Raw genomic sequence first — 57671 nt, 5'->3', positions numbered from 1 at the left:
CAACTTGAACTACCGTTTTATAATCTTTAATTTTGAAGGTGTAATCTGCAGATAGATTCCATATAGTGTATGATGGCGTTTGGTCTTCTCCGTATTCTGGACTGTAATGAATTTGTTCTAAATCACCATTAATAGACGTTTGAAAACTAAGTTTGTTATACTGATAGTGTAATGAGGTTTGATAACTTAATGGTCTAATGAATGGCAAATTGTTTTCATTCTCATCTTTTCCTCTCGCGTAGGTTAAAGTCCCTTTCCAATGTAAATTATCTAAAATTGAATAGCTTCCATTTAATGAAAAATTAAATAAGGTTGAATAATCTAAAGAGGTATAACCTTTTACACCAATTGATTGATAATTCATTGGACTTCCTAAACTTAAAATACGACCAATAATGTAGTTTTCAATGTAGAAGTAATTTACATTGGCTTGTAAGCTAAATTTATCATTAGCGTAGCCAGCACTTGCATTTCCTTCGTATGATATTTCATTTTCTAGATCCGGATTTCCAATATAATCGTAACGATCAAAACTATTATAGATGTAATAGCCATAACCTTCAGAAACTGATGGCGCTCGGTGTCCGTAACCACCTCCTACAGAAAAATTGAAATTATCAATGTTTAACTGATAGCCTGCGTGTAAACTAGGCAGTATTCTTGTTTTTTCTTGTGGTGTTCCTGGGTGAAAAATCCAGTTGAATTCTACATATTTAGAATGGTTATAATTGACACCTAAAGAACCACCAAAATTCAGTAAACTTTGATCCGAGATTTCCCAAGCGTTGTTTATAGATAAACCTGCAAATGTCGTTGTAACTCCAGGCCAACTGTAAGCAAACATGGTACGTTCACTTCGGTCTTGCGGATACATGCGCATTTCTGCAGTAGATAAATTGTTGTAAGCATTCAGCTGAATTTCTGAACTAAAGCGATTTTTTTTAATGTTAGCTTTAGATAACAAACCGTAAGTTGTACTCCAACCTGGCATATCCATATGAACTAAATTTTCAGGACGTGTGGTATCGTCCATATAATGCTCAATAGCATTAAAATAGATTTTGGTATCTAAGGCTTTAAATAGTCCATTTTCAAATAATTGCTTATACGTTGCTGAGGTAATTAAGGCACGCGATAACCATAAATCCATTGGCAATGCAGGATAACCAACATCATTGGCTTGGTCATAAATTGCTTCTACTTTTAAAGAAGATAATTCACTGGTTTTATAAGCTAATCCTAATGACGCGTTGAATTTTGTAAATTGAGAGTGATTAACTTCATCGTTATTTCCATCACTATAATTTTCTGCTTTTCTGTAGGCCAAACTTCCATCGGCTACAAATTTATTACTAGAATAAGAAGCATTTGCTAAGTTGAAAAACTGCTTGTTATTAATCTCAAAACCAGTTTGGTAGGCACCTTTCCATTTTTTAGTCAAACTAAAAGGCGTGCTCCTTCGTTTTAAATCGATGCTTCCGGCAACAGTAGCACCATGCATATTACCTTCTTGTCCAGATTTTATATCAATAGCGGCTAAATTATTGCTTTCTACATAAGAGGTTATGGGATCCATTTTGTCGGTACACGCACCAAAAACATGCATGCCATCAATGGTAATGGTAGAACGTTCAGAACTCATGTTATTTAATAACGGTTCCCAAGCATAAGCGCCACGTTTTATAAAACTAATATTATCTGATGATGCTAAAAATTCATCAACTGAAACGGCCATTTTCATTTCGGTTTCAATCTTCTTTTTAACAACATTAATTAGTTCAACTTCATCTAACGCTATAATGCTGTCTTTCTTTTTATTAGTGTCTTGGGCGTTGACAAAAATATTAGAAATTAAAAGTGTAAATATGATTAGTAATCGCTTCATTCTTAAAATAATATATCGATGTGTAATTCACTTCTAGCACCTTCAATACCTGGTGTAAATTCTGTTGAAACTTCAGTTCCTTTTATAGTTTCACCAAACTGATTTTGAAAAATGAAATTTAAAGTCCAGTTGCCTGTCATCGTATAATTCACCACACCATAATATAAACCGTCATCTTGTTGTGTAAGGTCTACGTTATTTAAAGACGAATGATTTCCCATAGAAGGTTCTGGCATTCTAGGGTCTAACAATAGGGTATAATCAGTAACTTCTGTATATGAAAACTGAGTAGGGTCAGGGAAAGTTCCGGCCTCATTTGTGGGCTGATTGTATTTATAAATACCTGCAACTAATTCGTTTTCTGCTATTGCAGGTTTCTGTGGTGCAACTAAAGCTATAAAATATTGTTCGCCATCATCTGCAGTAAAGGACGTCATGTTTAAATTCATGTTAGTTTGCTCTTCAACTGTAATAGCTTGTGTTACAGAATGTGTTTCTTCATTATCAGTAAAAGTGATGTAAAGTTCCCAGTTTTGAGAATCATTACTTTCTTCAGTGAATACTGTATATCCTAAATAATAATCGTCAGCAGTATTGTAATCTAAGTTGTATTGATGTGGACAAGATGTGCTATTTCCACTATAATTAGTTATAAGTGGTAAAAATGTAACATCAGAGGTGTTTACATTTTCGTTGGTATCAGTATTAGTGATATTTAAACGGATTTCGTTATAACCTTTATAGAATGTTCCGTTTAATGCCACTATATTTATTAAATATTGACCTTTTGTGATGGAAACAACCTCTTCGTAATCAATGTATTCTGTAACTACGGTGTTTATTTCATCTTCGTAATCTGTTTTGTCTAAGGTACATGCGGTAACTGCAAATAGCATTGCAGTCATAAAAAAAGAAATCTTTTTCATAACTAATAAAGTGTTTAATTTAAAACTCTTAAAATTATAGTTGCGACTATTGATGTCTAAAATATTATTAGACATATTGGTTTTAAGGTCAATACAATAATTGTATAACCAAGCATAACTATGAGAAATAAGGATAGAAACCTCGTGTATAGAGAACGGTGTGCAATGCTTTTGTTGTGGCTATTTTATACCACATTTTAAGAGGAATGAATTATTCCTTATTAAAATAATAGATAGCATCATTTGGCGAAATGAAAAATCATTTTGCTAAATACAAGTTCTTAAAAAAAAGAGTCTCTATGTTGAAACTATACTAGTGGTGGATGAAAAATAGAATCTGTAAAATGGAATTTATAAATTCTGTTGTATGAAGTCACTATTTTAGAATTTTGTTCTTTAATAAAAGAAACAAGAGGAATTTTATAAGCATCATGAAAAAACACAACTTGGTGTTCTGAAGATGATGAGTGATTTTTGTCTTTACTATTTTCTGAATCGGAAGCTTTAGCTAATTCTTTTTTTAAATGACACTTACCGTTACATTGTAACATTGGTTTTTCTTTGTTAATACAAAGTTCATTTTTAATATAATCATAAAAGGCAGCGTATTCCAAAAATGGAATAGTAGGCTTCAAAAGCATAAATAATGCTAGAAAGAGTGTTGCTATCTTCACAGCTCAAAGGTCTTCTTTTTTTTAAAATTTTCCTAATTTTTTAAATCTGTTATTTGTTAAAAATAAAACGATTAAGGTTTGAAAAAAATTAAGATAACGCACTTGTCTATTAAGTGATTATTTGATATTATTTTAGCGCTTTAAACTAAGGTAATAGCCTCTATACATAAATATGAAGATTGATAAATTTGTATTATCCATAATAGTTGTAATAATAATAGCTTATATTTTTCCAGAATGGGGAATCGAGAATAGTAAAATTCCTATAAACACGATTAGTGCCATAGGAATCTCACTTATTTTCTTTTTTTATGGCTTAAAATTGAGTCCGACGCAATTAAGAGCAGGGCTCAAAAACTGGAAATTGCACCTTTTAGTTCAAGGTTCTACATTTTTAATGTTTCCACTATTAGTCTTAATTCTAAGACCATTTATTCAAAATGAAGAACAAGAAACCATTTGGCTAGCTTTTTTTTTCTTAGCGGCTTTACCATCTACAGTATCTTCATCTGTTGTCATGGTATCTATGGCAAAAGGAAATATACCAGCTGCAATTTTTAACGCAAGTATTTCAGGAATTATCGGAATTGCACTCACACCACTTTGGATGGGCTTATTCATAGACAACTCTCAAACCGATTTTGATTTTACTGAAATTTACCTGAAATTAATAATTCAGATTATTTTACCAGTCATTTTAGGACTGTTATTACAACGCTTTTTTGGGGAATTTGCACGTAAGCATAGTAGTAAGCTAACCTTATTTGATAAATCTATTATCTTGTTAATCATCTACAAAAGTTTTGCAGAATCTTTTTATAACAACATTTTTAGTGCTGTCTCACTTTTAGACTTGCTTTATCTCTTTATAGGTGTGGTTGTATTGTTTGGACTTGCTTTTTGGCTGACTGGTTTTATTTCTCGAAAATTATACATGAACAAAGAAGACCAAATTACAGCTCAGTTTTGTGGTACTAAAAAATCATTAGTGCATGGTACTGTTTTCTCTAAAATATTATTTGGGAATATGGCAACTCTAGGCATTATGTTGTTGCCATTAATGTTGTTTCATGCGACGCAAATACTTGTGATTAGCATTATAGCTTCAAGAGAAAAAGAGAAGTTAGTGAATTAATTGTTAACGCTCTTTTTCTCTTGAGTAGTTAGAATAATTCAAAATGAATAGCAGAAGCTACAACAGCTCCTACAAGTATAATAAGTACTAAAATGATAAATTTGGCTCCAAACTTTGTTTTAGTATCTTTTTGCAATATGTAATCTCTTCTTTCTTCGTCGTCATCTTTTATGAATTTCATAATTTCTATTTTTAATGATTAATATATACGGTTTTCTTGTTAACAAATGCCAGCATACCTTCTTTTGATAATTCTCTACCATATCCTGAAATTTTTGTACCACCAAAAGGTAATCTTGGGTCTGATTTTACCATTTCGTTAATGAAAAAGCCACCATCCTCAATTTCTGTTATACGGTCGGTTGCGGCATCATAATCTTTGGTAAATACCATGGTTCCTAATCCGAATTGGGAGTCTGAGGCCATTTTATAAGCTTCATCTTCATTTTTAACTTTTATAATAGCAGCAATAGGACCAAAGGTTTCTTCTTTAAAAACAGGCATTTTAGGTGTTACTTCTGTAAGGATAGTAGGTTCATAAAAAGCGCCATCGCGTTTATTACCGTAAAATACTTTCGCACCTAAATCTATAGATTTTTTAATTTGTTGTTCTAAAGTTTCTGCTAAATCTTCACGAGCTAAACAAGACACTGTAGTGCCTTCTTCCATTGGGTTTCCAGGTTTTAGAGATTTCACTTTAGTTGTGAATTTCTCTAAGAATTGATCATATATAGCTTCAACAACAATAAAACGTTTAGCAGCAATACAACTTTGTCCGGTATTTTGCATACGTGCTTTCACCATGGTACCGATGTGTTTGTCTAAATCGGCATCTTCTAAAATTATACAGGCATTATTTCCGCCTAATTCTAAAAGTGAAGGTTTTAAGTTTTTACCTGCAAGTTCAGCGATTTTTCGACCTGCCTTTTCACTTCCTGTTAAGGAGACTGCTTTCACAATATCATTAGACATTATAGTTTCGATGGTTTTATGATCTGTAATAAGTGTTTGAAAACAGCCCTCAGGAAAACCTGCATCTCTAAATAATTTTTCTATTGCAACAGCACAGCCAGTAACGTTAGATGCATGCTTTAATAGAGCTACATTACCTGCTGTTAATGTAGGAACCGCGAAGCGCATGACTTGCCAAAAAGGAAAATTCCAAGGCATTACAGCTAATATACAACCCATTGGGTCGTAACTAATAAAGCTTTCGTTAGCATCCGTATCTATAAGATCATCTTCTAGAAATTGATCACCGTTTTTAATGTAAAAATCGATGAGGAATATACATTTGTCAATTTCAGCTTTACTCTCAAGAATAGGTTTTCCCATTTCATCAGTCATCAACTTGCTTAAATTATTCTTATTTTGATGTAACTCATCAGCTAAACTTTTAAGTAAATCTATACGTTCTTCAATTTCATATTGTTTCCAATCTGCAAATGTCTCATTAGCCAAATTTAGCTTCTTATCTATTGATGCTTTAGAGTCTAACTTGTAAGATTTTAAAGAATTGCCGTTATAAGGATTACTAGTTTCTATTGTACTCATAATTTAATTTTAAGTCGCTCAAAGTTAAATGTTATATGCGGTTTTGCTTGCTCTGATTACTAAAATATTTAACGCGAATAAAAAATAGCATTACAGCTAATATTGGTATGTAAAGAGTCAAGAGTGCAGCAGTTAAGTATGTATCTTTGAATCACAGCAAAGTGCTGAAAATTATATCAATTAAATTATTAAAAATAACATCATGAGTAATAACGGAAACACAGTTTTAGGAATTTTAGCAGGAACAGCAGTAGGAGCAGTTTTAGGAATTTTATTTGCGCCTGACAAAGGAAGTGAGACAAGAAGAAGAATAGCTGAGGAAGCGGCAACTAAAAGAGATCAAATGGCAGAAAAAGCAATAGAGCTAAGAGATTCTTTAGGTAATACAATTTCTACGCAAAAGGAAAATTTAGATCATCAGGTTGAAGCTATTGTGTCTAATGCGAGTTATAAAGCTGAAGACGTAATCACAACGCTAGAGTCGAGATTAAAAGAATTAAAAGATAAAAATAAAAATTTACAGAAAAAAGCCTAATTCATGAGTGTATTTGAAGATATTAATCGCACAACGGATAAAGCATCAAATATTGGTGAACGCTATGTAAGGGCGTCTCACCAATATTTTAAATTAAAGTTATTCCAGCAGTTAACGTTATCATTAAGTATGGTAGCTAAAGTGATGGTTATTGGTGCTTTTATATTTGGAGGACTCGTGTTTGTTTCTATTGCAGGTGCAATTGAGTTAAGCCATGCCGTAGACAGTTATGCCCTTGGATTTTTGCTAATCGGTGCCATTTACTTAGTATTAGCAATGTTTATATACTTGTTAAGAGCTAAGTTCAATGCCTACATTATTAAAAAAACAGGTCATAAGTTTTTTAATTAAAACATTCTAATTTAAATAATTATAAAATCAGTATATGAGAACTTATACATCATTTGAACAAATTGAAAACGATTTAAAGTTACACAAGCTTGAGCGTGATATTGCTTGGGAAGAGCTTAAATTAGTAAAAGGTGAAATTAAAGAAGATCTTAACCCTTTGAATTGGTTAAATTCTGCATTAAAATTAACTGGTAAATACAGCTTTTTTGCGCTTATTAAAAAATGGATTTTTAAATAAATTTTTAAATTTCTACTTTAGATACAATTTGTTTCTTAAATTCATTTGGTGAAATGCCGTATTTTTCTTTAAATATTTTAGAAAAATAGCTTCGGCTTGTAAATCCTATTGAATATACAATTTGAGAAATATTTAAATCTGTAGTTTTAATAAAATTTCGTGCTTTTTCTAAACGAATATGACGGATAAATTCAGTCACTGTGCGTTTATATAGAAATTTAAAGCCATCTTGAAGTTTTACTTGGGATAAACCATATTTTTCAGATAATTGATCTAGAGAATATTGCTTAGACGGTTCTTTTTGAATTAAATCGCAGATCTTTTTTATTGTTTTTAATTCTTTTTTAGTTAATGAATTAGGTAATTCTTTACCTGCAGTTTGTCTTTCATGTTGTTGAATGTGTAAGGATAAGATTTCATAAACTTTGGCTTCAATTTTTAAGACGCGCAACATTCCTTTTGCCTTTATTTTATGAATTTTTCGTACATCGTCAGCCATTCCTAGGTTAAGCTCGCCAAAATGCATGTATCGATTTTCATAATCTCTGTCTACAAACAATTCATATAATTTCTTATTCAAAGAAGCCACATTAGTAGTTCGCTTCTTCATGAATTCTTTCCTTACAATTTGAATAATATTTACTTCTAACTTTTCATGCTTAGGAAAATGGAGGTAGTTAATTCCGTCAGATTTATTTGTAAATATTACAGACTGAAATTGTTCAGTCTTTCTTTCTGTACTTTGTTCTCCAAAGCGGTGAGAAAAATAACCTTTTAGATTGTACATAAATCTAATTGGGTTAAACTCTTCAGCTTCAATTTTTAGGATAAATTCTTTATTAAAGGTAATATTGAAATCAAGCAGATTAACTCCCCAATCAAAAGGGATGTAGATGATTTTTCCTTTCCCATTATTATTATCTAATGTCATGGTGTATTCACCCCATTTTTCTTCGATTGTTCCGCCCAAATGAGCACTAATTTGAGTTAAAATGTCCCTAGTGTTTTCAGGATTTATTATAATTTCAATCATTCTATTTAATTCGTTGGTTATACTAGAGGTGTTAAATCTACGTAAGCGTAATTTACGTCTCCAATATGTTCGTAGTTTTCATCCCCTTGTTTAAGCTTGGCCCAGAATAATCTTTCGTCTAGTTCTTCGTGTGCATATTGATCGAGCAAAGTTTCGGTGAATAAAATATATTCGTCTTTATTAATGGTATTTTTAAGTAATTTATGGGCTATAATAACATCTTCGCCCATAAGCTTAATGTGTTTGCCTATGTTAACAGCTTCGACATCTTCTCCGTAATGTAAAATTATTTTTAAACCTAGAGATGTTATAATCGGTTCACCATTTGTTTCTTGCTTAAAGCGCTTATCTAAAGTAGCAAGCTGATTATAGAATTCGGTATAGAATAAAGTACACTGATCAATCAATATTTTTAAAGATGGTAAATCTCCTCTTTTATAAAAGAGTACGGCATCTCCTTCAATTTCAGAGACTCTTAATCCAATTTCATTCGAATATATAATTTGATTAAGTAAAGCAGGAACAACTTTAGCACTCAGATCTGCTTCTGCCTCGCTCATAAATTTAGTAAAACCACTAATGTCGGGTATACAGATTAGCATAGTTTGTGTTCGTTTAAAGGTAAAAATAGTTTAAATAAAAAGAGTAGCTCTTAAAAAAATATAAAAAAACGTTATAATTTGTTTGTTTTACGATGGTTTATCAAATCCGTTAAGCTTCATCTTAATAGAGCAAATGATTCCTTAGTGTAAGATCTACCTTTGAGAAGAATCAAGAAATAATTTAAACCAATACATCATGAATATTTACGAAGCTATACGCAATGATCACGATATACAACGCGACCTTTTAAAGCAACTGGTAGATACTTCTGGCGATACTAAAACAAGAAGCGATTTATTTAAAAAATTGAATAAAGAACTTTCGATACATGCCAACGCGGAGGAACGTCATTTTTATAAGCCGTTAATTCCTGTAGATATGATGCAAGAACATGCCAGACATGGAATTGCTGAACACCATGAGATTGATGAACTTATAGAAAGATTAGAACAGACAGATATGGACTCTTCTGCTTGGTTAAAAATTGCGAAAGATTTAAAACATAAAGTAGAACATCATTTAGAAGATGAAGAACATAGTTTTTTTCAGCTTTCGGGAAAGGTGTTCACCGAAAAAGAAAAAGAAGAATTAGCTACAAAATATGTGGATTATATGAAAGCACATAGATAGCATCGTTTTAGGTTAGGTTGGTGAGCTATCCTTTTAAAATTTCAAAAATGAGTGTCAAAACTGATTATTGGGTTTTAAATGAGATAGCTCTTTTTTTTATGTGCTGATAGTTAGTTCTTTTGAGCTGGTTTTTCTTAAATAGTGTTAAGGTTTTTAGTGTTGATTAATAACGTTAATCTATTCTCTAATTGAATTAATCGGTATTGAATTTCCTCATTAAATTTGAACAAGAGCTAAGTGAAAACTTAGATTTTAAGGATGTATTATGGTAAACATCATTAAAGAAATTACTGTTAATTAAAAAAAAATAAAAAAATGGCAACATACACAGAAGAAGTAGGGAGTAAATTAAATAATTTATTAGAGAAAAATTATGACGCAGAAAAGGGCTATAAGAAAGCAGCAGAGAATGTAAATCACTTAGGTCTTAAAAATTACTTTAACCGTAAAGCAGAACAAAGGCGCACTTTTGGACATGATCTTAAATCAGAGATTAAAACATTTGGACAAGAGGTAGATAAAGGAGGTAGTATAACAGGATCTGCTCACAGAACATGGATGGATGTAAAATCTTGGTTGTCTCAAGACAATGAAGAGTCCATGTTAGAAGAAGCTATCAGAGGAGAAAAGGCGTCTGTAGATGAATACCAAGATGTATTAATGGAAACGAGCTTGCCTAGTAGTACAAAATCGATTTTGCTATCTCAAAAAAAGAATATCGAAACAGATTTATCTGAGGTGAAATCTTTAGAAAATTTAAAATAAGTTTCAAATTAGACTTAATTAATTAAAAAGAGCGTGTATTTGTATAAAAACAAATACACGCTCTTTTTCGTTTGTACACCAGGCATTTAAAAAAAATAGATTAGGTTATGGGCTAGTATTTTTTTTGTATCAGATAATGGATAAGGCTTTGTTTTAGTTACTTGCAGTAAAAAGAAAGATGTTCTACAAATTATCAAATACGACTGATATACTTCAATTAGAGGGTGATTTTGACGCTAAATTTAAATATCCTCTGCTTTACAGAACAACAGCAATTATTAATGGTCTTTTAGAAGAGTCATTACCTATAATAACAAAGCAAACATCAGAAGTTATAGACTATGCTATCTGGGGTTTACTTCCAGAAAATTATAAGGAAGATTGGCAAAGTTTTCAAAATTTAACAAATACATTAAATACCTCTATTGACGACTTAGGTTCTGCAGACTGGTTAAGTAAGCGCATAAAACAACAACGTTGTGTAGTTATCGTTTCTGGTTTTTTTACCTCTTATTTGTACAACGGTGAAATTTATCCCTTTTATGTATATGAAAAAGACCATAAACCTTTTGCTCTTGCAGGTATTTATTCTAGATTGAGTGATGGTTTTTTATCATTTAGTCTTATTACAACTCCAGCCAAAAAACATGACATAAAAGAGATTCATAATCTAGGTTCAGAGTTTCCTATTGTTATTAGTTCAGATCATTATAAGGCTTGGTTAGAATATGATGTTGATTTGGCAACTTTTGGATATGGAAAAATAGGGCATGTAGATTTGCAAGCGCATACAATTTCTAAAGAATTTTATAAAAACCAAATCATGTATCAAACCATTTTAGAGCCAGCGCACTATAATGATTTTCCTATGGCTACTTTAAAATAGTTTAATATTTTTTGGTAATGTATAATAAAACTCATCTTAGATGGGTTTTTATTATGTTCTGAAAATTATAGAATTACATTGTAATTCGGTTAATATCTAAATCATTTGAGCAAACTAAAATCGTTAATATAGGCCATCTTTGTAATGAAGGTTAGAAGTTCTAATCTAATTAACTAAAACCAAAAAATATGTTACGTTGGACAATCACATTCGTTATAATAGCAATCATAGCAGCCGTACTTGGATTCGGAGGAATAGCAGGAGCAGCAGCAGGAATCGCTAAAATTATCTTCTTTATTTTTATAGTACTTTTTGTATTATCATTATTAAAAGGAGTATTGAAGAAATAAATAATTCAGTATATAATATTATTAATAGTCTTAAGAAGCGTAAAAACTTCTTAAGGCTATTTTTTTTTCACTGAAATCAGTGACTAAAAGCCTATAGTGTTTGTTTAAATTGCATTTGAACCTTTTAAAATAGTATTACGATCTAATGTTTAGAAATTAGAAAGTCTATATACTATTTTTGTAAAAAGATATAAAAATCAAAAATGCAAATTAAAAACACGTTTTATCTTTTATTAAGTATGCTTTGTTTTGTTGGCTTCGCTCAACAAAAGGATACTTTTAGAGCTTTTGGTGAATTACCTAGAATGGTGGATTATAAGCTTTATGAAAATTTAAAATATTCCGAAAATCAAGAAATTAGATTTAAATATTTAGATACTATTGCTATGATTTATTTAGAATCTGGTCATGCAGATTCTTTAATGCATTATGGACACCTTATTAAAAATGAAGCGCTTTATAAGGGGCGAAATATTAAAAATAGAGATGAGATTAAGCTTAGTGGTTTATATTTTGAAGGTGCTGCAGCTCAAAAACTGGGATTATTAGAAGAGTCAATTAAATCTTTAATTGAAGGTATTGAAAGCTCAAATTCAGAACAATCTATTCAAAAGTATTTAAAATTACAGTTAGCAGAAACTTATTTGCTTAAAAGCGAATTAAAAAAATCTAAAGAATTATTAGAAGAATTACCGCAAAAAAAAACACCTAATGATTTCTATTTAAAAAATGAAGTTGTTAAAAGTCAGTATTTAATCCAATCTAATGACTTGGACCTAGCCGAAATAATGATAAATAAAGCTTTATCTGAAGAATTTATCGATAATTACCAAAAGTTAAAATTAGAACTAGAACTCAATTTATCTAAAATAGAACTTAGACGAGGTCATTTTGAAAGTCTTTTAGAAAAGACAAATAGGATTAAAACTACGGCATTAAATAATGGTTTTTATGATGTATATATTGAAGCTACTTTAGATATAGGATTGAGCCATGCCATGTTAGAAGAATATGATGTTTCTGAAGTGGTTCTAACCACAGCTTATATAAACACCATACAATGGAACCGATTAGAGTTAGAACAAAAAGTTATAGGCGATTTAGTGAAGCTCTATAAAGTAAAAGAAGATTATAAAAACGCTTATAATTTAATTACGCAATACCAAAGGGTTACAAAAGAAATAGCGGATAAGCAAAATCAACGTTTAGTAAAAGATTTAGAACTAAAGTACGAAACTTTAAAAAAGGAAAAGGAGATTAGTCAATTGCAGGAAGATCAAATTTTGCAACAAGCAGAAATTGAACGTCAAAAAACTATAAAATATGCTTTCTTAATAGGCTTTCTAGTGATTCTTATTCCAATTATATTATTACTAATAGTTTATTATCAAAAGTTGCAAACCCAAAGTTTATTAAATAAACAACAGGAAGCGATTAATCAACAAGAGGTTACCACTTTATTGCAATCTCAAGAATTAGAATTGGCCAAAAATACGATTTCAGTACAATCTAAAGAACGAGACAGAATAGCAAGAGAATTACACGATAGTATTGGTGGTAATTTAGCGGGTATAAAATTAAAGATGAATAGTTTGGGTGATCATCAGCCAGAGTTTAGACAAATATTAAATTTACTAGACGCAACTTACAATCAGGTTCGTGAGATTTCACACAGTTTAATTCCTAAAGAATTTGAGGGCTCTGCATTTACAGATTTAGTAAATAGCTATTTAGATAGTATAAGTAAAGATGCTTCCGTAAATTTACGTTTTGAAGCGTATCCTAATGATGAGGTAAATGCGATTGAGGTATCGCTTCAAGTATCGTTATTTAATATTATAAAAGAATTAGTAACGAATGCTTTAAAACATGCCAAAGCAGAAGAAATTAATGTTCAAATTACATCATTTCCAGAAGCTAAAAGCATTGAACTTCTGTATGAAGATGATGGAGTTGGTTTTGATTTAAATAAGACAAATAAAGGAATAGGTCTAAAGAATATGGAAACCAGAGTGGCTAATTTTAAAGGTAGAATTTCTATAGATACAGCAGTAAACCGAGGAACCGTAATAAGTATAAGCTTACCACAAAATTAATTTATGAGTACATCATTTTCTATAATTATTGCCGATGACCATGCTATGTTTTTAGATGGGTTAACAAGTATTTTGGCAGAAGAAGCGTCTATTAATATTATTCTTACCGCTAAGACAGGAACACAGGTTTTAAAATACTTAAGAATTAATACGGACGAAAAGATAGATTTGGTAATTACAGATATTAATATGCCAGAAATGGATGGTGTAGAATTAAATGCAGCTATTAAATCAGAGTTTCCTCAAATAAAAACCCTTGTGGTTAGTATGCTAGAGGATGCTAAAAAAATTAAAATACTTACCGAAGCCAATGCAAATGGCTACATTTCTAAAAATGCTGAGAAGACAGAGTTACTAAAAGCTATAAAATCGATATTAGAAGGTAAAAATTATTTTTCACCACGTATTAAACAAGTCTTAATGGAAGCTATGTTCTCGGCAAAGTCTAACCCAGAAATTTCACTGAGTAAGCGTGAAACAGAGGTTTTAAAACTTATAGCTCAAGAGTTTACAACACAAGAAATTGCAGATCAATTATTTTTAAGTAAACATACTATAGAGAGTTATCGTAAAAACCTTATTTCTAAATTAGGTGTACGTAATTTAGCAGGTCTTACTCGCTATGCCGTAGAAAAAGGAATGCTAGATTAATTACATCTTTCTTTTAATAATTTAATTAAATATCAGGTTATTAGAATAACTCATAGAAGATCATGCGCTGATTTTATGAGTGAATAAGCATGTTTTTTTATATTCATATATTTTCTAAATTATAGCAATAAAACTGTCTATCCCTGAAAACAGGGTAAGTATTTTTACTACTTACAGTACATTTCATAAGGAGTAATAATCCGAAATTTGCATCATAACAATAACTAAAACTAAAAAATTAGAACTTATGATTTACGGAATTACTTTAATCCTTTTAAGCATCATCGCAGTACCATCACTTATTTTATCAAAAAAACCTAACGCACAAGAGCTGTTAGACAAAGTAGCACCTTACCAAGGTTGGATTGGGCTTGTGTTTTGCATCGTTGGGGTTTGGGGAGTTATTTCTGCCTTACTTAATATAGGATGGTTATCAATAGCACCGGTTTGGTGGATTACTTTATTAGCTGGTAGTGTAGTAGAAGCAGCACTTGGGTTTATGTTAGGATTTGGTATGATAAACCAATTGATTCTAAGTAAAAACGAGGCAGCCCAAGCAAAAGGAGCAGCGTTAAGAGAAAAATTAGCACCAAAGTTAGGTCAATTTGGAATCTTAGGATTAGTAGTAGGTGGCTGGATGATTGCAGCATCTTTCTTATTTACAATATAAATTTCTGAATCAATCAATTCTTAATAACAATAAATTATCATTAACATGAAACAATTTGCATTAGCAATATTATTGTGTATTTCAACATTTGGAATCGCTCAAAGCACAGCAGGTAAGCGCGTTATAAGTGTCTATGGTGTAGCCGAAAAAACAACTCAAACTACTATTTATAGAACAGATGTAACACTGACTTTAGAAAATAGTTACTATGGTGACAGTCCTTACAACAGCTTGGATGAATTGTTGGCTAAATACTATGAAAAGGTAGCTGAACTAAATATAGATAAGTCAAAATTTACTGTAGATGAATTATCATATGTTTCTTCAGGATACAGAAAAGATGGAACTGTTCTTAGATTTGAAACTAATAATAAGGCTGAAATCTTAAAATTAACAGGTATTAGAATGGCACAAGTCATGCCTGCTTATATTCAAATAAAAACTGAAACATCTGATGCAGATATGAAAAAGTTAATGGCTTTAGCGTTAGAAAATGCTCGTGAAAAAGCAGAAATGTTAGCAGCTATTAGTGGTGAAGAAATTGGGGAAATATGCTCAATAGTTAGTAGCGATTATAATGCATCTACATATTGGCAATCATCAAATACTGATTCAGAATATGTAACATTAGAAGTTATTTTTACATTGAAATAAAACAAAATAACATTTATTTAGGAGTAAAGTCTGCGTAACATCATTTTTATGGTGCTCGCAGACTTTGTATTTATAACGACTTTATATTGTTAAATACATTTGTCATTTTTAGAATAAATTATAGCATTATCTTCATTTAATGCAATCTATCTATACCATATTTTTAAGGCTCTAACTCATTTATATACTATTTTTTTGGTGGTAATATTTTAGCCATAACTTCAGCTTTAAAATCTAGGACTTTAATTGTTACAGAAATCGTTTGGTTTGTCCTTGCAATAAGATATAAACACAAAAGCACGTCTTAAACTTAAGATTTAGGATCTTATTTTATCTGTATTTTTACTATTAGAGTCCTATGGATTACTAATTAAAGACAGAAGTGAAGTGTATTTAATATATTTATACCACTATAGTTACTGTTAATAACTTATGAGTAAGGATTTAATGAAAAAACCTACTTTTGTTTTAGCTGCTTTCAACTGTTTGTTTAAATTTTAAATCAGTAGAATAGAAGCATAGTGAAATTATAAAAAAACGAGATATGTCAGATACAATTGAAAAAGTAAAGTGTTTAATTATAGGTTCTGGACCAGCAGGTTACACAGCTGCGGTTTATGCGGCTAGAGCTAATATGGCACCTGTTTTATATCAAGGAGAACAACCAGGAGGTCAGTTAACAACAACAAATGATGTTGAAAATTTTCCGGGATACCCAGAAGGAATTAGTGGGCCAGAAATGATGATGCAATTACAAAAGCAAGCAGAACGTTTTGGTACTGATGTTAGGCATGGTTGGGTTTCTAAAGTTGATTTTTCAGGTGATGTTCATAAAGCTTGGGTTAATGAAGAAAAAGAAATTCACGCAGACACTATTATTATATCAACAGGTGCATCTGCAAAATATTTGAATTTACCATCAGAACAAAAATATTTAAAATTAGGTGGAGGTGTTTCTGCTTGTGCAGTTTGTGATGGTTTCTTTTATAGAAATCAAGAAGTTGTTATCGTAGGTGCAGGAGATTCTGCTTGCGAGGAAGCGCATTATCTATCTAAGCTTTGTAAAAAAGTAACAATGTTAGTAAGACGTGATGAGTTTAGAGCCTCTAAAATTATGGCTAATCGTGTTAAGAATACAGCGAACATTGAAATTTTATTCAATACTGAAACGGATGAAGTTTTAGGAGATGGTCAGGTCGTTACAGGAGTCAGAGTGTTTAATAACAAAACAAAAGAAAAGCACGATATTGAAGCTACTGGTTTCTTTGTTGCTATAGGTCATAAACCTAATACAGATATTTTTAAAGATATTTTAGATTTAGATGAAACAGGTTATATTATTAATGCAGCACCAGGAACAAGTAAAACTAATATTGAAGGAGTTTTTGTAAGTGGTGATGCAGCAGATCATGTTTATAGGCAAGCAATAACAGCGGCCGGAACGGGCTGTATGGCAGCTTTAGATGCAGAACGCTATTTGGCTGCTAAAGATGCAGACTTTGAAGTAGCAACGCCTACTTATAATTAAGATTTTTATTATTTAAAAAAAAGCCGAAGTTAATTACTTCGGCTTTTTTTTTGTCATAATCTTTATGAAATTGTTAATGTTTTATAGGAATCTTGATTACTGATTTTTGTCATAATTTAAGTGTCTTTTTATGTAAATCTTTGCAGAAACGTAAAACACTCAACTATGAATAATTCAATTAAATCAAAAGTATTTTTTCTAGCCTTATTAGTGAGCAGTCTATTTTCTTTTCAGATAGCATCATCTCAAAATTATGTTTTAAATAATAGTAGTTCTGTTTTAGAAGTACATGGTACATCGTCGTTACATGATTGGACTTTAGAAACAGAAAAACAATCTGGTAAGCTGGTTATGGCTGTTTCTGAAACTTTAGAGATTAGTACGTTAACTATTACAGTAGAAGCAGAGAGCTTAAAAAGTGGTAAATCTTCAATGGATAATAACACTTATGAAGCTTTAAATACAGATGATCATAAAACAATGAATTTTAATCTTACATCTGTAAAGCAAGTAGATAAATTATCTGATCACTCTTTTAAAGTTTCTGCTTCAGGGAAAATGACAATCTCTGGTGTTAGTAAAACAATTACTATAGGTGTTACTGTAAAACTAGAAGGAGATAAAGTTCTATTGGAGGGTGAAAAATCTTTTAAAATGACAGATTTTGGTATCGACCCACCTAAAGCTTTATTAGGAACTATTAAAACGGGAGATGACATAAAAATCACTTTCAATTCAGTTTTTGAAAAAAAATAAAAAACAAACAAAACAACTATAACTTTAAAATCAATTAATTATGAAATCAATACAGAAATTCGCAATCCTCGGCATTGTTCTTACAATGGGATATTCTATATCTGCACAAACTGTTAATCCAAGAGATTTTGATAACTACAGACAACCAGACCAAAGAGGTGTAAATGTTTTTGAACCACAAAAAGATACGCTTACAGCTTTCGAAAATTTACACGTAAGAATGGGAGGGTCTTTTGCACTTCAATTTCAGGCTTTAGATAATGAAAACTCAGGTGCAGTAGCTCTAAAAGAAGTTGGTACTAATTTTAACTTAGCAACAGCAAATTTAGATTTAGATGTAGCACTTTATGATGGTGTAAGCATGCACTTAAGAACTTATTTATCATCTAGACACCACAACGAACCTTATGTAAAAGGTGGTTATTTTCAAGTTGATAAATTAGACTTTATCTCTAAAGGATTTATGGAAGACTTAATGAAGCATGTGACGATTAAAATTGGTCATATGGAAAATAACTATGGTGATACGCACTTTAGAAGAAGTGATAACGCTCAAGCTATTCACAATCCATTTATTGGCAACCTAATTATGGATTCATTTACTACTGAAGTAGGTGCTGAAGTATACTATAATACAGGGAATGGATTTTTTGGAATGTTAGGATTTACAAACGGTAAATTAAACCAAAGCGTAGAAGAGTCTAACGGAACAACCGGGGGTGCTGCATTGTTAGCAAAATTAGGTTATGACAAGCAACTTTCAGATGATTTAAGAGTACGTTTAACAGGATCTTTATATAACACAGGATACGCGCAAAATGTATACTTATATTCTGCAGATAGAGCCGGTTCTAGATATTATGATATAATGCAGGATGCAACATCTACAAGTGATAATTTTAGAGCAGGTCGTTTCGATCCTTCATACGGAAATCAAATTACTGCAGTAATGATTAACCCTTTTGTAAAGTACGGTGGTTTAGAAGTGTTTGGTACAGTTGAATTAACTTCAGGAAGAAGATTAGCAACAGAAACAGAAAGAAGAAATACAGAACAATATGCAGGTGAAGTTATTTACAGATTTGGTGATAAAGAAAATATATTTGTAGGAGGACGTTACAATACTGTTAGCTCTGAGTTAGCAAGTGGGGATGATGTTACTATTAATAGATTTCAATTAGGAGCTGGTTGGTTTTTAACTAGAAATATTTTAATGAAGGCTGAATACGTAAATCAACAATACAATGATTACGCAGCAGGAGATATTCTTGAGGATGGTCAATTTGATGGTGTTATGGTAGAGGCAGTAATAAGCTTCTAAGAGAGTTAGTCAATTAAAAGGCCTTTATTTTTGAAATAAAGGCCTTATTATTTAATTTTAAGTTATGATAAGAGCATTTTTATTTTTTACTTTATTTCTATTCGGGTCTAACTCAATTCATCTTGTGTCTAATGAAGTATTAGATGCAAAAGAGGCTACTATTGTTTTTTCTTCAGAAAGCTTTCTTAAAATTATAGGAAAAACTAATGTAAGTACATTTGAGTGTCACTTTGATATGGATGCCTTCTCGGAAGCTATTAAAATTAGCTATCAAGATTATGGTAAAAAAATTAAGTTTGTAGATACTAAATTGATATTGCCTAATGTAGAGTTTAATTGTGGTGGTAGGGTTATTAATAAAGACTTTAAGGAATTATTAAATACAGATGAGTATCCTGCTATAACACTTAAATTAAAAGAAATTTCTAAAATAAAATCTCACGATACTTCAATTAAAGCTACAGTAGAGATTACAATTGGTAATATTGTAAAAACTTATACAATACCTGTCTCTATTACTCAAGATCAAGATTTGCATGTTAGTGGAGTTATGCCTTTAGATATCAATGATTTCAATTTAATAGCTCCTACAAAAATGTTGGGTATGGTTAAAGTGTCCTCTGAAATTGAAATCCAATTTTCACTTAAGATTTTAGAGTCTTAAATATCTACTACTTTATTATCGTTGTTTTTTCTGCAACTTAGCAGTATCCTCAAATTTTGTAATTGTAATGGTTGCTCCTCCAAAAAGATAAACTTCACTATTACCAGAAGCAGCAATAGATATGTTTTCTATAGCAGAAATAGTTAAATCACTATTGTCTTCTAATGTAACTTCAGATGTTTTTACATCAAATTTAGAGCCATTGAAGTTCGAAGAGTTATCCATTCTAACTACAGAGCTATCTGCACTCCCTTCAATAACAGCATCAGAACGTAAGTACAAATCAAAATCAGCAACCTTACTATTAATTAAGGCATCTAATTTAGTGTTATCACTTAATTCTATTTTGGTGCTATTAGCAGTTAGATTTAAACGTGTTTTAGATTTTCCTGTACTTTTATAGATAAAGTTTTTAGCATTTATATTAAGGTAAGCTCTAGAATTGTCTGCAGTAATTAAAGTAACATCACCAAGCTCCATAGAGGTTAGTGATCTAATTTCTCCGTCACCTCGTGTTTCTATATGGTTAAGTCCGTCACTATAATTAACGGTAATATTTAATTTCTTTTTAGAGGTGATCCTTGTAGTTTCTGCAAAGGTGAGTACTCCATCTACAACAGTAAATTGAATAACTTCGTGCAAATTATCGTCAGCTTCAATACTAACTGAAGGTTTACTGTTATATACAACTTCAATAGAAAAATCAGCATTAACTATAATTGAATTAAAATTATCAATATAGGTTTGTTTAATGGTGACGTTTCTATCCCCTTTAATCTTTTCATCGGATTGCGCAGTCGCTAATGGAGTCGCAACAACCATTAAAAGTAAAATTAATACTAATTTTTTCATGTTAAATGTTTACTGTCTTAAAGACACAAAACACCTTAAATAAGTCACTTTTAAATATTTAATTATCTAAGCTGTGTTCTGTTTGTCAATATTAGTGATTTCTGTTTAAAATAAGTTAATTAAAAGTTATTAAACTAGATATGCAAAAATCATCCCAAACTTTATTTATACGTAAGAATCACATTTTCAGGTCCTAATTTAGTTTAAGATTTAAATTTTATTTCAATAAAAAAATGGTAAATTGTTTAATGATTTATTCTTCTTATTTAGCTTTATGTCTAAGGCTTGTATCATATTTATTACAAGGCTAAATTTATAAGTATAATTATTAAAAACAATGCTTTTCCTAAATTAATATTGATATTTTTGAAGAGAAATTTACCCCTAAATGATTTCGAACAACAAAGAAAAAATTTATAAAATATTAGACCAAGCTTATGCTTTTAGAACTAGAGATATTTCTAATAGTATAGCGTTAACTCAAAAAGCGCTAGATTTAAGTGAAGCACTTAATGATAAGGCTTTAATAGGAAAAAGCTTAAATCAATTAGGGCTTTTTTATATGATTATTACTGAGTTTGAAAAGTCTAAAGAATTATCTAAACAAGCCATTTCCATATTTAAATCTATAGATGTAGAAGTAGGTATAGCAGATGCACGCTATAATATTGGAAGTGTATTTTACAAAACTAATGATTTTTATAGTGGCTTAGTTCAATTATTAGAAGCCTTAAAGATTTATAGAACAGCGGGTGATTTGCATGGAATAGCCAAAACTGAAAAAGCTGTAGGTACCATTTACGAATATATCGGTGACAATGATAATGCACATAAAACTTATGTAAGTGCTATAAAGATTGCTGTAAAACTATCAGACAAAAATTTAGAAGCTAATATTCTAAATAATTTATCTGGGTTATATTTAAAAAAGAATAAAATAAATCTAGCTAAAGAGAAGATCAGTCGCTCTATAGATTTAAAGAAACAGACAAATGATGTAAGAGGCTTAGGTTTTGCTATTTATGGTAGAGGAAAAATACATTTAAAAATAGGATTATACGAAGAAGCAAAAAGAGATTTTTTTGAAGCTTTAGATATTCATATGGAGTTAAATGAGCAATTTGGTTCTGCAATGTGTTTATCTAAACTTGGTAAAATGTATAATATGCTTCAAGATTTTGAGAAAGCAGAATACGTCTTAAAAGCTAGTGTAGAAATTGCAGAGAGTATAAACTCTACTATGGTGAAAATTAAAGGTTATAATCTTTTGTCAATGATGTACAAAGGCAATCGTAACCATGTAGATGCGCTTAAATATTTAGAGCTTTATGTATTTGAAAAAGATAAGATTACAAATACGCAGACCGTAAAAGTTATAGAACATTATGATCTAATTAACCAAATGAATAATTTGGAAAATGAAGCAAGAATTAATAAGGAAAAACAAAAGGCTATTGAAATCATAAATAAAGAGGAGAAAGAAGCTGTGCGGTTAAGACAGGAATTCTTATCTATTATGAGTCATGAAATTAGAACTCCATTAAATGCTATAACAACGATAATCTCAATTTTAAAAGATAATATTATAAACGCTGATAAAGAGTTGTTTAATAGTCTTCAATTTGCATCTAAAAATTTAATTAATACAGTAAATGATACATTAGATTTTACCAAATTAGACTCTAACAAATCAGTATTAGAAGTACGTAATGCTAACCTAAAAGAATTATGTTCTAATATTATCTCATTGCATAACAATAATGCTAAACTAAAAGATCTCGATTTAGTTTTAAAAAGTGATATACCAAGCGATAGGTATTATTCGTTAGATCAGGCCAAAATAGGCCAGATTTTAGGTAATCTTATAAGCAATGCTATAAAGTTTACGCAAAGAGGAGATATTGTACTTGAGACGGCTTTAATAAATGAAGATAAGGTTTACGATACCATTCGTTTTAGTGTAAAAGATTCCGGAGAAGGGATTTCTAAAGAAAATTTGCAAGTCATCTTCGATAGTTTTTCTCAAATAAAACCAGTTATAACAAGAGACCAAGGCGGAACAGGTTTAGGACTTGCCATTGTTAAAAAGTTGGTAGAGCTTCATCAGGGGGAAATATTAGTAAATAGTGTGCTAAATGAAGGTTCTGAGTTTTATTTTACGCTTCAGCTTAAGAGGGTTGATAATGTTATTGAAGCCGAAGAAATAGATTATAGTAAGCTTAAAGGAAAATTAGCACTTATAGCAGACGATACTTTAATTAACGCTTTACTTATGAAAAAGGTTCTTAAGAAATGGGACGTAAATTCGGTTATCGTTAAAGATGGTAAAGAAGCTTTAGAAGCATCAACCATTAAGAAATACGATTTTATTTTAATGGATATCCATATGCCTATTATGAATGGTGTAGAAGCAACTAAAAAGATAAAGGCGACTAAAAACAAGAATAGTGATACACCAATATTTGCGGTAACAGCTGATGTACAAACAAATGAGCACGAAGAAAACAGAAAATTGTTTGATGCTATTCTATGGAAACCTTTAGAAATCGAAAAACTGTATAAAGCCTTGTCTCACAAGATTGAACTTTAAAAAACACCCCAAACTTTAATTAGAGTTTGAGATGTTTCAGAATTGATTGATTGATTGATTGATTGATTGATGAATATTTTAATATCGTTTTATACTTCCAGCTGAATTATCGGATTTATTAATTGTTTCAGGGTTTCCTAAGTATTTAACGTCACCACCACTTGTTGCTTGGGCTGTTAATATTTTAGTGGTGTTAACGTTTATATCTGCACCGCTAGTTACACTAACGTCTGCTATTTCTGCAATTAATTGAGAAGCATCAATATCACTACCACTTGTAGCAGATGCAACTAATTTCATAGTAGACCCACTTACATCTATATCACTTCCACTAGTAGAATTACAACTTAGAGATTCGGTTAATACATTTAATTTTATATCAGCGCCGCTTGTGCTGTTTAGCTCTAAGTTAGAAACTTTAACAGTGTTATTACTAAAAACATCACTACCACTAGTGGCTGTAATCTTTGAAATTGTTTTAATATCTAGCATCACTTTTTTTAAAGTTGCTCTTCCGATATTTTCGCTAGTATAGATATTTAAAGTACCATCAACAACTTCTGTTATAATAAGATTTTGGAGGTTTTCGTCAGTTTCAATAGACAACGCTTGGTTATTAGATTGTGTAATGTAAAGATCTAAGCCATTACTTATTTTAATCTCGTTAATGTTTTGGTTAATAGTGCGGTTTGCTTTTACAACATTGCCATTGCCTTCTACACCAGTTGTGAAATTACAAGATAATAAAAGTGCACTAATAATACTGGTTGCGATAATTCTAGTTAATGTAGTCATGTTTTCTGTTGGTTTTTTGATTGATGAATGGTTTGTTTAATAAATTTAAGTCGATTAAACTTTTTTATATATTTTAATTTGATGAGTTGTTAAAAGTTAATTCTCAATTGTCATTAACTTCTATTTTAACCCCATCTTCGTCATTAATTTTAATACTAATTTCGGATGTTTCCTTAGTCGTCTTATTAATATTTGACAACTCTGTATCAGTGTCTATCATTTTTTCTTCAACAGTTTCTGCATCTTCAATTTTAGATTCTTTTATACAATCTAAACATTCCACATCATCTTCAACTATTTTGAAATAGTTGTTTTGCATTTCACGCTTTAATAAATTATTAGGTGAATTATATTGTCTTGTAAAACGTGAAGCATAGTTATCTGGACTGAAAACAGTTCCTTCAGGCAAATACAAAGTAATTTCTATATGTTGGTCACTAAATTTATTAGATGCCTCTGTAATTAAATAAGAGTCTAATCTTAGTTCATTGCCAACAGTTTTAAAATTGTAATTAATATTTTCAGCACGTTTTCTTGCTAATTCATAATTGCTACCGCTAGCAAATGCACTCACTTTTAAATGGGCTAAAGAATCTGTAGTAGATTTTATTGTAAGTCTAATGTCTCTTGCAGATATAATACTACTGTTATTATCCTTAGGGCTTATTCTGTAATTATAATAATTGCTTTGTAAATGTTTATTATAGCTATCGTGGCTTATCATTTTTATCTTTAAGGTATCACCCGATTTAATATTCAAACTATCATCAAATTGTACAATATTTGCATCATAGGCTTGCTCTGTTGCCTGGCGTATACCAACAACAACGAGTCCTACTATAGCCATAGTCCAAATTCCTAATAATGTGAATTTAGCAATGTTTCCAATTGATTTTAAGTTGTTAACTAAAATCTTCAATCCTAGATAGAATATAAAAAAGAAAGGAATTGCAATGGCAAAAAACAATAATAAAGACATTAACCAAATAGGAATATTTGCGGCGTTAGAAGCATTTATAAAATCTAATCCAGGAAAATGGACAGCGTTTGTTATACCTATTGTAAAAAAAGCGATTATAAAACCTATAATACAACTAAGACCAATAAAGATTAGTAAGATTCCAATAAATTTAGCAATCACTTTAAAGAAAAACATAATAATGTTTCCTATCGTTTCAAAAAAGGATTGTGAGCTCGACTTTAACTTACTGCTTTGCTTTTGAAAATCGACACCCTTCACGGTTTCAGAGACCTGATCAAAACCTTCTTTTATTTTATCTCCATGTTTTTTTAAATCTACATTTTTTAAATTTTCAGAAACGGTATCAATACCGTCTTTAATTTTTTTTTCAATGTTACTAATGTTTACTGCATCTCCGGTCATGGTAAGCTTTTCAGCCGTTGTTTTAGCTTCAGGGATTAATGCCCAAAGTATAATATATAATAGTATACCTGTACCAAAACTAAAAAATAAAATCACCCACAGAAGACGAATCCATAACGCATCTAATCCAAAATAATGACCAATACCAGCAGCGACTCCACCAATATAAGAGTTATCTGTATCTCTAAAAAAACGTCGTGTCGCAGTCGTTTTTCTTTTGGATTGTTGTTGAGGTTCGTCTTCAAATATTTCGTCATCTACTAAGTAATCTTCAGGCTGTCCCATAATGGCAATAACGTCGTCTACCAACTTAAGACCTACAACTTGTTTTTGATTTTGAATGCGCTCCGAAAATAATTCAGCAATTCTTGCTTCAATATCAGAAATGATCTCAGATTGACCTTGAGAGTCTGTAAATGAACGTTTAATAGCCTCAAGATAGCGTGATAATTTGAGGTAAGCATCTTCATCTATATGGAAGAAAATCCCTGCTAAATTTATGTTGACTGTTTTATTCATTTTTTTGGTGTTTTAGTGTTGGTAACTAGATTAACGGCATTTTGTAATTCACTCCAAGTGGTATCTAATTCGGTAAGAAATAGTTTTCCCGTATCAGTAAGTCCGTAGTATTTTCTTGGTGGTCCAGAGGTAGATTCTTCCCAGCGGTAGTTAAGTAATCCTGCGTTTTTTAATCTTGTTAGTAGGGGGTATATTGTACCTTCAACTACAAGCATTTTAGCGTCTTTTAGTGTGCCTAAAATTTCGGCAACATAAGCATCTTCATCGGCGAGTATAGATAATATGCAATACTCTAAAACACCTTTACGCATTTGTGCTTTTGTGTTTTCTATTTTCATATATGTTGTCTGTTATGTGTTAAGACTTTATGTGGATTGCACATTAGTTTAAGTCTTTTAATTTTAATTAAACTGTTCATTTTTTGATTGATTTGATTATTGATGAAATATGATGTTCTGAATAAATTCAGGATTGATTATTTTAAAAAATTGATGGTAAATGGATACTTAAAATCATTTCCATCTCTAGCTGATAAACTCGCTTTGACAATGAGTGCTAATTCTACTATAAAGGCAATAATGGCTATGACACCTAATCCACCACCAACGTACAGTAGAGCAGAAGGCTCACCAACATTAATATTGAAATTCTGAAATCCATTAAAGTCAATAACATCTAATCCGCTTAATATTTTAAAAATAAAAAGCGGTACACTCAACGTTCCTAATATAATAGCGTAGAGCAAAACACTGATTTGAAAATTAATAGCTTGCTTACCATGTTGATCCACAAATTCTGATTTGTTTTTATTGGCTGCCCATAAAACGATAGGTCCAATAAAGTTTCCAAAAGGAATTACAAATCTCGAAAAGGTAGACAAATGAATAAATGTCGCTAAGTTTTTGTGATGGTTATCAATCATTTTATAAAGTATATAATAGTTGCTTATACAAATATATGTCTTTAAAAAGGTAGTATGTTACACATAGTACTTAATATTAACATTTATTTAACATTAGTTAAGTCTATCATTTTCACTTATTTTAGTGAAAATTAATATAAATAGTATCTCTTTTTTAATGAGATAAAAATAAATCTCTATGAATATATCACCATCTAAGCTCAATAAATTTTTAATGATAAAACTGCCTGCAGCGTATTTTACAGGTGTAAGAACCAAAATATTAAATAACACAACATGCATTGTTACTGTAAAACACCGTTGGGTAAACCAAAATCCGTTCAGGTCTATGTTTTGGGCTGTACAAGGCATGGCAGCTGAGTTAACAACAGGAGCTTTAGTTATGAGAAAAATTAAAGAAAGTGATAAAAAGATATCGATGTTAGTTGCGAGTAATAATGCCACATTTACTAAAAAAGCCACAGGCGTTATTACATTTACATGTAACGAAGGAGAAAAAATAAATGAAGCTATAAAGAAAACGATAGCATCTGGGGAAGGTCAGACTGTATGGCTTAACTCTAATGGCATAAATGAAGAAGGTATAGAAGTTTCTTCTTTTAATTTTCAGTGGACACTCAAGGTTAAATCTTAAAATGATAAATAAATAATAAGCAGAAGGTTCAAAATAAATTGTAACAAATTATCAATTTCATCAACTTATATTTAAACAACTAAATATTTTATCATGACATCACACGAAATAGATTACCGTATTTACGGAGAAGAAATGCAATATGTAGAAATAGAATTAGATCCTCAAGAAGGCGTTATTGCCGAATCTGGGAGTTTTATGATGATGGATGATGGCATTAAAATGGATACAATTTTTGGAGATGGTTCTCAAAAAGACACTGGGTTTCTAGGTAAAATATTAGGTGCCGGGAAGCGAATCCTTACCGGTGAAAGCTTGTTTATGACGGCTTTTTATAATAATCTTACAGGTAAACGTAACGTCTCTTTTGCTTCACCTTATCCAGGAAAAATTATATCAATTGATTTAACAGAATATGGTGGTAAATTTATTTGCCAAAAGGATGCATTTTTATGCGCAGCAAAGGGTGTTAGTATAGGTATTGAGTTTTCTAAAAAATTAGGTCGTGGACTTTTTGGCGGTGAAGGCTTTATTATGCAAAAATTAGAGGGTGACGGTATGGCTTTTGTACATGCAGGAGGAACTACAGCAGTAAAAACATTAGCGGCTGGCGAAATCTTACGCGTAGATACAGGTTGTATTATTGGGTTTACACAAGGTATTGATTATGATATTGAATTTATAGGTGGAATTAAAAACTCGATATTTGGAGGCGAAGGTTTATTCTTTGCAAAGCTACAAGGACCAGGAAAAGTTTATATACAATCCCTACCTTTTAGTAGGTTAGCTGGTCGTGTATTAGCATCTATACCTAATGGTGGTAAGTCTAAAGGAGAGGGTAGCGTCCTTGGTGGTTTAGGTAATTTGTTAGATGGGGATAATCGGTTTTAATTAACTTAATAATCTATTTTTTAGGTGTTTGTGTTTGGTTTTTTGTAGCGGTTTGTTACTGTTTTTTTCGAGGAATTACTTCCAGTTTTTAACATAATAAGCTGTTAAACTTTTGTGTTTAATAAACTTGAGTTCAAAAAAAATACTATCTTTAAAATCAGATATTGAAACCATAGCGTATAGATTAAAATTACCTTTGTTAACCTAAAAACTTAAAATACTTATGGCGCGAGCAATGTATGAGTACACTAAAACTGTACTCAATAAAGTGAGTTTTGATGCGACATTATTTTGCAAAGAAGTGCAAAAAGCTGCGAGACGATTATTACCGCATGAACTAGAGGAACTTAGAATATTTATTGAGTCCTTAATCCATCAAAATCCAGAATTAAATCAATGTATGATTTATTTGAAAGCATAATAAAAAAAGCGATTCAATATTGAGTCGCTTTTTTTATGAGTTCTTATTTAATAGAATTTGTTATTTAGCTTTTGGACTGATAATTTCTACATTTTGAAAAGCAATTGCTCCACGTATAATTCCAGAAATCACATCGTGCATGGCATCAATGATCTGCATTTTTAATTCACTTTTATGATAAATGATACTCACTTCTCTTGCCGGTGATGGTTCTGCAAAGAATCTTAAGTGAGGACTCAATTTTTCTTTTATATCTAAAGTATGTAAATAAGGTAAAAGTGTCATTCCCATCCCTTCATTAGATAGCTTTATAAGGGTTTCAATACTTCCACTTTCAAGTTGAAATGTTTCGTCAGCTTGGTCCTTAAACGTTTTGCAAAGATTAATTACACCATCTCTAAAACAATGACCATCTTCTAAGAGCAACATATCATCAATACTTAAATCAGAGGTTTCAATAGTTTTCTTGTCTTTTAATCTATGATTATCTGGTATATAGGCTACAAAAGGCTCGTAGTATAGTACACGCTCTTTAATATTATCACTTTCTAAAGGGGTAGCTGCAATTGCTGCATCTAGGTGACCATCGCTAATACGAATTAATATTTCATCGGTTGTTAGCTCTTCAATCTTTAATTTAACTTTCGGATATTTTTTAATGAAATTCTTTAAAAACATTGGCAACAGTGTAGGCATAACGGTAGGTATAATTCCTAATCTAAATTCACCTCCAATAAATCCTTTTTGTTGATCTACAATATCTTGAATTCTATCTGCTTCATTTACTATATTTCTAGCCTGATAAACAATTTTTCTACCAACTTCAGTGAGTTCAATTGGTTTCTTACCTCGATCAAAAATAATAATATCTAATTCATCTTCTAACTTCTGAATCTGAGTACTTAAGGTTGGTTGCGTAACAAAACATTTTTCTGCTGCTTTAGTGAAATTCTTATGTTCTGCAATGGCTAAAGCGTATTTCAGTTGCGTAATCGTCATAACTATTAATTTAGACTATAAAAGTATAAAAAGTATTCATTACTACTATGATATTTTTGGCCTAAAAATCCGTAAATTTGAGATAATAAAAAACAGATATTATGACATTAAATAGCATAGGTTTAGATACCAAGAAAACGAAAGTATTAGCTGACGATTTAAATCAGCTACTAGCAAATTTTCAATTGTATTATCAAAATTTAAGAGGAATACATTGGAATATCAGAGGACGTGCATTTTTTGATTTACACGTTAAATTTGAAGAATTATATACAGATGCCAATTTAAAAGTAGATGAGATTGCAGAGCGTATTTTAACGTTAGGTGCAACTCCATTACATACTTTTGAAGATTATACCAAAGCAGCTAAAGTTCCTGTAGGAAAAAATATTTCTAAGGATGATAAGGCTGTAGAATTAATTGTAGAATCCCTAAGTGAATTATTGAAAATGGAACGTGCTATTTTAGAGTTTGCAGGGGATGCTAACGATGAAGGTACAAATTCAATGATGAGTGATTTTATTACTGAACAAGAAAAAACAGTTTGGATGATGAAAGCTTGGTTAGGCGAAACAGTCTAAGATTAAATACATAGATAAAAAAAAGACTGCTGAAGAGCAGTCTTTTTTAGTTTAAAATATTATTAAGATAAAGCTAGAAGCGGATGTGTAATGTTAAATCTTCATTTTCTACTTCAAACTTAGCATCATCATATTGAGGTGGTCCCATAGTCATTGCATTGTTAGACATTCCGTAAGATTCTAAAGGCATCCCATTTTCCATATAATCCATTTTTTTATTATTGTTCTCATCGTGCAAGACCATTATGGCGTATTGTCCAGCTTGTACGTTTTTAAAAGTTAAAGTTACTTTTCCGTCCTTAATATCAGTCTCAGTACTCATAATACCTTTACTTTTCATAAATGTATCTGCGGTATGTAGAGCCATGGAAACCTTGCCTTTGTTATTTGTCACGTTGTCTACAATCACTGTGATTGATACACCTGAGTCTTGAGAAAATCCTAAGAATGAAGCTAGTGCAATTGTCAATGATAAAATTAATTTTTTCATAATGTTGATGCTTTTAAAGTTGGTGTAATACTGTTTGTTTTTATTGATAATTCAAATATCTTATAAATAAACAAGCTTAAACGATTAAAAATACCAAACTGTAATTTTATTTGGATGAGTTGTGTTTTTTCGCAAGAAACTAGAAGCCAGGACTAGTATGCGGAATTGTATTTACAAAAGACCACGAGCTTTAATCTCTAAGTACTTGTTAATGGTATTTATGGTTAAATTTTCTGGAGCTGTTAAGATAGATTGAATACCGTGTTTTTGAAGCTCTTTGACCATTAATCGTTTTTCAAAAGCAAATTTTTCAGCAATAGTTTTATGATAAATAGATTGTAAATCTTCTGCCTTCTCATTAATAATGGTGTCTAATTCTGTGTTTTTAAACAGTACTACAACAAGCATGTGTTTTTTAGAAATGGCTTGTAGGTATGGTAACTGACGTTTTAAAGCGCTGATGTGTTCAAAATTAGTATACAATATAATTAAGCTACGATGTGTTACTTTTCGTTTTAGCTGTGCGTAAAGTAAACCAAAATCGCTATCTGTAAATTGTGTATCAATATTATATAAAGCCTCGAGAATACGGTTGAGATAGGTTAATTTTTGAATGGCAGGTAGAAAGTTTTCAATCTTTTTTGAAAAAGAAAGCATACCAACTTTATCATGTTTTTTTAGGGCAACATTACTAAAGGCTAATGTAGAATTAATGGCATAATCTAACAGTTTTAATCCGTTAAATGGCATTTTCATTATTCTTCCTGTATCAATGATAGAGTAGATGGGTTGGGATTTTTCATCTTGAAACTGATTCACCATCAATTGACCACGCTTGGCAGTTGCTTTCCAATTTACAGTTCTAAAATCGTCGCCATTAACGTATTCTTTTATTTGTTCGAATTCTGAAGTATTCCCGATTTTTCTAATCTTTTTTAGGCCAAATTCAGTTAAAGCATTGCTTACGGCTAAAAAATCATATTTCTGCATTTGAATGATAGATGGGTAAACCATAACCATTTGCTGATTATGAAACTGATACCTTCGTTTTACAATCTTAAGAACAGAGGATACAAACACATTGAGGTATCCAAAATAATATTCACCACGATCTACAGGCCTTACTAAATAATCGAAATCGTGATTTTCATTAGGACCTAAAGAGGTCTTGTAGGTAAAATCTCGCTTTTGAAATTGTACAGGTAATTCATCTATAACATCAATAAAAGTTTTAAAACTATATTTATTAGTAATGGCAATTGGAACCAAATTGTTATCACTGTTAGAAAACTTATCTGGTAATATTCGTCTTGCATTTATTGCATCTGAAGACTTGTAGAGTAACATCAAATCTATCAATAATAAGACAGCTATTATAATTGTAGTAATCCATGCAATGGGATAGAAAATAGAAAACCAATAAGACAAAAGAAAACACACAGAAGCCACTGCTATATAAATATAGAGTTGTTTGTGTATGTATAATGATTTTAAAAAATTCATATTTGCTTACTGCTTACTGCTTACTGCTTACTGCTTACTGCTTACTGCTTACTGGGATTATCTAGGAACTTCAACGGATTGCACAATCATTTCAATAACATTTTCAGTGGTCATGCCTTCCATTTCACGTTCTGGTGTTAAAATAATACGGTGATTTAGTACTGGGTTTAACGCTTTTTTTACATCTTCAGGAATTACAAAATCACGTCCGTTAATTGCAGCAAAAGCTTTAGTTGTATTTAAAATGGCAATTGATGCTCTTGGAGAACCACCAAGATATAAGTGTGGATGATTTCTAGTTTTTGAGACAATTTCAGCAATATATTTAATGATTTTTTCTTCGACGAGAATTTCTTGTGTTTTACTCTTGTAATCTTCTAGTGAAGCTGTATCGAGTATTGCATTAATTAACGCTTGAGGTTTTTGTCCTTTACGTTCGTGATGCGATGTAATTATCTTAATTTCATCTTCTAAACTCGGGTAGTCTACTTTTATTTTAAAGATAAAACGGTCTAATTGCGCTTCTGGTAAAGCGTAAGTTCCTTCTTGCTCAATAGGGTTTTGTGTTGCTAAAACCATAAATGGGTTATCAAACTTGTAAGTTGTACCATCAATAGTTGCTTGCCGTTCTTCCATGGTTTCAAATAAAGCAGCTTGTGTTTTGGCAGGTGCTCTGTTGATCTCATCTATTAATACAATGTTAGAAAATATTGGTCCTTTTTTAAATTCGAATTCAGAAGACTTCATGTTTAAAATTGAAGTTCCTAAAACATCACTAGGCATTAAATCTGGTGTAAATTGAATTCGACTAAAATTCGTTTTTAAAACTTTAGCAAAGAGTTTAGCGGTTACGGTTTTTGCAATTCCTGGAACTCCTTCAATTAAAACATGTCCATCGGCTAATAAGGCTACGATGAGCAATTCCACAAAATTATCTTGTCCAATAATAACTTTTCTTAACTCGGCTTTAATGCTTTCAACAGCATTTTTTAAGTCCTCTAACTGAATTCTATTATTAAAGCTTAAGTTATCTTGCTCTATATTGTTTTGTTCTTCTTCCATTGATTGTTGGATTTAAATTGTTCTATCAAGGTATTTAAACGTTCTAATTCTATAGAATTAATTTCCGTTTTCTGGTTTATTGTTTCAATAACCTTAAATAAGGTTTGTGTATCTTCTATTGTGTTATTACTTCTTGCTGCCAGATTATCTATAAAACTAGGGTTTATTTCTGACGTTGTAAGGTGTAAAGTGTTTCTAATATACTCTAAGAAATGATGTGTTTTATGTTCGGAAATATCCTTGTGCTTTCCGCTTTCATAATACATATTTGCAATCGTTCTTGTGAAATCGACAGTGTGGTTTTGTAAGGGTTTTACAATTGGTATGGCCCGTTGTTTACGTTTTCCTTCAAAAATAATATAGATTAAAGCACCTATTAATATCATATAATAAGCCCACTTCAATGATTTTGTATTTAAAAATAAATACATTGGTGAGGTGTAAAATGTCTTTCCTGTTTTGTAATAGGTGTCTATATAAATGGGTTTAGTGGTATCTAAATAAGATAAAAGCCCTGCTGTGTAATCTTGATTTGGTGGTTGAAGTATGAAGTAATTTGTATAAGCCTGTGGAAATGTGTTTAGTAATATTTCACCTTTTCCAAAAGGTTGTTTAACACTGCTGATTAACGAGTCTTCGATAGGTTTGTTTTTACCCCTATAGGCATCAATAAAGCCTATAATAGAAGTTTTTAAAGTATCTATTTTATTAAAATAATGAAATGTGTTTGGTCTGTCGTATTTATAAGATTTAGTATTATCTAACATTGGGTTTACAAGACTGACTTGATATTCGTTATTAAAATTTTCAAAGGTGTTGATGCTTTTTGTGCTTAGATTTAAGGTGTCTAGTAATTGTTCTTCAAAATCTACAGCAGATACAACGAGTGTATTTCCTTTGCTTACCCAATCTAATAGACTGTTTAACTCTTGCTTCCCAAATGAAATTCCACCATTGTAAAATAGATAAGTTCCATGGATACTATCATTTTGTAAATACTCAAAAGGTGGTCGGTCTACAGTTGTAATATCATGACTTATACGTTTTAATTGCTCATTAAAAACATAAGAACCTAATGGTATTTTATGATGTGTAGCATAGGACGGAAACCAATTAATAGCCTTCGGTTTGTTCATTTCTAGAACAACAATAGCTAAAAGTGTAAATGCTACAAGGATGATATATATTTTACCTTTTTTACTCAATGTTTATTAATTGTATTATTAAGTTGCTCAAAGGGAAGTCTAAGTGTTTCAAACTTTACGGCATCGATGTTAAACTCGCCATACCAAACATAATCATATATTCTAGTAATATTTTTAAATTCAGATTTTAAATAAGCTTTATTAATTTCATTAATATAATCTTCATTGGTTTTTTGTGGTTTCCAAGAGATATTATCGCTTTCTGTAAGTTGTTTTAAAGCTAATAGATAATAATAACGAATAGCCAATCTGTAATTGTTTTGATTAATGGCATCTTGTATTAATCCAGGAATGTCTTCGTTCTTAATAATTTGTTCTTCCTCTGTAAATAAGATAGAGCCTTGCTTTTTAGCTTTTGTGATAAGATTATGAGAATTTACTTTTAAGAAAAAACGTACTAATAAAAAGATCAAAAAGGCTAATAATAAATAAGGTAGAACACTGAAAACAAAATATAAAAAACCCGATGCTGTGCCAACACCAAAAATGGCTTCCCAAAATTTTCTCAACAAATTTTGAAACCATCGATAAGCTTTATCTAAGAAATTCTCTTCGGCGACGACCTCTTTATAATTAAAGTCTTTATCTGATTTATAGGGTTTTAAATGATCTTCACTAATGCTTTGTTTTTTTAGGATAGTATCATCTAATTTTTCAGCATGCAGCGTTTGTTGTGCTATAGAAAATTGCACAAAACAAAAACAAAAAAGTAGCCATTTTAATGCCTGCATTTATTCTTCAGTTTTACCTATTTCGCTAATACGATCGTATGTACCTGTAAAGTTTGTTATTTCATGTAAATGAAAATAAATAACAGCACCGGCGACCATTAAAATAGTATTTAATAAAAATTGAAAGAAAGTATTAAATACATTGAGAAAGATAACTATTGGATCGGAAGACATATTATTAAGATTTGCAGGATCAATTTCTCCTGAAAAAATACCAGTACTAATTAATGCATAAATGATTGAAGGGATTGAAAACACTAAGCTTATAATGTAATAAATAACTCCCAGAATAAGAAAAACACCAAAAGCCGTCCAGAAATCAGCATTTGCTAATTTAAAACTCTCACTAAAAGCATCTGTAGTAGAACGTTTTGGTTCAAAAACATAAACACTAAATACAATAGCCATTGGAACCATGGCATAAAATACAGGAAGCACACAAAGCATTGTTGCTATAAGTAGAGTCATTCCCTTTAAAAAACTAAGTCCAAAAAATGACCAAAAGGATTGATGCACATTCTTTTTTATTTCTATAGGATCTATAGTCCCTTTATTATCTACATAAGATTTTATATAAAAAAGTACTGTAGCCGCGGTAAGAATATAGGCCGCAATTGCCGAAATTAAATAGATTATTACCGTTATAATGGTAATAAAAATATTATTAGAGTTTAAGCTAGATTCATCAAATCGAGTAATATTTAAGAGATCACCGGCAACATAGTTATAAGCCGCAAGCGAAAGCATAAAAACAATAATTGCCGGACCCGCAATATTAAAGATTGTTTTTATAAACGGTTTAAATTCATTTCTAATAAAGCCAAATGTATCTGTAAGTATAGCGCTAAAATCTCGTTGCTTACGGAATTCTATATAAGATTTGTTCATTTGTGGTTGGTTGGGTTAAGGTTGAGTTCTATGATGTTTTTTGTTATTAATGTTTTTTTTAATTTTCTGTGTAATTGAATTGGGTAAATTACGTAGTAAAATAAGATTAAAGCTAAAGAACTTATTATAATTAGTATAGCCAGCCAATCTGGCATTTCGGTATGTCTGGTAACAAAACCTTCTAAAAATCCTGCGATAATAAAAAATGGAATGGTACTCATTAGAATTTTTAAACCATTTATAACACCACGCTTAAAAGCTTCAAGCCTTGGCAAGGTTCCTGTAAATAGCATGCCGTTCCCCATTACTAATCCAGCACAACCGGCTATAATAATTACAGAAATTTCAATTGTACCATGAATCCAAATGGTACGTGCAGATTCCCATAACAAACCTTGTTCATAAAAAAAGTACTGAAAACCGCCAAGCATAATACCGTTTTGCATCATAAAATACAGTGAGCCTACACCAAACAAAATACCGTAACCAAAAGCAAATAAGGCTACTTTTATGTTGTTAAGCGTTATGCCTAGAAACATATCAAATTCCCCTTGTTCTTTATATACAGCCATTGGATCGCCTTTTTCAATGTTTTCCAAAGTCATGTTTACATAAGCATCATTTAAACCAAAGGATCTTACAAAATCTACATCAGTAGCAGTAGAGTATGCGCCAATAAAGACGAAGAAAGCAAATGTTAGAAATGTAATAAGTAGTTCGCGATGATGTTGATAAAATAGTGTTGGAAACTCGGTTTTAAAAAATGAAAACAACCTGTTTTTGGGTTCCTTTTTTGTTTTGTAAATAGATTGATGAGCATTAGATGCTAACTGATTAAGGTAACGCTCTGTATTACTATTTGTGTAAAACGTTTTTGCGTAGCTTAAATGGTCAGTAACTTCAATGTAAAGATCTGAAAGTAAATCGGGATCTAATTGTGTTTTATTTGTAAGAATGTTTTCAAATTCTAACCATTTATCTTTATTTTGCTTTACAAAAGCGGCTTCGCGCATTATGATCCCTTTTTAGGCTTTCAAAGTAAAGAAAATATGGACGAATTTCAAATAGAAACAGCTCAAAATGTAGGGATCAATCAAAATGTAGCTAGTATTGGCGACAGAATGCTTGGTTATCTTATAGATAGCGCAATTATTTTGCTATATACAATTGGTGTTATGTTATTGCTAACAACTTTAAATATGGATATGGGAGAAATGTGGGCTATTTATTTATTGGTGTCTTTACCTGCTTTTTTATATTATGTTTTGCTTGAAACATTTTTGAATGGGCAAACAGTAGGGAAAACATTAATGAAAACCAGAGTTGTAAAAATTGATGGCTCTAAACCCAGTTTTTCAAGTTATTTTGTTCGTTGGATTTTAAGAATTGTGGATGTTGTTTTAACCTCTGGTGGTGTTGCTACATTTACAATTTTATTAAAAGGAAATGGACAACGTTTAGGTGATATCGCTGCGGGTACAACAGTAATTAGTGAAAAACAACGTTTAACAATAAAGGATACGCTTTTAAAAGATATTCCTTTAGATTATGCCCCAACTTATAGCCAAGTTACCATGTTTAATGATCAGGATATGCAAACAATTAAAAATTTGTACGATGATGCAATTAGGAAAGGAAATCATAATATTATAGTGAATTTACACCATCGTTTACTGAAAGTAATGTCTATTGAAACAGAAGAAAAACCTATAACGTTTGTATCTAAGGTGATAAAAGATTATAATTATTATACTCAAAATATGTAATTGTAAGGTCATTTTAAAGAGATAGATTTTAATGAAAAATCTAGCCCGTATCAACACTTAATTTAATATTCAATGTTTATTCAAATTGTAGATTTATTAGGAACTATAGCTTTCGCTATATCAGGTGCATTAATAGCAATGAACAAGCGTATGGATCCTTTTGGTGTCTTAATAATTGCTTTTGTTACAGCCGTTGGAGGAGGAACTTTACGAGATGTAATGATCGGTATAGAGCCTGTCTCTTGGATGCGAAATATAACATTTGTATACGTTATAATTGGTTCTGCAACTTTTGCTGTAATCATTAGAAATAGAATTAGTTACTTGCTTAAGTCTTTATTTTTATTTGATACAATTGGTATCGGACTTTATACTGTTGTAGGTATTGAAACAGGACTTGTAGCCGGTTTACATCCTATAATTTGTATTGCCATGGGCACAATGACAGCATGTTTCGGTGGTGTGGTAAGAGATACTTTATGTAATGAAATCCCTGTGATTTTTAGAGAAGAAATTTATGCAACGGCATGTATCTTAGGGGGAATTACTTATTTTATTTTACTACATTTTTTCGATAACAAGAACTATCTATTTATAATAGCAGGATTAGTGGTTATCATAATCCGGATTATTGCTGTAAGGTTTAAAATTAGTTTACCAAGTTTGTATAATAGTGATAAATAATCTTAGGTTATTTTTTTATGAAAAACTAAGGTAATTACTTTTTAAATTTTAAAGCCAACAATAGATCTCGTTTCAGATAATAAAAAATCAATTTTTTTTTACTGAAAATTAATTTCTGCATACTACAAAATCTTCTTTTAGTAGTTAATCTATTTTTATACACATCATTTAATATTCTTCATAGTAATACGTTATTCACAAAGCTGAAAAAGTAAATTTTTATACAACTTGTAAAAAGGTAAAATAATTGAAGTGATTCTCTCATTTATATGAAATCTATGAATCATAATTCTTAAACAAAACAGCCTTTGTTGTTTGTGACTTCGTAATTATATGTTGTATTATTTAAGGAATAATTAATTTATCTCTATTTTTAGTGTTAAATATACAAAATCGATCCAAATAAAACATAATATGGTCTAAATAGAAAATGCTATAAGGATTCTATATTCTAATTTTGTAGAAGGCTCATTAAAAAAGATGAGATTATCTCAATAAAGAAAGGTTTTACTTACAGAAAAGAACTAAATAAACATATATTATGAAAAAACTTATAAATAAAGTAGAAGACGTTATAACAGAACAAATGGAAGGTATGGCAGCAGCACATACTAATATTAAAATAAACTTAGATCCTAAATACGTTTGGCGTTCTGAAGAGACAAAAAAAGGTAAAGTCGCTATTATTTCAGGTGGCGGAAGTGGTCATGAGCCTATGCATGCTGGTTTTGTTGGTTTTGGTATGTTAGACGCAGCCTGTCCTGGAGAAGTATTTACTTCACCAACACCAGATCAAATGTACGAATGTGCTAAAAAAGTAGAAAATGGAGGAGGTGTATTATTTCTTGTAAAAAATTACACAGGTGATGTCATGAATTTTGAGATGGCTGCAGAAATGCTAAATGGTGAAGGTATTAAAACACAAAACATATTAATAGATGATGATGTTGCAGTAAAGGATAGTCTTTACACAGCAGGAAGACGTGGTGTAGGTACAACTGTAATCATGGAGAAAATAGTTGGTGCAGCAGCAGAAGCAGGTTATAACTTAGAACAATGTGCGGCCCTAGCAGAAAAAGTGAATTCTAGAGGACGTTCTATGGGGATGGCACTGACTTCTTGTATTGTACCAGCAGCAGGAAAACCAAATTTTGACATCGCTGAAGATGAAATAGAAATAGGAGTTGGTATACATGGTGAACCAGGAAGAAAAAGAATACCACATACTACAGCAGATGAAATAACATCAATTTTAGTAGATGCTATTTTTGATGATAAAGATTATTCACGGCTATTAAGAGAATGGGATTTTAATACCAACGGATGGGAAGAAAAAGAAATGGTTAGTAAAGCTTTTGCTTCAGGAGATAAAATGATTGCCCTAGTTAATGGTTTAGGAAGTACGCCATTATCAGAATTGTACTGTGTTTATCGTAAACTAGATGAAATTTGTAAGACAAAAAATGTTGAACTTTCAAGAAATTTAGTGGGGTCTTATATTACCGCATTAGATATGCAGGGCTGTTCTATTACACTTGTACGTGCAGACGAAGAAATACTTAAATTTTGGGATGCTACAGTAAATACACCTGCTTTACATTGGGCTTAATAATTTTTTCAGATAAAATATAGACTAATTAAATAAGTATAATGGAAACAATAAAATTATCACAATTAATAACCTGGTTAGAAAAAACTGCAAAATATATGCAGGAAAATAAAGAATATTTAACCGAGCTAGATTCTGCTATAGGTGATGCCGATCATGGTTTTAACATGGAAAGAGGTTTCAATAAAGTTATAGGTAAAATTGAAGAATTAAAGCAAAGTGAAGATGCCGCAGCTTTATTGAAGGGTACAGGAATGACTTTGATTTCTAGTATTGGCGGGGCTTCTGGACCACTTTATGGAACATTCTTTTTACAAGCGAGCATGGTTCTCAAAGGAAATAAGGAATTAACCTTAGAAGATTTAAAGGCTAGTTTTGAAAATGGATTAAAAGGAGTTAAGTCTAGAGGTAGAGCTAGTTTAGGTGAAAAAACAATGATAGATGTTTTAGAACCTGTAGTAACATCTTTAGTTACATCTACAGAAAAGGGTTTAACTATCAATGAGGCGCTTGAAAATACGGTAAATGTAGCAGAAACGGGTATGAAGTCCACTATAAATATGCTTGCAACTAAAGGACGAGCAAGTTATTTAGGAGAGCGTAGTGTAGGGCATCAAGATCCTGGGGCAACCTCTAGTTATCTTATTCTTAAAGCATTAAAAGAAAGCATTAATTAAAGAATCCTTAAAAACAAATATGGTAAGTATTGTTATTGTATCGCATAGCGAAAAATTGGCTGAAGGCGTTAAAGAATTAGCTGAACAAATGTCACAAAATAAAGTCAAGATCGCAGCAGCAGGCGGTCTTGATGATGAATCTAGTCCTATTGGTACAGATGCTTTTAAAATAATGGAAGCGATAGAATTGGTAGATTCTGAAGATGGTATTCTAGTCTTAATGGATATTGGTAGTGCGGTAATGAATGCCGAATTAGCAACTGAAATGCTTCCTGAAGAAATAATGAAACGAGTATTGCTTTGTGAAGCACCTTTAGTAGAAGGAGCTATTGCGGCAGCTGCACAATCTATGGTTGGGGCTAATTTACAAGCGGTTGCTAAGGAAGCAAGAAATGGTATCGAAGGTAAAGCAAGTTTGTTATGTACTGCAGAAAATGAGGAGGTTGAAAGTTTAGATGAAACAATAGTTACTGATGGTAAAGAAATTAACATAACAGTCCCCAATCATTTAGGGCTTCATGCAAGACCAGCTGTTAGACTAGTAGAAATTACCAATAAGTTTAATAATAAGGTTAGCGTAAGTGTTAATAATAAGCCGTTTGTGTCTGCAACAAGTATTAGTCAAGTTGGTACACTTGGAGCAAAACAAGGAGATACACTTATTTTTAAAGTTGTAGGAGATGAGTTTTTACAGTTTGAGAAAGCTTTAAAACAATTTGAATTAGATAATTTTGGAGATTCAAAAGAAGTTGTTGTTAAGAAGGAAGAGCGTAAAAAACCTTTAAAGATTAGCGCTACTAACAATGATTTTATTGAGGGAATTCCTGCTTCTAAAGGGATTTCTATAGGTAAAGCTAAAGTGTTTTTAAATGCCTCAATTTCTGTAGATAAAACAATTGTAGATCATAGCCTCGAGGAAATAAATAAGTTCAAAAAAGCAGTAAAACGAATTGTTTTGGAGACAGAAGAAATTCAGCATAAAACGATGAATCTTTATGGGAGTGAAAACGCTGAAATTTTCGGTTTTCACCTATTACTCCTCAACGATAAGGAAAAATTAAGTGAAGTAGAAAATTTAATAACTGAAAATCATTTTAGTGCAGCTTATGCTTGGTTTAGAGTATTTTCTGATTTAGAAGATAAATACAAAGGTATGTCTGATCAATATCTTCGTGAAAGAGCTTCAGATATCGTAGAGATTAGAAATAAAGTAATTGATGAAATTTCTGGTTCGCAGCAAATGAAAATTACACTTACAGAGCCTTCAATATTAGTTGTTAATGATATAGGTCCGGCTCAAACCTTAAGTTTAGATACTGATAAGGTACTTGGAATCATTTCTAAAACAGGTGGAGAAACATCGCATGCTACTATTTTGGCAAGATCATTAGGTATACCTTCTATTACAGGATTAGAAAATAAAATAGACATAATTAAAGATGGAGATGTCATTGGTATTGATGGCAGTACGGGTATTATTTATTTAGAAAAAATACATCCTAAAAAAATCGAAGAATTACGCGAAAAACAGCAAATTGAAGAAAAGTTATTTCAAGAAAGTTTTTCAAAAGCAAAACTTCCAGCTGTGAGCAGTGATGGTGTAGAATTTCAAATTCTCGCTAATATAAGTAGTCCTAAAGAAGCGCAAATTGCCTTTACTAATGGTGCAGATGGCATAGGCTTATATAGAACTGAGTTTCTGTATATGAATAGAGAAACACCACCAAGCGAAGAGGAACAATATGAAATTTATAAACAGGTTTGCAATAATATGCAAGGACTGCCTATTACCATTAGAACTTTAGATGTAGGGGGAGATAAACCGATTCCATATTTAGGTATCCCAGAAGAGACAAATCCATTTTTGGGTTTAAGAGGTATTCGCTATTGCCTTAAAAACACAGGTATATTTAAAGCACAACTTAGAGCATTATGCCGAATATCAGCAGACTATGATATAAGTGTTATGTTTCCAATGGTTGGGATGCTAGAAGAGGTTATTGAAGCAAAAGCATTACTAAAAGAAGTGAGAGAGGAACTCGATGCAGAAAAGATTGCGTACGCTAAGGATATGAGAATTGGAATTATGGTTGAGGTACCTTCCGTTATTTTCATTTTACCACAATTAGCTAAACATCTCGATTTTTTAAGTATTGGCACAAACGATCTTACACAATACCTATTAGCAATGGACAGAGAGAGTACGTTATTATCTAAGCATTACAGTGCTTTACACCCCGCTGTACTAAATGCGCTTTCTAAAATAATAGTTGGTGCAAATGCCCAAGGAATAGATGTAAGTCTCTGTGGTGAGTTAGCGAGTAACCCAAAGGCTACGGCTTTGTTAAGTGCAATAGGACTTCGTAAATATAGTATGTCTGGACCCGTAATACCTAGAATTAAAGATGCTATACGAACGATGGATGTTGCTAGTAATAGAGAGATTTTAAAGGATATAGTATTGAGCAGTACTTTAAATGAAGTAGAGCAAAGTATCAACGCTTAGTTTTTATTTTGAACGAAACTAACTAATTGATTATGTTTTATTTGAAGCTAAAGCATAATCAATTATCAAATATTTAATTATTTATTAAATAAACAAGAAAAATATAATATTTAAGCCTGTTTTGCTGTTTTTTATAAATCTTATGACTACATTTAGGTTCTTCTAATTAATGTTGAATGATAGATCAAGAGCTCATAACATATTTTGAAAAAGCAGACAAATTTGAAATTTTAGAAGCAGAAAATCAAGCTATTGTGCATTTTTCAATAGAAGACTCAAGTGAGCGCGATCGGCTGTTTATAAAAGACAACATGCTTATGTTTGTTCTTGAAGGAAATCAAAGTGTAGCAACGCCTAATTATTTTTATAAATTAGAAGCTGGAGAATCTATTTTTGTAAAAAAAGGATCTGTTATAGTTTGTGAAAAATTACGTAATGGAAAAAACCTAGAATGCCTTTTAGTTTTTCTTACAGATGATTTTTTAAAGCGTTTTATTAAAGAATATTTACAAATGATAGCGCCTTCAGAGTTATTAGATATAAACTCTCTAGGTGCTTATCAATTCTTTATTGATAAATGGATGAATGCATACGTCCATTCCGTTTTGTCTTATTTTGAATTGTCAGATTTACCGCCAACTAAAGAGCTGATATCACATAAATTTAGAGAGTTATTATTGTTACTTATTTCGGGACAAGAAAGAAGCTATTTTATGAGTTTTCTTAAAAATTGCTTGATAGAGAACAATTCTAATTTAGATAATGTGGTTAAGACCAATATGTACACCAGTCTAAATGTAGATCACTTAGCACGACTTTCTAATCTTAGTTTATCGCAGTTTAAAAGGGAATTTAAAAAACAATATAAAGACTCGCCTGCTAATTGGTTGCGTGCTAAAAGATTAGAGCATGCTTCACACTTATTGATGACTACAAGTAAAAATATAACCGAAATTTGTTATGAATCTGGGTTTAATAATACCTCACACTTTTGTAGGTTATTTAGCGAGAATTATAAAATGTCACCATTGAAATTTAGACAACAAATACCAACTTAAAGGTTTTTTTTTGTTATTCGCTGTAATAAGTAATTGCATCATTTAAGACTTTAAGTGCAGCGTCTTTATTACCAAATCCATTAGATTCTAATTGGCCTGGACCTTTGTAATTAACAAACCATAACTTCACGATTTCCGAAACGCCAAGATAGTTTGTATTCAATTCTTCAATGGTGTTAATTGCATACAAAGAAGAATTACTAGAAACAGCGATTAATTTATCGTCTTGTTCTCCACGGTCGCTTAAATAGAGGATCCCTATAATTTTACATTTTAAGATCTCATTTCTTTCTGCAGGAGGACCAAGAACTAAAATATCTAAAGGGTCACCATCACCACCTTTATTTTTTGGTAATAATGTTTTAGGAATCATTCCATAATTACCAGGATATCCAATGTAATTAACCTTTCTAGGGCTATTATCTACTATTTCCCATTCAACGTTTCCTGTAGTTTTATTTAACTCCCATTTGTCAACTGTACCTGCTGGGATTTCTATGATGGCATTAATATCACCATTTGCTGCAACCGGATTTATGTCTGTCAATAAATTGATGGCACTATCTTTTTTAGGCCATATGGTTTCAAACCATTCACAAACAACAAGCATATCTTTAGCTGGTGTTCTGTTGTTTTGTTTCATGGTATTAGAAAAAAACGTCCAATGGGCTTCTTTCCATTTTTCTAAAGGTTTATTATTAGTTCCCATATCTAATTCCGCATAGTCAGCAGTGATTTTATCAAAAGGAATAGTATCTACTTTAGTTGTTTTAATTATGGCTTGTGCTTTACCATTAAAATCGGTTACAATAAGTTTGGTTCCTATTTGGGGTAAATTTGCATTTGCCGCTTTATACCAATTATATAGACTAGAAGAGGCTTTTTTTTCTCTATTTACAATGAGTTTAGCTAAACGATTTGCATCTACTTCGTTATCATGAAAAAAATCAGAATCTGGTAAATTTTCGTTTTTAAACTCAGGATTAGATGCTTTAAAAGCATTCCACATATCGTAAACAGAGGTATCAATATCATCTTCTCTCGTAGGCTTGCTTTCGCTCTTGCAGCTTAATAATATCAATATTAAAAAGAGAATAGAAAATTTTATTTTGTTTATCATTAAAGCAGCTTATTAAGTTTTTTATTAGTTGTACTCGTCTGTTGCATTTTCAAATTCTACGGTAAGATCCTCGTTTATTTTAAATTTGAAATCAATAATTTTATTTGTCAGCCAACTGTCATAATCGTCTTGTTCTAAATAATTATCTTCAATAATAATCTTGAGGGTTCTTTTTATATAATCAAAATAAATTGAAATATGATCTAATTCATCGTCATTCTGACGTTCTATGCCAATAACATTTTTGTCAAAATCGGCTTCTTTTGAGAAAGAAAGTCTATTTGATTTTTTTACATTATTAACATCTATAGCTTTAATAAAATTGATGAGTACAGGGTAATACTGCTTGTAATCACCAGAAAAATCTATAGTGTTTAAGTATTGTTGTTTTAAATTTTGTAAGGCTTTAGTAGCCATGTCTGTACGTATTTTTTCGTGTGTTTTTATGAGTCTAACGTTTTCTTCTTCTATATCATTTAAAACAATTTCTATACCTTCTATAGGTTTATACCAACCTTGTTTTGTGAAATAATCAGTTAATTCTCCTTTGCCAAATACGTAACCTTTTCTTGCAAAAATTTCATTACGTAAAAGAGATAGCTCCCATCTGCTTTGTGGTTCTAAATAAGATTCTGGGATTAATTTTGTATCTAGTTTTGTATGAATAAGAAGCTGATTTCTGTTAGGATTATATCCGTTTGCTGAAAAAAACAAATTATTGTTTGATATAGATTGTAGAAACGTTTCTTGCAAGGCATTATAATCTGTAAGTTTTCTATTACCAGTAAAATCGAGTTGTTTTCCTATAAATATTAAATTTTCGAGTCCGTTTAATGATTTTAATTCTGAATTATAATGAAGATTTATTTCTTCATTTACTTTTTGTAAACTACTAAACCCGGTTAGGTCTTCTAATGCAAAATTTCTTCTTAAATATATTTCATTCGCACTTTTTAAGTTGCTAAACCCACTTAAATCAGATAGTTTAATATTTTCATCTATAAATAGATTATCTATAAAGTTTATTTTTTCAAAGCCTTTAATGTGCTCTAGTACAGGGTTGTCTTCTATGTTTATGTCACCTACAGCTTCTAAGCTATTAAAGCCATCAATGGATTTTAATAGTGTATTATCTTTAAATTCTATTTTTTCAGTTATTGTTTTAAGACCATTGAAACCCGACAAGGAAATTAGTTTTTCATTTGTATTAATTGTCATTTTTTCAATATTAGTCAGCGCATTAGGACCTTTAAAATGCTCTAATTTTTTATTACTAAAAAGATAAAACCCTTTTTTAATAACAGTTAGTTTTTTAAATGAATTAGTTAAATCTAAAGTTTCTATTTCGCTACCTATTCCAAAATCTTGTGTGGTTGTAAGATTGCTAAAACCACTTATTGATTTTAAATAATGACAAGTAATACTAAGGCTTTCTCCTATGGTTTTAAGATTATTAAAACCTGTCACTTTTTCTAAATGATTGTTTGAAAAAACAAAGTTTTCTTTAACAGTAGTTATATTGTTTAAACCTGATATTTCTTTTAAAGATCTATTTTTAGAGATATAGATATTCGTTATTTCTCCTTTTATAAGGTTTAATTCGTTGATGTTTTGTAATATAGAGTTGTCTTCAATATCTATATCACCAATAATAGTTGTTAGTTTTTTTAATCCATCTAGAGAGGTTAGTTCACTATTCGCTTTAATTTCAAAATCTTTTCCAATGCTTTTTAAAGATTTTAGCCCCTCTAAATTTAAAAGTTTTCCATTTTCTGAAATTCGTAATATTTCGCCAATACTAGAAAGCTTTTCTAAGCCTTTAAGATTTTTTATAGCCGGATTAGTTGTTATAACAACGTTTTTATCTACTGTTTTTAATTGACGTAGACCTTTTAAATTTTCGAGATATGTATTGCTTCTTACGTCTAAATACCCGTTTTCTATAGCTTCTATATTATGTAGGCCTTCTAAAGTTTTAAGTGATAAGTTAGAGCTAATAGCAAGATGCTTACCAATTAAAGTAATTCCGGATAATTGTGAAATATCTTGTAATCTTTTATTTTTATAAATAGTTAAACCTAATGGTATCGTGCTGGAAAGTTTGTTAAGGCCATCGAGACTTACCAGCATTGGGTTTAGAGAAATATTGAGCTCACTTACTTTTTTTAAATTTTTTAAAGCAGTGATACTTTCTAGTAATTTATTATCTCTAATTTCTAGCTCTCCAGAAATTTCTGTTAAATTGTCTAAGCCATTTAAGGAAATTAAAGCCTTATTCCCTCCTTTCAAATTTTGTTTATAATTATCAATACCAATATGTACATTACCATTAATGATTTTTAGAGACTGTAGTTGTTTTAAGTCTCTAAGGTCTGTATTATAAACTCTTAGGTCGCCCCTTAAAGTGCTATAAGATCCTGATTGAAAACTGTCAAAATCCTTAGGATAGAGGTCCCCTTCCCATACGTTAGAATCTTGCGCGGTTAAATTGACTGTAAATAATAGTAGAACAAATAATTTTATAAAGTTATTTTTCATTTTTCGAAGGTTTTAACAAGAGAAACAGAAATCAGGTAGTTTTGGGATAGAACAATTTTTATTTTGTAGATTCATTAATGAAGGATTATAACCATTGTCTTCTATTTCCCATTTTTCAATGATGTCTTTACTAATTTCTACACCTTTTATGCCTTTATTTATAAGTATTTTTTGAAGTGTACAGTAGTTATATAACTCAGGGTTGTTAAGTATTGAAAATCGCCCACCCACTATTTGTAAATTCTCCAATCCTTTTAAAGATTCTAAATTTTCATTATTACCTATTTCTATGTTACCAGCACATTTTTGCAATGTTTTTAGTAATATTAAATTTAATCCATCATAATTTTCTATCATAATTGAGCCATCTATTTCTGTATACATTCCAGAAGCAAATTCTTCTAGGTTTTTAGTGGTTAAGTTACCAATCCATATTTTTTGTTCTCCTGCGTCAACTAAATAATTATTTAGCATTTCTGATTTTTGATCGGAATTATAATTGATAACACCTGTAAATGAGATGATAAGAAGTGATAAAGTAATTTTTATACCCATAATTAAATATTAAAATGCTGTGTTTCTATGATTTTGAAGTAACTAATTTAGTAATTAAAAATCTAATGAGAAATTTGAAATAATATTGAAAGGAGTAATAAGTGGTTGTGAAATTTAGATATAAGGTTCTAATGTTCAGGAAACTATGTGAAAAATCTAAAGAAAACGATTTGATAGTTATCCTATCTTTTTAGGCTTAGCTATTTACTTTTACAGGCTTATAGATAATTTGTTGTTTATAAGCATCTTATTTATAGGTTTTTAGTGTTTATTATTGTCAATTATAAAATGAATTGAAGAAAGATTTTGTAGCAGTAATCGCATTTTTGCCTTTATTTTTTTTACATAAAGATATTTTAGAATAAAATAGCCTATTGCAAATAAAGGGAAAGCCAACATTAATATAAAAATAGGTAATGCTGGATATTGATAATTAATGAACACTAAATTAGTTTGTAGGTATGTTACGTGATTTGGTAGTTCATTGTTTTTTTTGCTTTTAATAATTTCATAAAGTGGTGTTTTTATTTCTTTATAAAATGATATAAATTGGCTTAGTTTAGAGAAAAAAGTGCCTTCTTTAAAGATTCCATCTTCTTTTAAAATTTCATCACCTAAAACGAGTAAATATTTTAGTTGTCTAGAATAATCTTCGGTTTTTGTAGTCATTTTTTAATTTAGAAATTGTTTACGTTTTATATATAATCAACTGTCTGTTTAATATTATGTTATGTGGTTTTGTGGTGGTTTTAGTGATTATAAATGTATTCTATTTCTAAATTTACTTTTTCTTCATCATCAGTAATAGTATAATTAGTAACCAAGTTATCGTCGTTTAATTGGTAAATACCTTTTAATTCATACATATCTTTATCGGTGTCTTGTTGAGCATTAGAGTAATATTTATGATACGTTTTTTTGTTTTTCTTTTCTATCTTAAATTTTCGGTATTGCAACACTTCTCCATCTTGATAAGAGGTGTAAGTATGTAAATATGGAAAAACATTTTGATCGGTAAAACAATTTCTAGTCCAAACAACATTATTTATATAGCGTATTTCACAATTTTTTTCGTTTATAGTTTTGGATAATGAATTTTGAGATGCGTATGTATCATCTATCATAATTATATAATTTTCAATATTTTTTTTGTCATTTTTTAGATAGTATACGTTGGTTTCATTGGCATCACCAATATTTTGAAAAGAGATCATTTTATCATCATCATAACTAAATATTGTTGTTGTGCCCTGATCATTAATTGTCTTTTTTAAAATGTCATTTTCATAGATATACTGTATAGATCTAGATATTTTACCAGCTCTATCAAATAAAATTAGTTTATCAATTTGTCCTTTTTTATTGATTTCAATACTACGTTTTAGCATTTTTTCTTCGCTACCAATGCTCACAGATAAATTCATTTTTTTTAAATTTTCTGGTAAGGTATTGAATAAGTTAGCATCTTGACCTAATCGATTATTAAGAAAAGCTTTATATACATCATCTAAAAAAGAATTCATTATTAGTCTTGATTTTTCTGTAAAATTATTTTTATTCTGTAATAACGCTAGTGCTTCTTTGTACTTTTCATTATTTATCACATAAGACGATTGTGTGTTGAGTCCCATTTGTTCTGCTACAAATTCGGTACTCTTTTTAATTATATTTTTAAATTGTACATCGTCTTCTATATTCCCGTTCCAATAAGCTACTCCTTGAAAGGTATTGGCTAAAGACGATAAGTCTAATTTTTGTCCATTTTCAAAGAGTATTAAAGTATGTTGGTATTGTTTTATAATTTCAAATGAATCTTCTTCAAAATTTTTTAAAAGTTCTTTTTCTTCATCATCTACAGGTCCTCCCATTATACTTACAGTGGGGTCGTCGTATTCTTTTTGTACATCAATTAAAATCAAATAAGATTTACCGGAAGCAATACGTAAGGTGTCTATTTTAAAAGTTGTTTTCTCTTCAGAGCCAAACGTAAGAGTAGCATTATCAGTTGAGGCAGCGTTTTGTTTTGGGTTATCTTGAGCTACGGCTGTTAACGATAATAGTGCTATGCTTAATGAGATAAATAATATTTTCATATATGATATTTAATTCTTTTGATGGTCATTTTTTTTTACAATCAACATATTTGTGTGTCAGTTAATTGTGTGGTTTGTTACTAATTTAACTAATAATAGCCAAATAGAAAATCCTTCTGTTTTTTGTGCTTTATTAAAAAAAAGCAATTGATTATATAGGTGTAAGTATTAGTTTTTATCAATTAGAAGAATGATTTTCTGTCTTAATATTTGTTGAATGCCTGAATAGTATTTTAATTTTTTCAATATGAACTATTACAGATTTATCAAAAAAGAAGCGATTAGGTCTTAGTATTCTTGAATAATTTTTTAGAACACCTTTTTCCTACACAGTTTTTTGTATATAATTCATGAATGTTATTGAAACCATTGTGGCTAGGATTGTTTTCATAGAATTATGACGTTGTGTTTAGTTGATAAATAGCTTATTACATAAAAAAAATCATAGTTATTTAGAGCTAAAGAGATCTTGATAACTATGATTTAAGTAAAAATTACATAATTTAATTTATTCAGGTATAGGGAATCCTCGATCTCTCATTAAAGCCTCAATGTTGGCGTCACGACCTCTAAACTTTTTATATGCTTCAGCAGGATCCATTGCATTACGGGGCGAAAATAAATACTTTAATAATTTATCTGCAACGGCTTTATCATAAAATCCGCCTTCTGCTTCTTTAAATGCTTCAGAAGCATCGCTTGTTAGAACATCAGCCCACATATAACCATAATAAGCAGTGGCATAACCTTCACCAGAAAACACATGTCCAAATTGTGGTGTTCTATGACGCATTGGTAATTCTTTGGGCATTCCTAATTCGTCTAAAGTTTCACGTTCAAAAGTGTCAATATCTATATCTGATGGATCCGCTAAATGTAATTTCATGTCCATTAATGCAGAAGCTAAATATTCTGTAGTGCCAAAACCTTGATTAAACGTAGAGGCTTTCTTTATTTTTTCGACTAAAGTAGCCGGAATTGGCTCACCAGTTTTGTAATGCACTAAATAGTTGTTAATGACTTTATCTGTAGATAACCAGCGCTCTAATAACTGAGATTGAAACTCTGTATAATCTCTAACACCACCATTTAAAGTTGGGTATTTTACATCTGCAGAAAAGAAATGTAATGCATGGCCAAACTCATGGAAAAACGTAGTGGCATCATCCCAGGATACTAAAACAGCTTCGCCTGGTGCTGGTTTTACAAAGTTAGAATTATTAGAAGCTAATACATTGGTGTCACCTTCAAAAGAGGTTGAGCTTCTGTAAGTCGTTGCCCAAGCGCCAGAACGTTTTCCTTCACGCGCGTAAGGATCTAGATACCATAAACCAATATGTTTACCTGACGTTTTATCTGTTACTTCCCAAACTTTTACATCTTCATGAAATACAGTAACGGAACCTTCTGCAACAGGCGTAAATTTGTAATTAAACAATTCACCAGCTGTAAAGAACATCGCTTCTGTTAGCTTATCTAATTGTAAATATTGTTTGACTTCGTCGCTGTCTAAATCGTATTTCTTTTTACGCACTTTTTCTGCATAATATCTGTAATCCCAAGGTTCAATAGTAATAGCGTCACCAAGTTCATTAGCAACGGTTTGCATATCGGCTACTTCTTCTTTAACTCTAGCAGTTGCAGCTGGCCAAACAGCCATCATTAAATCCATAGCATTTTCTGGCGTTTTTGCCATACGATCTTGTAAACGCCATTCTGCATAATTTTTATAGCCCATTAAGCCAACACGTTCTTTACGTAGTCTCAGGATTTTCGCAATCATGTCGTTATTGTCAAATTCATCTCCATTATCACCTCTAGCATAGTAATTTTTCCATACTTTTTGTCGCAATTCACGTTCAGTAGAGTAGGTAAGAAACGGATCCATTGAAGAGCGTGTGTTTGTAATAGCATATTTTCCTTCTTGCCCTTTATCGGTTGCTATTTTTGCTGCCGATTTTATAAAACCATCAGCTAAACCACCTAATTGGTTTTTGTTTAAATAAGTGATGTAGTTTTCTTCGTCATGCAAGACGTTATTAGCAAAATCGGTGTAAAGCGAAGACAGTTCTTTGTTAATCTCTGCATAACGCTTTTTCTTTTCTGCATCGAGGTTGGCACCATTCATCTCAAACTGTTTGTAGGTTAAGTCTACGACACGCTGTGCTTGAGATTCTAAAGGCGTTTTTTGAGAAGCTTCGTAAACTGCTTTTATGCGTTGAAATAGTTTTTCGTTTTGTGAAATTTTAGATCTAAAATCAGAAAGTTTTGGTGCTAGTTCTACTTGTACAGCTCTAAATTCTGTTGAAGAAACATTTCCTCCCATAATTCCATAATAAGCACTTACGCGACTTAAGGCTTTACCGGCACTTTCCATAGCAACAATTGTGTTTTCAAAAGTTGGGGCTTCAGTATTGTTAGCAATAATTTCAATTTCTGCTAAGTTAAGCTTCATAGCTTCTTCCATTGCTAGTTTAATGGCTTCAACAGAAATTTTATCAAAGGCAGGAACACCATCATAAGGTCCTGTCCATTCTTGGATAAGTACGTTATCGCTCATAGCTTTTTCAGTTGTTTTAGGGCTACTATCTTCTTTGCAGCTTACTAAAAAAATCATACTGCAAATAATGGTAGTTGTAATGGATTTATTTATCATGTGTAATCGTTTTGGAATATTAAATAGAGGTTGAATTATATTAAGGAAACAAGATACTGAAATTACAATTGACAATATTAAAATAGTTAATAATTCCTGCAGATTTAACGCTTTCATTTATATATGAAATTTTACAGAGAACAGTTCATTATAAATTAACTTCTTTATGGATTTTATGGTTACTTAATCAATTCTACATTTCTGATATAAACATTACTTAGTGGCCAATCTCCTTCATCTGTTTTTACGTTAGCAATTTCATCTACAACGTCCATCCCCAAGGTTACTTCACCAAAAACAGTATAATCTCCATCTAAATAATCAGCACCTCCATCGCGTTGAATAATAAAAAACTGAAAAGGTGATGCTAATTTATAAGCGTTTTCAATTTCACTACTGGGCATAGAAACAGCACCTCGTTTATGTGTGTAACCTCTTTTGGTATCTGGTGGTAGTAGGTAATGCCCAATCTTTTGTCGTCTTTTGGCAATATTGTAATCATCACTACTACCCCCTTGAATTACAAAGTTTTTTACGACTCTGTAAAATTGGGTATTCTTAAAATAATTACGTTTGGTGAGGTAAACGAAATTAGCTCTATGAAATTTTGTTTTATCATACAATTGAATTTCAATAACTCCAAAATCAGTAGTGATTCTAATTTTGTTTTCAGGGTTTTCTTTTTCATATTTTAAAAAGAATTCCATAGCATTATCGTCAGTAAGTATCGGGAATTCTGGCTCTGTTTTCGGTTTGGGTTGACTTTCAGTTTTAGAAATGGTAGAATCTTTTGCAACGGAGGTGTTTTTATGTTTTGAAGTTTGCTTATCTTCACAATTCATTAGTAATAACCCAATGGTGATAACCATTGGAAATAATAATTGAAATCTCATAAATGCTATTTAATAGGTTTTTAGAATCTGTAGTAAAAATAAAACATCTTGAGCTTTTTGGCGAAGACTCTCATGCTAAAATGTCTCCACCTTATAGGTTAGAATTGGCAGAAGAAATGAAAAGCAAGTCAGAAACAGCCAGGAAAGCAGGTGTTATGGCATTGTTTTACCCTAAAACGAATGATGAAACCTACTTGGTTCTTATTCTTCGTAAAACTTATAAAGGGGTTCATTCTGCTCAAGTAGGATTTCCTGGTGGAAAATATGAAGATGAAGATGAAAACGATTTAAAAGAAACGGCCATCAGAGAAACTGAAGAAGAAATAGGTGTGTCTAGGATGCATTTTGATGTTTTAAAAACGATGTCTCCAATATATATACCACCTAGTAACTTTATGGTTTATCCTTATATTGGGGTGTCTAAAGAATATTTAATTTTTACAAAACAAGATGAAGAAGTCGAAGCTGTTATTGAGGTAAAGCTGACTGATTTTTTAAGTGAAAGCTGTACTTTAACTACAACTGTGCCAACATCTTTAGGCGTAGAAGTCGATGTGCCTGCTTTTAAATTTAATGGTCATATTGTTTGGGGAGCAACAGCGATGATGCTTGGTGAGATTAAAGACTTGTTAAAAATAGTTCTATAATTTAACATTATGTTTACATTTGTGGTCAAGATAAATGGTAAATATAATTATGGGATTATTTAAACGAAATCCTTTTGGACATATACTTTGGGTCAAAAAATGGTTGATTAGAATCTTAGGTGCTTTAACACATCGTCGTTTTAGAGGATTTAATGAATTACAGATTGAAGGTTCTGAAATTATTAAAAACCTACCAGAAACTAATGTTCTATTTATTTCTAATCATCAAACTTATTTTGCAGATGTAATTTCTATGTTTCATGTGTTTAATGCTAGTTTAAGTGATCGCGAAGACTCTATTAAAAACATAGGTTATTTATGGAATCCTAAGCTTAATGTATACTACGTTGCAGCAAAAGAGACGATGAAATCTGGTCTTTTGCCAAAAATTTTGGCTTATGTTGGTTCTATTAGTATTGAGCGTACATGGAGATCTCAAGGGAAAGATGTTAACCGACAAGTAAAAATGAGCGATATCTCTAGTATAGGAAAAGCGCTTAATGATGGTTGGGTAATTACATTTCCGCAAGGCACAACAACACCTTTTAAACCTATTAGAAAAGGGACAGCACACATTATTAAACGTTATAAACCTGTAGTTGTACCTATTGTTATCGATGGTTTTAGACGTTCTTTTGATAAGAAAGGATTGCGTGTTAAAAAGAAAAATATCTTTCAATCTTTTGAAATTAAAGCACCTTTAGAAATCGACTATGAAAATGAGTCGATAGATTCTATAGTTGAAAAAATTGAATATGCAATAGAGCAACACCCTTCATTCTTAAAAGTGATTCCGCAAGCCGTACTTGAGGAAAATGAGCGTTTAAATAGAGAATTACGAGATATGTAGGTTTTAAGTTTTAATATAAAAAAAAGTCAGCAATTAGATTGCTGACTTTTTTTATTCCTATTTTTTTAGATCTCTAATTTCTTTAATTCATTATAGTTTTTATTTAAGCGCTTAATTAAAATGCCATAAATTAACTTATAAAATAACCATATTAGCGTTAAGAAAATAGCTGTAATAACTATTGTTACTAAAAGCATTACCGCTAATTGAGCAGATGAAGCTGTACTTATTTTTTCTGAAAGCTCAGGATGTTCACTTATAGAAAATGAAAGCGAAATAGGAATAGTTACCAGTGCTAAAAAAAGATTATATAGAACATAGTATTTTATAATTTTTCTTGTTTTTAGAATGCTCTTCATTAATTTTTTAGCATTGTCAGTTACAGAGATTGCCTTTTGTGCTTTCCAAAGAAGATAGACAAATAAAACAATAACGATATAACTAACGATGTTGAGGGCGACATACACCCAACTATGGCTTATTGCTTCAAGTTGTGCTTTCATACTATCTGAAAGTACAAAAGGTAGAAAATTTATCAATATCCAAAAAACTAATTCTGCCATACTAATGTAAAACAATGTTTTTACAATGGTAGAGGATTTTCTGTGACTCATTTTATAAATATCGCTATTGGTAAATGAGGTATATTGATTGTCGGATTTTTTCCAATCCTTTTTTAATAAATCTAATTCATCCATAATGTTACGGATTTAGTATGGTTCTTAATTTCTTTTTTACGCGATTCATTTTCACTCTTGCATTGACTTCACTAATACCTAATGTCGCGCTTATTTCTCTATAGTCTTTGTCTTCTAAATACAAGAACACTAAGGCTTTTTCGATGTCATTTAACTGGTGAACAGCTTGATATAAGAGCTTTAATTGTTGCTCTTCTGTATCATCATATTCTTCAGCCTTTATTTTGTACTCAACAGTATCAAACTCTTGCGTGTTAATGCTCCTTTTCGATTTTCTATACAATGTAATTGCCGTATTCAACCCAACACGATACATCCAAGTACTAAACTTTGCCTCACCTCTAAATTTAGGATAAGCACGCCATAATTGTATGGTAATTTCTTGAAACAAATCGTTATGAGCATCAACATTGTTAGTGTACAAACGGCACACTTTATGCACAATATTTTGATGCTTTTGCAATTGTTCTACAAAACTATGTTCTAGTTCTTTATTCAATTATTATAATGGTTGGTTATTTTATTAGTAGTAATAGTTGTTGTATTGTTACAAGTTTTATAATTTTTTTAGAAATAATTATATTTAAACATTTAATCAGTGTACAGTTTGAAAGATTTTGCATGTTAAAAATAAGTGAAATAATTACCCGATTGTGATTTTATAAATGCATTAATTATCAAATTTTTAAAAATACCCGAATAAATAGACCTCTTTATTGTTTTTAAGCGAATTCTATGATTTCATGATTTAGGGAGGTTATTTCGGCTTTTATAATTTGTACTTTTGTGGGTGTAATCTCAACCTTAATTTAATGAATATTCCTCAGTCCAGTCTACCAAGAGTTGTCATCATAGGGGGTGGCTTTGCAGGTATTAACTTAGCAAAATCTTTAGCAAATAAAAATGTTCAGGTCGTACTTATTGACAAACGTAATTATCATACGTTTCA

Annotated in this window: 59 protein-coding genes (2 of these 59 only partly in view); 30 read left to right on the top strand and 29 right to left on the bottom strand. The window is 30.9% G+C overall.

All coding sequences use genetic code 11. The annotated features are described in order from the left end of the window. The 3 genes from HM985_RS10220 to HM985_RS10210 form a co-directional block, all read right to left on the bottom strand. Positions 1 to 1885: the 5' portion of a TonB-dependent receptor plug domain-containing protein gene (locus HM985_RS10220; RefSeq protein ID WP_179376156.1), read on the bottom strand. The gene continues 104 nt to the left of window position 1, outside the view; the window shows 1885 of its 1989 coding nt (coding positions 1-1885); it begins with the start codon at positions 1883 to 1885; its stop codon lies off the left edge, out of view. 2 nt (positions 1886 to 1887) lie between these two features. Then, on the bottom strand, positions 1888 to 2811 hold the full coding sequence (locus tag HM985_RS10215) for a hypothetical protein (RefSeq protein ID WP_179376155.1): 924 nt from the start codon (positions 2809 to 2811) through the stop codon (positions 1888 to 1890). A 308-nt stretch (positions 2812 to 3119) separates the two neighbouring features. Beyond that, a complete protein-coding gene (locus tag HM985_RS10210; protein ID WP_179376154.1) occupies positions 3120 to 3485 on the bottom strand; it encodes a hypothetical protein in 366 nt (121 codons plus the stop codon). Between the two features lie 172 nt (positions 3486 to 3657). On the opposite strand from HM985_RS10210, the gene HM985_RS10205 reads away from it, so the two are divergent. Further along, positions 3658 to 4620: a bile acid:sodium symporter family protein gene (locus HM985_RS10205; protein WP_179376153.1), complete on the top strand. Its 963-nt coding sequence runs from the start codon at positions 3658 to 3660 to the stop codon at positions 4618 to 4620. A gap of 28 nt (positions 4621 to 4648) precedes the next feature. Here the strand turns inward: HM985_RS10205 and HM985_RS10200 are convergent, their stop codons facing one another. Together HM985_RS10200 and HM985_RS10195 are read right to left on the bottom strand one after the other, a co-directional pair. Continuing rightward, a complete protein-coding gene (locus HM985_RS10200) occupies positions 4649 to 4801 on the bottom strand; it encodes a hypothetical protein (protein WP_179376152.1) in 153 nt (50 codons plus the stop codon). Positions 4802 to 4812: 11 nt separating this feature from the next. Further along, entirely contained in the window at positions 4813 to 6174 is a 1362-nt protein-coding gene (locus HM985_RS10195; RefSeq protein WP_218843406.1) for an NAD-dependent succinate-semialdehyde dehydrogenase, read from the bottom strand. Positions 6175 to 6376: 202 nt separating this feature from the next. On the opposite strand from HM985_RS10195, the gene HM985_RS10190 reads away from it, so the two are divergent. Genes HM985_RS10190 through HM985_RS10180 form a run of 3 tightly spaced genes read left to right on the top strand, consistent with a single transcriptional unit; the run spans position 6377 to position 7298 of the window. Continuing rightward, positions 6377 to 6709, top strand: coding sequence for a YtxH domain-containing protein (locus HM985_RS10190; protein WP_179376151.1), 333 nt, complete (start codon positions 6377 to 6379; stop codon positions 6707 to 6709). Between the two features lie 3 nt (positions 6710 to 6712). Next, a complete protein-coding gene (locus HM985_RS10185; protein ID WP_179376150.1) occupies positions 6713 to 7060 on the top strand; it encodes a hypothetical protein in 348 nt (115 codons plus the stop codon). A 34-nt stretch (positions 7061 to 7094) separates the two neighbouring features. Further along, the gene (locus tag HM985_RS10180) at positions 7095 to 7298 is read left to right on the top strand and encodes a DUF6327 family protein (RefSeq protein WP_179376149.1); all 204 of its coding nucleotides are present in this window, start codon (positions 7095 to 7097) and stop codon (positions 7296 to 7298) included. Positions 7299 to 7302: 4 nt separating this feature from the next. Here the strand turns inward: HM985_RS10180 and HM985_RS10175 are convergent, their stop codons facing one another. After that, complete coding sequence (locus tag HM985_RS10175; RefSeq protein ID WP_179376148.1) at positions 7303 to 8331, bottom strand: AraC family transcriptional regulator; 1029 nt, start codon at positions 8329 to 8331, stop codon at positions 7303 to 7305. A gap of 17 nt (positions 8332 to 8348) precedes the next feature. Then, positions 8349 to 8891, bottom strand: coding sequence for a DUF2652 domain-containing protein (locus tag HM985_RS10170; protein ID WP_246284993.1), 543 nt, complete (start codon positions 8889 to 8891; stop codon positions 8349 to 8351). 238 nt (positions 8892 to 9129) lie between these two features. Between HM985_RS10170 and HM985_RS10165 the strand changes: the two genes are divergently transcribed. The 12 genes from HM985_RS10165 (at position 9130) to HM985_RS10110 (ending at position 19905) form a co-directional block, all read left to right on the top strand. Further along, complete coding sequence (locus HM985_RS10165) at positions 9130 to 9564, top strand: hemerythrin domain-containing protein (protein WP_173586799.1); 435 nt, start codon at positions 9130 to 9132, stop codon at positions 9562 to 9564. A gap of 315 nt (positions 9565 to 9879) precedes the next feature. Next, positions 9880 to 10329 carry a ferritin-like domain-containing protein gene (locus HM985_RS10160; RefSeq protein WP_173586800.1) on the top strand — a complete coding sequence of 150 codons (450 nt, stop codon included), beginning with the start codon at positions 9880 to 9882 and terminating at the stop codon, positions 10327 to 10329. Positions 10330 to 10507: 178 nt separating this feature from the next. Continuing rightward, positions 10508 to 11215, top strand: coding sequence for an SOS response-associated peptidase family protein (locus HM985_RS10155; protein ID WP_179376146.1), 708 nt, complete (start codon positions 10508 to 10510; stop codon positions 11213 to 11215). Positions 11216 to 11403: 188 nt separating this feature from the next. After that, positions 11404 to 11565, top strand: coding sequence for a DUF1328 family protein (locus tag HM985_RS10150; protein ID WP_173586802.1), 162 nt, complete (start codon positions 11404 to 11406; stop codon positions 11563 to 11565). A 203-nt stretch (positions 11566 to 11768) separates the two neighbouring features. Further along, positions 11769 to 13661, top strand: coding sequence for a sensor histidine kinase (locus tag HM985_RS10145; RefSeq protein ID WP_179376145.1), 1893 nt, complete (start codon positions 11769 to 11771; stop codon positions 13659 to 13661). A gap of 3 nt (positions 13662 to 13664) precedes the next feature. Then, a complete protein-coding gene (locus HM985_RS10140) occupies positions 13665 to 14312 on the top strand; it encodes a response regulator (RefSeq protein WP_179376144.1) in 648 nt (215 codons plus the stop codon). A gap of 247 nt (positions 14313 to 14559) precedes the next feature. Next, entirely contained in the window at positions 14560 to 14982 is a 423-nt protein-coding gene (locus HM985_RS10135; RefSeq protein ID WP_179316961.1) for a hypothetical protein, read from the top strand. 45 nt (positions 14983 to 15027) lie between these two features. Beyond that, positions 15028 to 15636 (top strand): SIMPL domain-containing protein, encoded by a 609-nt coding sequence (locus HM985_RS10130; RefSeq protein WP_179376143.1) that lies wholly within the window; start codon positions 15028 to 15030, stop codon positions 15634 to 15636. A gap of 544 nt (positions 15637 to 16180) precedes the next feature. Continuing rightward, complete coding sequence (gene trxB, locus HM985_RS10125; protein WP_179376142.1) at positions 16181 to 17164, top strand: thioredoxin-disulfide reductase; 984 nt, start codon at positions 16181 to 16183, stop codon at positions 17162 to 17164. A 165-nt stretch (positions 17165 to 17329) separates the two neighbouring features. Beyond that, positions 17330 to 17920: a YceI family protein gene (locus HM985_RS10120; RefSeq protein ID WP_179376141.1), complete on the top strand. Its 591-nt coding sequence runs from the start codon at positions 17330 to 17332 to the stop codon at positions 17918 to 17920. Between the two features lie 40 nt (positions 17921 to 17960). Next, a complete protein-coding gene (locus HM985_RS10115) occupies positions 17961 to 19241 on the top strand; it encodes a hypothetical protein (protein WP_179376140.1) in 1281 nt (426 codons plus the stop codon). A 64-nt stretch (positions 19242 to 19305) separates the two neighbouring features. Then, entirely contained in the window at positions 19306 to 19905 is a 600-nt protein-coding gene (locus HM985_RS10110; RefSeq protein ID WP_179376139.1) for a YceI family protein, read from the top strand. A gap of 15 nt (positions 19906 to 19920) precedes the next feature. Here HM985_RS10110 and HM985_RS10105 read toward each other — a convergent pair whose 3' ends face one another. After that, positions 19921 to 20757: a GIN domain-containing protein gene (locus HM985_RS10105; RefSeq protein WP_246284992.1), complete on the bottom strand. Its 837-nt coding sequence runs from the start codon at positions 20755 to 20757 to the stop codon at positions 19921 to 19923. A gap of 388 nt (positions 20758 to 21145) precedes the next feature. On the opposite strand from HM985_RS10105, the gene HM985_RS10100 reads away from it, so the two are divergent. Next, positions 21146 to 23347, top strand: a complete 2202-nt coding sequence (locus HM985_RS10100) for a tetratricopeptide repeat-containing hybrid sensor histidine kinase/response regulator (RefSeq protein ID WP_179376138.1) — start codon at positions 21146 to 21148, stop codon at positions 23345 to 23347. Between the two features lie 78 nt (positions 23348 to 23425). Here HM985_RS10100 and HM985_RS10095 read toward each other — a convergent pair whose 3' ends face one another. The 4 genes from HM985_RS10095 to HM985_RS10080 all read right to left on the bottom strand — a co-directional run bounded on the left by HM985_RS10095 (position 23426) and on the right by HM985_RS10080 (position 26967). Further along, entirely contained in the window at positions 23426 to 24142 is a 717-nt protein-coding gene (locus HM985_RS10095; protein ID WP_179376137.1) for a head GIN domain-containing protein, read from the bottom strand. Positions 24143 to 24245: 103 nt separating this feature from the next. Continuing rightward, complete coding sequence (locus tag HM985_RS10090; protein WP_179376136.1) at positions 24246 to 26045, bottom strand: PspC domain-containing protein; 1800 nt, start codon at positions 26043 to 26045, stop codon at positions 24246 to 24248. Continuing rightward, positions 26042 to 26383 carry a PadR family transcriptional regulator gene (locus HM985_RS10085; RefSeq protein ID WP_179376135.1) on the bottom strand — a complete coding sequence of 114 codons (342 nt, stop codon included), beginning with the start codon at positions 26381 to 26383 and terminating at the stop codon, positions 26042 to 26044. The genes HM985_RS10090 and HM985_RS10085 overlap by 4 nt, the downstream gene beginning before the upstream one ends. Before the next feature lie 137 nt (positions 26384 to 26520). Then, a complete protein-coding gene (locus HM985_RS10080) occupies positions 26521 to 26967 on the bottom strand; it encodes a DUF4870 domain-containing protein (protein ID WP_179376134.1) in 447 nt (148 codons plus the stop codon). Between the two features lie 178 nt (positions 26968 to 27145). Between HM985_RS10080 and HM985_RS10075 the strand changes: the two genes are divergently transcribed. The 3 genes from HM985_RS10075 to HM985_RS10065 all read left to right on the top strand — a co-directional run bounded on the left by HM985_RS10075 (position 27146) and on the right by HM985_RS10065 (position 28913). Continuing rightward, positions 27146 to 27601: a DUF4442 domain-containing protein gene (locus tag HM985_RS10075; protein ID WP_179376133.1), complete on the top strand. Its 456-nt coding sequence runs from the start codon at positions 27146 to 27148 to the stop codon at positions 27599 to 27601. Positions 27602 to 27694: 93 nt separating this feature from the next. Next, on the top strand, positions 27695 to 28492 hold the full coding sequence (locus HM985_RS10070; RefSeq protein WP_179376132.1) for a TIGR00266 family protein: 798 nt from the start codon (positions 27695 to 27697) through the stop codon (positions 28490 to 28492). Positions 28493 to 28715: 223 nt separating this feature from the next. Continuing rightward, on the top strand, positions 28716 to 28913 hold the full coding sequence (locus HM985_RS10065) for a hypothetical protein (protein WP_179376131.1): 198 nt from the start codon (positions 28716 to 28718) through the stop codon (positions 28911 to 28913). Between the two features lie 60 nt (positions 28914 to 28973). Here HM985_RS10065 and HM985_RS10060 read toward each other — a convergent pair whose 3' ends face one another. Continuing rightward, positions 28974 to 29912, bottom strand: coding sequence for a LysR substrate-binding domain-containing protein (locus HM985_RS10060; RefSeq protein WP_179376130.1), 939 nt, complete (start codon positions 29910 to 29912; stop codon positions 28974 to 28976). 101 nt (positions 29913 to 30013) lie between these two features. Between HM985_RS10060 and HM985_RS10055 the strand changes: the two genes are divergently transcribed. Continuing rightward, a complete protein-coding gene (locus HM985_RS10055; RefSeq protein ID WP_179376129.1) occupies positions 30014 to 30493 on the top strand; it encodes a Dps family protein in 480 nt (159 codons plus the stop codon). Positions 30494 to 30566: 73 nt separating this feature from the next. Here the strand turns inward: HM985_RS10055 and HM985_RS10050 are convergent, their stop codons facing one another. From HM985_RS10050 to HM985_RS10020, 7 genes are all read right to left on the bottom strand, one after another. Beyond that, on the bottom strand, positions 30567 to 30983 hold the full coding sequence (locus HM985_RS10050) for a DUF2141 domain-containing protein (protein ID WP_179376128.1): 417 nt from the start codon (positions 30981 to 30983) through the stop codon (positions 30567 to 30569). Positions 30984 to 31154: 171 nt separating this feature from the next. Next, complete coding sequence (locus HM985_RS10045) at positions 31155 to 32486, bottom strand: DUF58 domain-containing protein (RefSeq protein ID WP_179376127.1); 1332 nt, start codon at positions 32484 to 32486, stop codon at positions 31155 to 31157. A gap of 57 nt (positions 32487 to 32543) precedes the next feature. Beyond that, positions 32544 to 33548 (bottom strand): AAA family ATPase, encoded by a 1005-nt coding sequence (locus tag HM985_RS10040; RefSeq protein WP_179376126.1) that lies wholly within the window; start codon positions 33546 to 33548, stop codon positions 32544 to 32546. After that, on the bottom strand, positions 33524 to 34753 hold the full coding sequence (locus HM985_RS10035) for a DUF4350 domain-containing protein (protein ID WP_179376125.1): 1230 nt from the start codon (positions 34751 to 34753) through the stop codon (positions 33524 to 33526). Before HM985_RS10035 ends, HM985_RS10040 begins: the two co-directional genes overlap by 25 nt. Beyond that, a complete protein-coding gene (locus HM985_RS10030) occupies positions 34750 to 35484 on the bottom strand; it encodes a DUF4129 domain-containing protein (RefSeq protein ID WP_179376124.1) in 735 nt (244 codons plus the stop codon). The genes HM985_RS10035 and HM985_RS10030 overlap by 4 nt, the downstream gene beginning before the upstream one ends. Continuing rightward, positions 35485 to 36372, bottom strand: a complete 888-nt coding sequence (locus HM985_RS10025; protein ID WP_179376123.1) for a hypothetical protein — start codon at positions 36370 to 36372, stop codon at positions 35485 to 35487. It abuts the gene before it with no gap. Continuing rightward, complete coding sequence (locus tag HM985_RS10020) at positions 36369 to 37385, bottom strand: stage II sporulation protein M (RefSeq protein ID WP_179376122.1); 1017 nt, start codon at positions 37383 to 37385, stop codon at positions 36369 to 36371. The genes HM985_RS10025 and HM985_RS10020 overlap by 4 nt, the downstream gene beginning before the upstream one ends. 36 nt (positions 37386 to 37421) lie before the next feature. Here HM985_RS10020 and HM985_RS10015 point away from each other — a divergent pair, with 36 nt between their 5' ends. The 6 genes from HM985_RS10015 to HM985_RS09990 all read left to right on the top strand — a co-directional run bounded on the left by HM985_RS10015 (position 37422) and on the right by HM985_RS09990 (position 44672). Beyond that, positions 37422 to 38138: an RDD family protein gene (locus tag HM985_RS10015; RefSeq protein ID WP_179376121.1), complete on the top strand. Its 717-nt coding sequence runs from the start codon at positions 37422 to 37424 to the stop codon at positions 38136 to 38138. Positions 38139 to 38210: 72 nt separating this feature from the next. Then, complete coding sequence (locus HM985_RS10010; protein ID WP_179376120.1) at positions 38211 to 38822, top strand: trimeric intracellular cation channel family protein; 612 nt, start codon at positions 38211 to 38213, stop codon at positions 38820 to 38822. A gap of 541 nt (positions 38823 to 39363) precedes the next feature. Beyond that, the gene (dhaK, locus tag HM985_RS10005) at positions 39364 to 40431 is read left to right on the top strand and encodes a dihydroxyacetone kinase subunit DhaK (RefSeq protein ID WP_179376119.1); all 1068 of its coding nucleotides are present in this window, start codon (positions 39364 to 39366) and stop codon (positions 40429 to 40431) included. A gap of 41 nt (positions 40432 to 40472) precedes the next feature. Further along, on the top strand, positions 40473 to 41108 hold the full coding sequence (gene dhaL / locus HM985_RS10000) for a dihydroxyacetone kinase subunit DhaL (protein ID WP_179376118.1): 636 nt from the start codon (positions 40473 to 40475) through the stop codon (positions 41106 to 41108). Positions 41109 to 41127: 19 nt separating this feature from the next. After that, a complete protein-coding gene (gene ptsP, locus HM985_RS09995; protein WP_179376117.1) occupies positions 41128 to 43614 on the top strand; it encodes a phosphoenolpyruvate--protein phosphotransferase in 2487 nt (828 codons plus the stop codon). A 176-nt stretch (positions 43615 to 43790) separates the two neighbouring features. After that, the gene (locus HM985_RS09990; RefSeq protein ID WP_179376116.1) at positions 43791 to 44672 is read left to right on the top strand and encodes a helix-turn-helix domain-containing protein; all 882 of its coding nucleotides are present in this window, start codon (positions 43791 to 43793) and stop codon (positions 44670 to 44672) included. Between the two features lie 13 nt (positions 44673 to 44685). Here HM985_RS09990 and HM985_RS17285 read toward each other — a convergent pair whose 3' ends face one another. From HM985_RS17285 to HM985_RS09955, 7 genes are all read right to left on the bottom strand, one after another. Next, a complete protein-coding gene (locus tag HM985_RS17285) occupies positions 44686 to 45792 on the bottom strand; it encodes an inorganic diphosphatase (protein WP_246284991.1) in 1107 nt (368 codons plus the stop codon). 24 nt (positions 45793 to 45816) lie between these two features. Then, on the bottom strand, positions 45817 to 48330 hold the full coding sequence (locus HM985_RS09980) for a YARHG domain-containing protein (protein ID WP_179376115.1): 2514 nt from the start codon (positions 48328 to 48330) through the stop codon (positions 45817 to 45819). 12 nt (positions 48331 to 48342) lie between these two features. Beyond that, positions 48343 to 48885, bottom strand: a complete 543-nt coding sequence (locus tag HM985_RS09975) for a hypothetical protein (protein WP_179376114.1) — start codon at positions 48883 to 48885, stop codon at positions 48343 to 48345. Positions 48886 to 49146: 261 nt separating this feature from the next. Next, positions 49147 to 49554, bottom strand: coding sequence for a hypothetical protein (locus HM985_RS09970; protein ID WP_179376113.1), 408 nt, complete (start codon positions 49552 to 49554; stop codon positions 49147 to 49149). A gap of 80 nt (positions 49555 to 49634) precedes the next feature. Next, positions 49635 to 50978: a hypothetical protein gene (locus HM985_RS09965; RefSeq protein WP_179376112.1), complete on the bottom strand. Its 1344-nt coding sequence runs from the start codon at positions 50976 to 50978 to the stop codon at positions 49635 to 49637. Between the two features lie 508 nt (positions 50979 to 51486). Then, positions 51487 to 53634, bottom strand: coding sequence for a M3 family metallopeptidase (locus HM985_RS09960; protein WP_179376111.1), 2148 nt, complete (start codon positions 53632 to 53634; stop codon positions 51487 to 51489). 179 nt (positions 53635 to 53813) lie between these two features. After that, positions 53814 to 54527, bottom strand: a complete 714-nt coding sequence (locus HM985_RS09955) for a peptidylprolyl isomerase (protein WP_179376110.1) — start codon at positions 54525 to 54527, stop codon at positions 53814 to 53816. A gap of 2 nt (positions 54528 to 54529) precedes the next feature. Here HM985_RS09955 and HM985_RS09950 point away from each other — a divergent pair, with 2 nt between their 5' ends. Together HM985_RS09950 and HM985_RS09945 are read left to right on the top strand one after the other, a co-directional pair. Beyond that, the gene (locus tag HM985_RS09950; protein WP_179376109.1) at positions 54530 to 55174 is read left to right on the top strand and encodes an NUDIX hydrolase; all 645 of its coding nucleotides are present in this window, start codon (positions 54530 to 54532) and stop codon (positions 55172 to 55174) included. 49 nt (positions 55175 to 55223) lie between these two features. Next, the gene (locus HM985_RS09945; RefSeq protein ID WP_179376108.1) at positions 55224 to 56024 is read left to right on the top strand and encodes a lysophospholipid acyltransferase family protein; all 801 of its coding nucleotides are present in this window, start codon (positions 55224 to 55226) and stop codon (positions 56022 to 56024) included. Between the two features lie 65 nt (positions 56025 to 56089). On the opposite strand, the gene HM985_RS09940 is transcribed toward HM985_RS09945, so the two are convergent. Together HM985_RS09940 and HM985_RS09935 are read right to left on the bottom strand one after the other, a co-directional pair. Further along, positions 56090 to 56722 (bottom strand): hypothetical protein, encoded by a 633-nt coding sequence (locus HM985_RS09940; protein WP_179376107.1) that lies wholly within the window; start codon positions 56720 to 56722, stop codon positions 56090 to 56092. Positions 56723 to 56726: 4 nt separating this feature from the next. Continuing rightward, on the bottom strand, positions 56727 to 57221 hold the full coding sequence (locus tag HM985_RS09935; RefSeq protein ID WP_179376106.1) for an RNA polymerase sigma factor: 495 nt from the start codon (positions 57219 to 57221) through the stop codon (positions 56727 to 56729). A gap of 313 nt (positions 57222 to 57534) precedes the next feature. On the opposite strand from HM985_RS09935, the gene HM985_RS09930 reads away from it, so the two are divergent. Next, positions 57535 to 57671, top strand: the beginning of a protein-coding gene (locus HM985_RS09930; protein WP_179376105.1) for an NAD(P)/FAD-dependent oxidoreductase. Its footprint extends 1135 nt past the window's final position; 137 of the gene's 1272 nt are visible here — the first part of the coding sequence; the start codon lies at positions 57535 to 57537; its stop codon lies off the right edge, out of view.

This window comes from Winogradskyella wichelsiae, assembly GCF_013403925.1.
GTDB lineage: Bacteria > Bacteroidota > Bacteroidia > Flavobacteriales > Flavobacteriaceae > Winogradskyella > Winogradskyella wichelsiae.
The sequence above is the reverse complement of the archived record's forward strand: the minus strand, read 5'-3'. Positions and strand labels throughout refer to the sequence as shown.

What these genes read in the sequence shown, in the direction of transcription:
- HM985_RS10215 (WP_179376155.1), bottom strand. Translation starts at nt 2,811, where the DNA reads ATGAAAAAGATTTCTTTTTTTATGACTGCAATGCTATTTGCAGTTACC.
- HM985_RS10205 (WP_179376153.1), top strand. Translation starts at nt 3,658, where the DNA reads ATGAAGATTGATAAATTTGTATTATCCATAATAGTTGTAATAATAATA.
- HM985_RS10200 (WP_179376152.1), bottom strand. Translation starts at nt 4,801, where the DNA reads ATGAAATTCATAAAAGATGACGACGAAGAAAGAAGAGATTACATATTG.
- HM985_RS10195 (WP_218843406.1), bottom strand. Translation starts at nt 6,174, where the DNA reads ATGAGTACAATAGAAACTAGTAATCCTTATAACGGCAATTCTTTAAAA.
- HM985_RS10190 (WP_179376151.1), top strand. Translation starts at nt 6,377, where the DNA reads ATGAGTAATAACGGAAACACAGTTTTAGGAATTTTAGCAGGAACAGCA.
- HM985_RS10185 (WP_179376150.1), top strand. Translation starts at nt 6,713, where the DNA reads ATGAGTGTATTTGAAGATATTAATCGCACAACGGATAAAGCATCAAAT.
- HM985_RS10180 (WP_179376149.1), top strand. Translation starts at nt 7,095, where the DNA reads ATGAGAACTTATACATCATTTGAACAAATTGAAAACGATTTAAAGTTA.
- HM985_RS10175 (WP_179376148.1), bottom strand. Translation starts at nt 8,331, where the DNA reads ATGATTGAAATTATAATAAATCCTGAAAACACTAGGGACATTTTAACT.
- HM985_RS10170 (WP_246284993.1), bottom strand. Translation starts at nt 8,891, where the DNA reads ATGAGCGAGGCAGAAGCAGATCTGAGTGCTAAAGTTGTTCCTGCTTTA.
- HM985_RS10165 (WP_173586799.1), top strand. Translation starts at nt 9,130, where the DNA reads ATGAATATTTACGAAGCTATACGCAATGATCACGATATACAACGCGAC.
- HM985_RS10160 (WP_173586800.1), top strand. Translation starts at nt 9,880, where the DNA reads ATGGCAACATACACAGAAGAAGTAGGGAGTAAATTAAATAATTTATTA.
- HM985_RS10155 (WP_179376146.1), top strand. Translation starts at nt 10,508, where the DNA reads ATGTTCTACAAATTATCAAATACGACTGATATACTTCAATTAGAGGGT.
- HM985_RS10150 (WP_173586802.1), top strand. Translation starts at nt 11,404, where the DNA reads ATGTTACGTTGGACAATCACATTCGTTATAATAGCAATCATAGCAGCC.
- HM985_RS10145 (WP_179376145.1), top strand. Translation starts at nt 11,769, where the DNA reads ATGCAAATTAAAAACACGTTTTATCTTTTATTAAGTATGCTTTGTTTT.
- HM985_RS10140 (WP_179376144.1), top strand. Translation starts at nt 13,665, where the DNA reads ATGAGTACATCATTTTCTATAATTATTGCCGATGACCATGCTATGTTT.
- HM985_RS10135 (WP_179316961.1), top strand. Translation starts at nt 14,560, where the DNA reads ATGATTTACGGAATTACTTTAATCCTTTTAAGCATCATCGCAGTACCA.
- HM985_RS10130 (WP_179376143.1), top strand. Translation starts at nt 15,028, where the DNA reads ATGAAACAATTTGCATTAGCAATATTATTGTGTATTTCAACATTTGGA.
- trxB (WP_179376142.1), top strand. Translation starts at nt 16,181, where the DNA reads ATGTCAGATACAATTGAAAAAGTAAAGTGTTTAATTATAGGTTCTGGA.
- HM985_RS10120 (WP_179376141.1), top strand. Translation starts at nt 17,330, where the DNA reads ATGAATAATTCAATTAAATCAAAAGTATTTTTTCTAGCCTTATTAGTG.
- HM985_RS10115 (WP_179376140.1), top strand. Translation starts at nt 17,961, where the DNA reads ATGAAATCAATACAGAAATTCGCAATCCTCGGCATTGTTCTTACAATG.
- HM985_RS10110 (WP_179376139.1), top strand. Translation starts at nt 19,306, where the DNA reads ATGATAAGAGCATTTTTATTTTTTACTTTATTTCTATTCGGGTCTAAC.
- HM985_RS10105 (WP_246284992.1), bottom strand. Translation starts at nt 20,757, where the DNA reads ATGAAAAAATTAGTATTAATTTTACTTTTAATGGTTGTTGCGACTCCA.
- HM985_RS10100 (WP_179376138.1), top strand. Translation starts at nt 21,146, where the DNA reads ATGATTTCGAACAACAAAGAAAAAATTTATAAAATATTAGACCAAGCT.
- HM985_RS10095 (WP_179376137.1), bottom strand. Translation starts at nt 24,142, where the DNA reads ATGACTACATTAACTAGAATTATCGCAACCAGTATTATTAGTGCACTT.
- HM985_RS10090 (WP_179376136.1), bottom strand. Translation starts at nt 26,045, where the DNA reads ATGAATAAAACAGTCAACATAAATTTAGCAGGGATTTTCTTCCATATA.
- HM985_RS10085 (WP_179376135.1), bottom strand. Translation starts at nt 26,383, where the DNA reads ATGAAAATAGAAAACACAAAAGCACAAATGCGTAAAGGTGTTTTAGAG.
- HM985_RS10080 (WP_179376134.1), bottom strand. Translation starts at nt 26,967, where the DNA reads ATGATTGATAACCATCACAAAAACTTAGCGACATTTATTCATTTGTCT.
- HM985_RS10075 (WP_179376133.1), top strand. Translation starts at nt 27,146, where the DNA reads ATGAATATATCACCATCTAAGCTCAATAAATTTTTAATGATAAAACTG.
- HM985_RS10070 (WP_179376132.1), top strand. Translation starts at nt 27,695, where the DNA reads ATGACATCACACGAAATAGATTACCGTATTTACGGAGAAGAAATGCAA.
- HM985_RS10065 (WP_179376131.1), top strand. Translation starts at nt 28,716, where the DNA reads ATGGCGCGAGCAATGTATGAGTACACTAAAACTGTACTCAATAAAGTG.
- HM985_RS10060 (WP_179376130.1), bottom strand. Translation starts at nt 29,912, where the DNA reads ATGACGATTACGCAACTGAAATACGCTTTAGCCATTGCAGAACATAAG.
- HM985_RS10055 (WP_179376129.1), top strand. Translation starts at nt 30,014, where the DNA reads ATGACATTAAATAGCATAGGTTTAGATACCAAGAAAACGAAAGTATTA.
- HM985_RS10050 (WP_179376128.1), bottom strand. Translation starts at nt 30,983, where the DNA reads ATGAAAAAATTAATTTTATCATTGACAATTGCACTAGCTTCATTCTTA.
- HM985_RS10045 (WP_179376127.1), bottom strand. Translation starts at nt 32,486, where the DNA reads ATGAATTTTTTAAAATCATTATACATACACAAACAACTCTATATTTAT.
- HM985_RS10040 (WP_179376126.1), bottom strand. Translation starts at nt 33,548, where the DNA reads ATGGAAGAAGAACAAAACAATATAGAGCAAGATAACTTAAGCTTTAAT.
- HM985_RS10030 (WP_179376124.1), bottom strand. Translation starts at nt 35,484, where the DNA reads ATGCAGGCATTAAAATGGCTACTTTTTTGTTTTTGTTTTGTGCAATTT.
- HM985_RS10025 (WP_179376123.1), bottom strand. Translation starts at nt 36,372, where the DNA reads ATGAACAAATCTTATATAGAATTCCGTAAGCAACGAGATTTTAGCGCT.
- HM985_RS10020 (WP_179376122.1), bottom strand. Translation starts at nt 37,385, where the DNA reads ATGCGCGAAGCCGCTTTTGTAAAGCAAAATAAAGATAAATGGTTAGAA.
- HM985_RS10015 (WP_179376121.1), top strand. Translation starts at nt 37,422, where the DNA reads ATGGACGAATTTCAAATAGAAACAGCTCAAAATGTAGGGATCAATCAA.
- HM985_RS10010 (WP_179376120.1), top strand. Translation starts at nt 38,211, where the DNA reads ATGTTTATTCAAATTGTAGATTTATTAGGAACTATAGCTTTCGCTATA.
- dhaK (WP_179376119.1), top strand. Translation starts at nt 39,364, where the DNA reads ATGAAAAAACTTATAAATAAAGTAGAAGACGTTATAACAGAACAAATG.
- dhaL (WP_179376118.1), top strand. Translation starts at nt 40,473, where the DNA reads ATGGAAACAATAAAATTATCACAATTAATAACCTGGTTAGAAAAAACT.
- ptsP (WP_179376117.1), top strand. Translation starts at nt 41,128, where the DNA reads ATGGTAAGTATTGTTATTGTATCGCATAGCGAAAAATTGGCTGAAGGC.
- HM985_RS09990 (WP_179376116.1), top strand. Translation starts at nt 43,791, where the DNA reads ATGATAGATCAAGAGCTCATAACATATTTTGAAAAAGCAGACAAATTT.
- HM985_RS17285 (WP_246284991.1), bottom strand. Translation starts at nt 45,792, where the DNA reads ATGATAAACAAAATAAAATTTTCTATTCTCTTTTTAATATTGATATTA.
- HM985_RS09980 (WP_179376115.1), bottom strand. Translation starts at nt 48,330, where the DNA reads ATGAAAAATAACTTTATAAAATTATTTGTTCTACTATTATTTACAGTC.
- HM985_RS09975 (WP_179376114.1), bottom strand. Translation starts at nt 48,885, where the DNA reads ATGGGTATAAAAATTACTTTATCACTTCTTATCATCTCATTTACAGGT.
- HM985_RS09970 (WP_179376113.1), bottom strand. Translation starts at nt 49,554, where the DNA reads ATGACTACAAAAACCGAAGATTATTCTAGACAACTAAAATATTTACTC.
- HM985_RS09965 (WP_179376112.1), bottom strand. Translation starts at nt 50,978, where the DNA reads ATGAAAATATTATTTATCTCATTAAGCATAGCACTATTATCGTTAACA.
- HM985_RS09960 (WP_179376111.1), bottom strand. Translation starts at nt 53,634, where the DNA reads ATGATAAATAAATCCATTACAACTACCATTATTTGCAGTATGATTTTT.
- HM985_RS09955 (WP_179376110.1), bottom strand. Translation starts at nt 54,527, where the DNA reads ATGAGATTTCAATTATTATTTCCAATGGTTATCACCATTGGGTTATTA.
- HM985_RS09950 (WP_179376109.1), top strand. Translation starts at nt 54,530, where the DNA reads ATGCTATTTAATAGGTTTTTAGAATCTGTAGTAAAAATAAAACATCTT.
- HM985_RS09945 (WP_179376108.1), top strand. Translation starts at nt 55,224, where the DNA reads ATGGGATTATTTAAACGAAATCCTTTTGGACATATACTTTGGGTCAAA.
- HM985_RS09940 (WP_179376107.1), bottom strand. Translation starts at nt 56,722, where the DNA reads ATGGATGAATTAGATTTATTAAAAAAGGATTGGAAAAAATCCGACAAT.